Source organism: Klebsiella sp. 1SOBk10mer (genome assembly GCF_046602535.1).
Lineage (GTDB): Bacteria > Pseudomonadota > Gammaproteobacteria > Enterobacterales > Enterobacteriaceae > Klebsiella > Klebsiella quasipneumoniae.
On the sequence record NZ_JBKIUP010000007.1, the window covers coordinates 286,450 to 344,120 of the forward strand.

Sequence of the window (57,671 nt, forward strand, 5' to 3'; positions counted from 1 at the left end):
TCGTACCACATGATAAATTTTAAGAAACGCAGACTGGATATTGCCGAGAAGGCGATGCCGGATTGCGGGCAGATCAGAGTATTAAGAATAGTCCATTTCATATTCCTTCCTTATACAGATGCTACAAATTGTTACCGTATATAGTGATAGCATTCATTATTATAAACCGCAAGCGTCCCTGACAATTATGTGACTTAAGACAATTCCTAACAACACAACCCATTATTAGTAAGGTTTCATTTTCCTCTCAAAATTTATGATTAGGCCCGATAAAAAACAGCCAAATTAACCTTAAAAAAGAAAATATAATAAAAAATAAGATAATATAAACTTAATTGACAATACGTCTTAGTCCCTCTGGATGAGGCCTCAGTCATTGGTATTAGATGATGCAGCACTGAGCATTACCCGCGGTTGGCAAGAAAAGAGGACCGTAGCAGGCAGCTATTTATTGCGCGGTTACCTCGTCGTACGTCACCAGCTCCGCGAGGCCCTCAGACCGCGCTCGGGTAAATGTCGCGGGTGTCCCGCCAGATCGCATTCCTTAGCGATAATATCGACATAGCGATTGAGCATATTCTGCTCAATCGCTATGTCGGAAGACAGTCCACAGAATATTGCCACGCCGGTCTAACAAGCCCCGCTGAGGCCCTACCAGGTTTTGCCGATATTAAACTGAAACTGTTCTGCTTTATCACCATCGTACTTTTTAAACGGCTCTGCCCAGGAGAAGACCAGTGGACCAAGGGGAGACATCCACTGCACGGCAATCCCCGCGGAGAGACGAATATGACTCGGATCGCCGTAGTCAGGGATACCTGCCGCCAGCGTCTGCGCGGTGTTGTGCCAGGAGGTGCTCCAGACCGTCCCCGCGTCAACAAACAGCGAGGTTCGCAGACTATCGGCGTATTTGTCATTCACAAAGGGGGTTGGAATGATAAATTCGCTGTTCAGCACCGCCATGGCATTCCCGCCGACCGCATCAGACGAGGCGTCCAGCGGGCAGGCGCTATAGCTGCTTTCGCTACCATTGCAGCGGTAATAAGCCGCTTTAGGCCCAATGGTGTTAGAAGAGAAGCCGCGCACCGACGACGAACCGCCAGCGTAAAAATTATCGTAGAACGGCACACTTTTGCCGTCTAACCCGCCGGCATAGCCTGCGCGCAGGCGTTCCATCCAGACCCAGCGCTTGTTTTCGCTCAGCGGCAGATACTGGGCGGTGTCAAAAGAGAGTTTGTAGTAGCTATTATCCGAACCGGGGAGCGTCACTTTACCGCTCAGGCTGCTCTTGTTTCCCGCACGCGGGAAGAAGCCGCGATCGAGATCGTTGTAGCCCCATCCAAGACTCACAAAATAATCGTTGGCGCTATATTTTGCGCCACTGTCGCCATCTTTCGTCACCACGCTGGGCTCGATTCCCCGAGAGCTGAGGTAGCGCCAGGTCGTCAGCTCCGGATCCATATTGGTCAGGCGATTATGGACATAATCCAGCCCCAGGTTCAGGGAGTTATTTTCGCTAATGGGAAACCCTAGCGTACTGCCTAAGCCATAGCTCTGCTGGTTATAGCTCCCGGCATCCGCATCGGAAGCATCATAGCTGTTATAAAAAATCTTTCCGCCCAGGCTGATGCCATCAACGGTAAACCACGGGTTCGTCGCCCCCAGTTCAAGATAAGACTGATAGCTGTTGCGCGTCCCATTGAAGCTCACGCTATTGCCCGTACCCAGCCAGTTATCCTGCGTCACGCCAAGCTGATAGCTCACGCCGCTATCCGTACCAAATCCCAGGCCCACGTTGAATGAGCCGGTGTTGCGCTCCTTCACCTTGTAGACCACATCGACCTGATCCGCCGTTCCATTGACCGGAACGATCTGCTGTTCAACGTTCTCAAAAAAACCCGTTCGATCAAGACGTACTTTCCCTTGCTCGACTTTTTCGTTGTTGAGCCACGCCCCTTCCATTTGGCGCATTTCACGACGTAACACCGCGTCCCGGGAGGTGTCGTTACCGGAAAAGCGGATCTGGCGTACCGAGTAACGGCGGCCGGCGTTGACCTGAATATGCAGCGTCACACGATGATGCGCGTCATCGATTTCCGGCGTGGTCGTCACCTGCGGCCAGGCATAACCATACTTACCAAAACGCTTTTTGATCTCATTTTCAACCGTGGTGACTTGCGCCCCGCTATACCATGCCCCCGCCAGCGGCTGGGCAAGGGCCTCGATCTCCGGTCCATGCTGCGCCAGGTCGCCTGTCACCTGAGTTCGGTCGACCTGATAACGTTCGCCTTCATTGAGGGTGATGGTGATATACAGGGATTTTTTATCTGGCGTCATACTGACCTGCGTGGACTGGATCGCAAAGCGCGCATAGCCGCGATCGAGATAAAAACTGCGCAGCGTTTCCAGATCGGCTTCCAGCTTCTGTTTCTGATATTTTTTATCCGCTACCACATTCCACCACGGCACATTATCGCGTAGCTGAAGCTGGTCCAGGAGCGTCTCTTCCCGAAACGCCTGATTACCGATAATGTTTATTTGTGCGATTTTCGCCGATACGCCTTCCTGAAAGACGAACGTTAAGTCAACGCGATTACGCGGTAACGGTGTCACCACAGCGTGAACCTGCGCGCTGTATTTCCCCGCGCTGTAATAGAAATCCTGCAACCCCTTTTCTATTTCGCTAAGCGAATTTCGATCCAGTGCGCTACCTGCTGAAATACCTGTCGCGGTGAGATTTTCCTTTAACGCATCATCCTTCACCGACTTATTCCCGGAAAAACTGATGCTGGCAATAGTGGGCCTCTCCTTAACCTGCACCACCAGCGTTTTCCCATCGCGCAGGATCTGCACATTCTCGAAATTGCCGCTCGCATACAGCGCGCGCACTGCCTCGCTGACTTCCTCTGCCGTCACCGCTTCTCCCGCGTGCAACGGCATACTTAATAGCGCCGCCCCGACGGTCACGCGCTGCAGCCCTTCAAAACGGATATCATCAACTTGATATGAGGTTGCGGCGTACAGCGTTAAAGGGGTAATCAATAATCCGCTGATGATATGAGTCTTTTTTAACATGAATGTGTCGTCTACGAGATAATGAGCAATAGCAGTTATCTGCTGGCGTTGAGCTTATTTGTTCAGGATGCGTATCTAAGATATGCGACAGAAATAACCTGAGCGAGGCGCAGAATTACATGCAATTATGGCGACAAAATGGAGAAAAAAAGGATGTTAAATCATGTTTAAAAATATATTTAATGATGGAACTTTTCCTGAACGCCGTGGTTCTAATGGCCAACACCAGAGCTATATTTAGATTTACCTGAACGGTCTTTATTGAAAAAGCCCCCTTTCTTGCTAATGGAAAGGGGGAAGGATCTCGTTAGGAATGTTGTTCTCTGGAATCACCAGGAACAGGCACAATCATATTCTTAAAGCCAGCAGATATAATGAAGAGAAATTGAATAAATTATGCAATCGACATCACAACATTTTATCTTGTATTCACCACCAGACGCCGATGGCGAACATCTCCATATTTTCCTCAAAATAGCAGAATACAGTAGGGACGCCTTATCAAGGCATCAAGGAAAATCTATCGTTGTCTACAATAGCCAAGCAGTGGCGCCTCGCCAGGGAAGGTGAGGCATAGGCTTCACCATCCTGCCGCCTCCCATCATCAATCACAGGGAATCGCGTATGACACGCTTACTTAAAACGATGTTACCTATCATTCTCTGCACCCTCGTTGGGTTATCGTTCGCTTCGCCAGCGCAGGCTGCCTCCAGTCTGCCGATTGTTCTCCCCGCGCTAACATGCGATGCGCTAAGCGCTACCGACTTCAGCGCCGCCGTTGGCGCAAAGGTCACTATCAACCACACTGAAATGCAGACCTCCGCGCAGGGAAGCTGGTGCAAGGTGAGCGCCACTATCGCCCCCCAGATTGGCGTGCAGATTGCCCTGCCGACCCAGCGCTGGAGTCAACGTTTCTTGCAGGTCGGCTGCGGCGGACTGTGCGGGAGTATTAACCTGAGTCTGTCGAATGCCAGCGGCTGCCTGCCGGCAATGAACGGCGAGTTTGTGGTGGCAGCAACCGATATGGGGCACCATGGCAGTATGATGGATGCGTCATGGGCAGAAGATCCGCAAAAGCGCATCGATTTTGCCTGGCGCGCCAACCACCTGACCGCAGTGCTGGCCAAAGCGGTGATGCAGACGCTTTACCGCCAGCCGCCAAAGTACGCGTACTTTATGGGCTGCTCAGACGGCGGTCGCGAAGCATTGATGGAAGCGCAGCGCTATCCGCAGGATTTTGACGGTATCAGCGCTGGTGCGCCAGCGGCCTTTTTCCAGTTTCAGAACTCCTTCTTCCACGGCTGGAATGTGGCCGCCAATCAGCGTCCGGACGGTACCGCTATCTTGTTGAAAGATCGCTTACCTTTGATTCACCAGGCCATACTGGCTCATTGCCCGACGCTTTCCGGCGTGCAGGACGGCATCCTGCAAAACCCCTATGCCTGTCAGTTCTCTGAGACTTGGCTCCCCCGCTGTCCTGCCAACGCTCAGGACCGTTCCGCCTGCCTGACACAGGAAGAGATTGAGGTAGTGAAAAAGTTCTACCGCGGCGCTTACGACAGCCACGGCGCCCAGTTCGTCGCTGGCGGTCTTCCGCTGGGCTCCGAGCTACGCTGGCCGGTGCCGGAGACGCCGACCGGCCACTCAATGTCGGAAATGATGGTACTACCGGCTCTGCAATCCGTGCTCCTGCCGGGAGGAAAACAGAAGATCCAATCGATGCGGGATTTCCCACTTAATCAGCAGAATTTTGACGCTGTCGCTCAACTGGCACCGCTCTATAATGCGGCAAATACCAATCTTCATGCCTATCAGCAGCGCGGCGGCAAGCTTATCCTCTGGCACGGTCTGGCCGATGACTCCGTCAGCCCAGCCTTTTCTATCGCCTATTACCGCGGTGTAGAGGCAGAGATGGGCCATGCCGCAACGGATTCCTTCCTGCGGTTATTCCTGCTGCCTGGGGTAGCACATTGCGGTAATGGCGAAGGTTACGATCAAATTGATCTCCTTACCCCGCTGATGCGCTGGACCGAGGAAGGCATCGCGCCGCAAGAGATTATGGCCGGCAAACGGGCGCCAGCCGCCGCCAGGCTGCCGCCGATGACAGAAAAACCAGATGCCCAAACGCAGTTTCACGGCGTGCAGAAAGTCAGTCAGCCTTACGCTGACGCCGCTCCAGCCGTTATCGCAACGCGTCCGGTGTATCCCTTCCCGGCCATTGCCCGTTATAACGGGCACGGCAACGTGAATGACGGCGAAAATTATCATGCAGAGCAATCAACCGCGTTTGGTCATCTGCAGGTGGCAAAACCCGCCAGCGACTTTATTGGCCCTGATAACCAAAAAAATTATCAGGTTCGCCACGGCGAGCTCACCGTTCAGTAAATCCAGGGCTCCTCATTGAGGAGCCCTTCGTTTTTGGGATTGGCCTCAATCATGCGTAGCAAAACGCTCCAGCAATCGGTATTAAGCGACCTGCTCTTGTGGATCGATAATAATCTGGATAAGAAACTGACCGTCGACGATCTGAGCGATATCTCTGGTTATTCCCCCTGGCATTTGTTTCGGCTCTTCCGTCATTATTTTGATCGATCGCCGATGGAATATATCCGCCAGCAGCGCATGTCGCTCTGTCGCCGTTTATTGCTGACGACGCCTGGTTACCGTATTGTCGATATTTGTATTATGGTTGGTTATGACGATCTCAGTGCGTTTAATCGTACCTTCAAAAAATATCATGCGCTCACACCCACTCAATATCGTCATCAGGTTACGCGGCAAAAATAAGGAAGGTCCCCCTCCTCCGCATTGCTGCGGTTGGGAATGGAAGGGGGACAGGGGGTATTGCAGAAGGGAAATAGCAGGATGCTATTATCGAGCCCGGTCGGGATCAACGACCTTGCGCGACGGAAATCAGTATAAAAGGATATTTTGAGCTAATAATGTAGAGGGCGTGAAGATTTTGTCACCATTTATAATTGTCTCCACCGCTCTCATCCGAAATAAAAAAACCGGGCCGCGCTGCACCCGGTTTCATTCTCATCAGCACCATCAGAAGTGAGTATTTACGCTCACAAAGAAGGTCCGCCCCGATTCGTTATAGGTCTCGGCACCCGCGCCATACAGATAAGCTCCCGTCGTCGCGTTGCCGGTCGTTTGCGCATTCCCTGCCCGATAGTGGCGGATATCAAACAGGTTATCTATCCCGCTGGTGAAGCTCAGGTTTTTGTTCACATCCCAGGTCGCACTGAGACCGACAATACTGTATGGGCTGACTTCGTTTAATTCGCTGCCGCTGACCGCCTCGCCCTTATAATTAAAGCGTTTTGGTTTCTGTCGGCCATACCAGGTAAAGGTGCTCTGCAGAGAGAGATCTTCACGGACCTGCCAGCTCAAAGTCGAGTTCAGGGTAAACTGCGGGATCACTGACAGTCGGTCGCCTGTCGTCTTATTCTTGCTCTGCAGCATCCATGTCAGGTTATTGCTCCAGTTAACCGTCTCCCCCATCGGAAGATTCAACGTTCCTTCCAGGCCTTCCACTAACGCCTTTGGTACGTTTTCCCACTGATAGATATTGGTGGTGCCGTTGCTGGCAGTGCCCACCGCCGCGTACCCTGACTCAATCTTGTTGTGATAGTCGTTACGGAACCAGGTGATTCCCGCCTGATAGCCCTCATGCTTATACTCAAGACCAATCTCTTTATTAACGCTGGTCTCCGCTTTCAGGTCACTATTCCCCATCAGATAGCAGGCGGAACTACTGGCGTAACAGCCTTGACCGTTGCTGTAGAGAATATAGTTCGGGTTCAACTGGTAGAGGTTAGGCGCCTTGTAAGCGCGGGCAATGCCCAGCTTCAGCGTCCAGTCGTCCGTCAGCTCCTGGGACAGGTTCAGTGAGGGGCTCCAGTTATTGCCGACGATGCTGTGGTGGTCGAAGCGCAGAGCGGGTGTCAGCATGGTGCTGTCCGTTAGCGCCATATTATCTTCGGTAAACAGCGAGAAGATCTCGGCGCTGGAGTACGGGCTACGACCAGTAGCCGATACGCCATCGATAGTTCCGTAAGAGAGCGCCTGGGTTGTCGATACGCCATCTTTCATCCGCTGCTGATTCCATTCTGTCCCCAGCGTCAGATTCTGATCGACCCCCAGCGTAAACGGAATATTCACTTCGCTATGTAGCAGAACATCGGCCAGATCGATATCTGAAAACTCGCTACTGGAGAAGATCCCTTCCGTCCCCCCCGCCAGCCCTTCATTCATTCGCGAGTTGCGGGTGTGTTCGTACTGGGCATAGCTGTTGCTGGTCACGCCATTATCCCAGCCGCCGGTCCATGTCACGCCATAAGTTTGCCGGTAGAGACGGTTAGTCTCTTTCCCGTACATACTCTTCACCAGCGTACTGGTATTGGTGTTTTGTGTGTCGCCGGCATAGAGGTTGCCCTGTCGGCTGTAGCCGGCCTCAAACTCCAGGGCCTGCATCGGGGCGAACTCCCAGCGCAGCTTACTGTGAATATCTTTGTTCACCACCCCTTCACGTCCGGCGGGATAAGAGCCCGCGTAGGAGCCTGTACGCTCGGCTTCATGCCCGGCGTTAATGTCCTGAGCATCGGCCTGGGTTTTACTCAGATTACCCCAGAGATTGAAGCTGACACTGTCTGACAGCGGACCATTGAGGCTAAAGTTGGTACGTTTCGTCGACCCTTCTTTACGATGCTGCGGAGCATTCATATAGGTATTCCACGACCCATGCCATTCAGGCGTGGTCGGTTTGGTCACGATGTTGACGACCCCGCCCATCGCGCCATTACCATAGCGCGCCGCCGCCGGGCCGCGGATCACATCGATATGATCGATCATCTCTGCCGGCACCCAGTTGGTATCGCCACGGGAATCACGATCGCCGCGCCAGCCATACCGCACCGAGTTACGGCTGGTGACCGGTTTTCCATCGACCAGCACCAGAGTGTTCTCTGGCCCCATCCCACGGATATCAATTTGTCGGTTGTTGCCTCGCTGACCGCTGGTGGAGTTACCGGTCAGATTGACCCCGGGTTGCGTACGAATTAACTCCGACACATCGCGGGCGGGGGGATGTTTGCGAATCTCGTCCGCAGTAATGGTCGACACGCCCGGCGCCTGCAGGTTCTGCCTGGCGGCAGTCACCACCATCGTTTCCTCGTGATGTTCAGCAGTGGGGGTGCTCTCGTCAGACGTCGATGGTTCGATAACGCTCTCTGTCGCCTGCAGCGGCACGCTACAGGCAAACAGAGGAATGGCGATCCCCAGCGGGAAGAGAGACGTGTATTTCATAGAATATGCCCTGTTTTCTGTTGCTGTCGGGCATAACGCCTTCCCCAATTGAAAAAACAATGGGATAAAATATTTGCCTCAGCGCCTCGCCAGATTTTGGCGCAGGTCAGCGCCTTCCCAGCATTAATGGGAATAAGAAGACAGCGTGAGGCATAATAAAATTAAGTGCCCTGTTTCATCATTAGAGAAAAAGCGCTGCGCGCTATTCTTTGATAGCGTAATCCAGACAGCGTGTCATTAGAGTAATGTGCCGTGTTACGGTAATAAAAATGAGATTCATTATCAAGATGATAATAATCAATATCAGAGAAAAATAAAATAACATTTACCAATCAGCTGGTTACCAAAAAACAAACGAAAGAGAATAAAGTAAAAATAAAATCATCACTTTCTATTCATCATTAAAAAAACATATTTTTATCATATTATCTCCATAGTTAAATTAAAGACAAAAGCACATTAATAGTAAGTAATACTATTTGCGAAAGACTCTTTGTCGGTATCGTTACACCTTTTCCCCCATGTCCTACCCAGCTAACGGCGGCCGTTCTGCTAAAATAAACACATCCCCCTGCGGAGTGCTCCTCCATGAACGCCAATTCGCTATCACGCCTGTTTATCGCCTGGCTTACCTGCCTCGCGACGCTGTTATTCGCCCCTTTTCTGCCGGCGGCGGAGGCGGAAATCGCGCCGCCGGTGGCAACCGAAGACAATACGCTGTCGATCCATATCGACGACATGCTGCAGCCGTGGAAAGGCGATCTGCCTGGCATGCTCGATCGGCGCACCATCCGGGTATTAACCACCTACAGCAAGACCTTCTTTTTTATTGATAAAGGCACCCAGCGCGGGGCAACGCACGACATTTTTATCGCGCTGGAAAACGATCTGAATAAACAGCTGGCGAAAGATAAAAAGCTAAAACAGCGCCACCTGAAGCTGCACATCGTTTTTGTGCCGGTCAGTCGGGATAAACTCTTTACCGCGCTTAATGAAGGTAAAGGGGATATCGCCGCCGCCAACCTGACTATCACGCCCTCGCGGGAAGCCCAGGTCGATTTCGCTCAACCGCTCTACAGCAACGTGAAAGAATTACTGATCTCCGGCCCGGCATCGCCGAAGGTCGACAGTCTGGAGCAGCTCTCCGGTCAAACGGTCTTTGTTCGCCGCTCCTCCAGCTATTACGAAAGTCTGCAAGCGCTGAACGCCCGATTTGCCAGCGAGTCACGACCGCCGGTTACCCTGGAAGCGGCGCCGGAAGCGCTGGAGGATGAAGATCTGCTGGAAATGCTCAACGCCGGGCTGGTGCCGTTGATCGTCGTCGATCAGCATAAAGCGGTTTTCTGGAAACAGGTATTTCCGAAAATCCAGGTCCATGACAACGTGGTGCTGCGCGACGGCGGCAACATTGCGTGGGCGGTACGCCAGGACAGCCCGCAGCTGCTGGCGCTGCTGAACAACTTCGTGAAAAAGAATCGTCAGGGCACCACGCTGGGTAATACCCTGCTGCTGCGTTACCTGAAAAATGCCCAATATGTTAAAAATGCCGCAGCGAGTAAGGAACGGCGCAAGTTCCTCGCCATGGTGGACGTCTTCCGTAAATATGGCGATCGCTATGATGTCGACTGGCTGCTGATGGCGGCCCAGGGATACCAGGAGTCGCGGCTGAACCAGTCGGTTCGAAGCCACGTTGGCGCCGTCGGAGTGATGCAGGTGATGCCCCGCACCGGAAAAGAGCTGAAGGTGGGCGATATTAAACAGCTGGATCCCAATATTCATGCTGGCGTGAAATATATGCGCTGGATGATAGATCGTTACTATGCTGATGAGCCCATGACCCGGCTGGATAAAGCGCTATTTGCCTTTGCCTCCTACAACGCCGGTCCGGCGCGTATCGCCCGCCTGCGCACCATGACCAAACAGCGCGGGTTTGATCCAAACGTCTGGTTCGGTAACGTCGAAAATCTGGCGGCAGAAAAAATCGGCGCGGAAACGGTGACCTACGTCAGCAATATCTATAAGTATTACATCGCCTATCGGCTGATCGTCGATGACATGGCCCGCAAACAGAAAGCGACGGCGGCACCGCGGCAGGAGCCGGTGGCGCCGCCAGCCAAACCGCAGCCCAGCGTGGCGATGCCCGCGACCGCTCAGGTGCCCGCGGCCTGAAGCGCTTGCGGCCAGCGGTCAAAACCACTTCTGAGGCGGTGGTGAAATAATCATAAAAAAAGCCCCGGCGAAACCGGGGCTTTCTGTGTTAACTACGCGGATATCGCGTTTAAGGCAGGCCTTAGAACGGGATATCGTCGTCGAAGTCCATCGGCGGTTCGTTGGAAGGCGCTGCCGGAGCCTGCTGCTGCGGACGGGACTGCGCGCCGCCGCTGAACTGGTTGCCGCCCTGCGGCTGCTGAGGCTGACCCCAACCGCCCTGCTGCTGTCCGCCGCCTGCCGGTGCGCCGCCGCCCTGACGGCCGCCCAGCATCTGCATGGTGCCGCCAACGTTTACCACCACTTCAGTGGTGTATTTGTCCTGACCGGATTGATCGGTCCACTTGCGGGTACGCAGTTGGCCTTCAATGTACACCTGAGAGCCTTTACGCAGATACTCACCAGCGACTTCAGCCAGTTTGCCGAACAGCACAACGCGGTGCCATTCAGTCTGCTCTTTCATTTCGCCGGTCTGCTTGTCACGCCAGGATTCGGAAGTTGCCAGCGTGAAGTTGGCGACTGCGCCGCCACTTGGCATGTAGCGTACTTCCGGGTCCTGCCCCAGATTACCGACGAGAATCACCTTGTTTACGCCTCTGCTGGCCATGTTCGTGTCTCCTGAATACGTTTCTTAATAGTGTAAACGCGCGAGTGTACCATTTCCACGTAGCATTTTAATAGCTGCGAGGCTGATTCCAGAGATAGTACCCGGCTACGACATTGTTGCACACTCGACCTGAATTTGCATTCCGATACTGTATATTCATTCAGGTTAAATTGTGTCATAATTAGCCGTTTCTGCCGTTTGTCCTTCAAGCAAACCAGGCAATCCGTGTATCTACCTACCGGGAAAGGTGAATGGATAAGATCGAAGTTCGGGGCGCCCGCACCCATAATCTCAAAAACATCAACCTCGTTATCCCGCGCGACAAACTCATTGTCGTCACCGGGCTTTCCGGGTCTGGCAAATCTTCACTCGCTTTCGACACCCTGTATGCCGAAGGCCAGCGTCGCTACGTCGAATCGCTCTCCGCCTATGCTCGACAGTTCCTGTCGCTGATGGAGAAGCCGGACGTCGACCATATCGAAGGGCTGTCGCCGGCGATTTCCATCGAACAGAAATCAACCTCTCACAACCCCCGCTCGACGGTGGGTACGATTACCGAAATTCACGACTACCTGCGTCTGCTGTACGCCCGCGTCGGCGAACCGCGCTGTCCGGACCACGACGTGCCGCTGGCGGCGCAGACCGTCAGCCAGATGGTCGATAATGTGCTCTCTCAGCCGGAAGGTCAGCGCCTGATGCTGCTCGCGCCCATCATTAAAGAGCGTAAAGGCGAGCACACCAAAACGCTGGAAAACCTCGCCAGCCAGGGCTATATCCGCGCACGGATCGACGGCGAAGTCTGCGATCTCTCGGATCCGCCGAAGCTGGAGCTGCAGAAGAAGCACACCATCGAGGTGGTCATCGACCGCTTCAAGGTGCGCGACGATCTGGCGCAACGTCTGGCCGAGTCGTTTGAAACCGCGCTGGAGCTCTCCGGCGGGACCGCCATCGTGGCCAATATGGATGATGAGAAAGCGGAAGAGCTGCTGTTTTCCGCCAACTTCGCCTGCCCGATCTGCGGCTACAGCATGCGCGAGCTGGAGCCGCGCCTGTTCTCCTTCAACAACCCGGCGGGCGCCTGCCCGACCTGCGACGGTCTCGGCGTGCAGCAATATTTCGACCCCGATCGCGTGGTGCAAAATCCGGAGCTGTCGCTGGCGGGCGGCGCCATCCGCGGCTGGGATCGGCGTAACTTCTACTACTTCCAGATGCTGAAGTCGCTGGCGGAGCACTATAAGTTTGACGTTGAAGCGCCGTGGGGCACCCTCAGCGCCAGCGTGCAGAAAGTGGTCCTGTACGGTTCCGGTAAAGAGAATATTGAATTCAAATACATGAACGACCGCGGCGACACCTCGGTGCGCCGCCATCCGTTCGAAGGCGTGCTGCATAACATGGAGCGCCGCTACAAAGAGACGGAATCCAGCGCGGTGCGCGAAGAGCTGGCGAAGTTCATCAGCAATCGCCCGTGCGCCAGCTGCGACGGTACGCGTCTGCGCCGTGAGGCGCGCCACGTGTTTGTGGAAAACACCCCGCTGCCGACCATTTCCGATATGAGCATCGGCCACGCGATGGACTTCTTTAACAATCTGAAGCTCTCCGGCCAGCGGGCAAAAATCGCCGAAAAAGTGCTGAAAGAGATTGGCGATCGCCTGAAGTTCCTCGTCAACGTCGGCCTCAACTACCTGACGCTTTCCCGCTCGGCGGAAACGCTCTCCGGCGGCGAGGCCCAGCGTATCCGTCTGGCGAGCCAGATTGGCGCCGGACTGGTTGGCGTGATGTACGTCCTGGATGAGCCCTCCATCGGCCTGCACCAGCGCGATAACGAGCGCCTGCTCGGGACCCTGATCCACCTGCGTAATTTAGGCAACACGGTGATCGTCGTTGAGCATGACGAAGACGCCATTCGCGCCGCCGACCATGTGATCGATATCGGCCCCGGGGCCGGGGTCCACGGCGGCCAGGTGGTGGCGGAAGGACCGCTGGAGGCCATTATGGCGGTACCAGAATCCCTGACCGGCCAGTTTATGAGCGGCAAGCGCAAAATTGAAGTGCCGAAGCAGCGCGTGCCCGCCGATCCGGAGAAAGTCCTCAAGCTAACCGGCGCGCGCGGCAACAACCTGAAAGACGTGACGCTGACCCTGCCGGTGGGCCTGTTTACCTGCATCACCGGCGTCTCCGGCTCGGGTAAATCCACGCTGATCAACGACACCCTGTTCCCCATTGCCCAGCGTCAGCTTAACGGCGCGACCATCGCCGAACCGGCGCCGTATCGCGATATTCAGGGGCTGGAGCACTTCGATAAAGTCATCGATATCGACCAGAGCCCGATCGGCCGCACGCCGCGCTCCAACCCCGCGACCTATACCGGGGTGTTTACGCCGGTGCGCGAGCTGTTCGCCGGGGTGCCGGAATCACGTTCCCGCGGCTATACGCCGGGCCGTTTCAGTTTTAACGTCCGCGGCGGTCGCTGCGAAGCCTGCCAGGGCGACGGGGTGATCAAGGTCGAAATGCACTTCCTGCCGGATATCTACGTACCGTGCGACCAGTGCAAAGGTAAGCGCTATAACCGCGAAACGCTGGAGATTAAGTACAAAGGCAAAACCATCCACGAAGTGCTGGATATGACTATCGAAGAAGCGCGCGAGTTCTTTGATGCCGTACCGGCGCTGGCGCGTAAACTGCAAACCCTGATGGACGTGGGTCTGACCTATATCCGTCTCGGCCAGTCGGCGACGACCCTGTCCGGCGGCGAGGCGCAGCGCGTCAAGCTGGCGCGCGAGCTGTCCAAGCGCGGTACCGGCCAGACGCTGTATATCCTCGATGAGCCGACCACCGGTCTGCACTTCGCCGATATCCAGCAGCTGCTGGAAGTGCTGCACCAGCTGCGCGATCAGGGCAATACCATCGTGGTGATTGAGCACAATCTCGACGTGATAAAAACGGCCGACTGGATTGTCGATCTCGGCCCGGAAGGCGGCAGCGGCGGCGGCGAAATTCTGGTTTCCGGTACCCCGGAAACCGTCGCCGAGTGCGAAGCCTCGCACACCGCGCGCTTCCTGAAGCCGATGCTAAAATAATTAGCGAGAAAGCTGCTGCCGGACCGGCTCCGGCAGCATTTTCACCGCCTGCTGATAAGACGCATCGACCAGGTAGTAGATTTGCGAATCCGGCAGCGAGCCATCCAGAAAGACGGTGCTCCAGTGCGCTTTATTGAGATGCTGGCTGGGCCGGACGTCGCGATGCTGCTGCCGTAGCAGCTCCGCCAGCTCCGGGCTCGCCTTCAGCGCAACCGCCGGCCGCTGGTCTTCGACCTCCTTCACCATGGCAAACAGCACGTCCGAGACCTTAATCTGCGTGGCTTTCCAGTCGCTGTGGACGCTCTGCTCTGCTCCCGGCTTCGCCATGCAGTACTGCAATAACTCCGAAATTGTCATCTTTTATTCCCCCATGAGCGTCGCAACGATGTGCCGCGAACCGCCGTGTATCCGATGCTCCCCCAGCCAGATGCCCTGCCAGGTCCCCAGCCTGACGCGTCCGTCCTCAACCGGCAGCATCAGCGACACGCCAAGCATCGATGATTTGATGTGCGACGGCATATCGTCAGGGCCTTCATAATCATGTTCGTACGGCGCATTGTCCGGCACGGCGTTAAGAAAATACTGCTCCATGTCATACCGGACGGTGGGATCGCAGTATTCGTTGAGCGTCAGGGAAGCGGAAGTATGCTGGAGCAGGAGGTGTAGTAGGCCGACCTTCACCCCGGACAGCCCGCGGATCTGGCCGAGGATTTCGTCGGTGACCAGATGAAAACCACGGGATTTAGGCCCAAGCGTCAGGGTTTGCTGATACCACATCATCGACTCCTTTTTGCGAATGAATCCCTCTAAGTGTGCAGCAATACGTGAAAAGGTAAAACCTTCCACCCCGGATTTTGCATAAAAAAACGGCAGCGTCACCGCTGCCGTTTATCACGTTCTGACGCCTGTCAGTATTCGGAATTGACGATCACTTCTTCGCCCAGCGCGCCGGCCATCGGCAGCGGCTTATAGGAGGAGTTGGCGGCACGCAGCACGCGGATCCCGCGGGCGCCCGCCTCGCGGGCGGCGGTAATATCGTTATCCGAGTCGCCATAGAAAACCTTTATCTGCTTCGTCTGCAGCCACTGGGTCTTGGTATTCTGACCCGGCTTATCGCCAGCGAAAATCACTGGGTTCATATTGGCGGCGGGGATAAGAAAATCATCCTGCAGGGTTTTAGAAACGGTTTCTGTTTTGGTCTGGCTGCGGCCGGTGACGAACCAGATGCTGTCGCCACGCTTCACATGCATGGCAATCAGCTGGCGCGCCACCTCTTTTGGCATGCTGAATTCGTCCCAGCCGTTGTTCATTTTTTCCCAGAACTGCGGGTTTTTCAGGTAATCCTCACTGCCGGGAGAGAAGGTTTTTTGCCCGCGCCAGAAACCAGGACTGGAGAAGAGAACGGTGTCATCGATATCAAAGCCGACGGCCATCGGCGGACGCCCCAGCAGGCTGTTCTCAATTTGCGCCACCGAAACCCAGTGGATCGGCGCCTGCTCGGCCAACTGGGCCACGTTGGTGCCGACCCACAGCGGCTGTGGCGTGGAGGCGCGCGCTACTACGGCGCTGTTCAGCGTGAACAGGAGAGAAGCCGCCGCAAGGGCGAGAGTAAGTTTGCGCATATTTATCCCTAAATCTATCAATCATTATTGTTTTCAATAATGTGCATGCTTAGTAACGCCCCGACCTTACCCGCAGGCGACAGGGATGAAAAGCCTTTTTCGCGTAGATGTCATAGAAAAAGAGGATGATCACAATCAGAGGGGGTTGCCCCTGCCCGTTGACCGGCAGAGACAACCTGCTGGAGAGCGGCTTACATTACCGCGGCAAAGGCTTTCGCGACCTGCTGAACATTACGTGAGTTTAACCCCGCCACGCACATGCGTCCGCTGGCAATCAGGTAGACGCCAAACTCGTCGCGCAGGCGATCCACCTGCGCCGCACTGAAGCCGGTGTAGCTGAACATCCCGCGCTGCTTGAGCAGGTAATCCACATCGCTGCCCGGGGCAACCTGCTGCAGCGCGTCGACCAGCGCCTGACGCATAGTCAGGATATGCGCGCGCATGGCGTCCACTTCCGCCTGCCAGGTGGCTTTCAGCCCGGCATCGTTCAGCACCGTCGCCACCACCTGCGCGCCAAAGCTCGGCGGGCTGGAGTAGTTGCGGCGCACGGTGGCCTTCAGTTGGCCAAGCACGCGGCCTGCGGTTTCACTGTCTTCACAGACCACCGACAGGCCGCCGACGCGCTCCCCGTACAGGGAGAAAATTTTGGAGAACGAGTTGCTGACCAGCATCGGCATCCCGGCGCTGGCGATGGCGCGAATGGCGTAGGCATCCTCTTCCAGCCCTGCGCCAAAGCCCTGGTAGGCGATGTCGAGGAACGGGATCAGCTGACGCGCTTTCAGGATCTCCACCACACGATCCCACTGTTCCGGCGTCAGGTCGGCGCCGGTCGGGTTGTGGCAGCAGGGGTGCAGCAGCACAATGTCGCGCGCCGGCAGCGTTTGCAGCGTCGCCAGCAGCGCTTCAAAGCGCACGCCGTTGGTGGCTTTATCAAACCATGGGTAAGTACTTACTTCGAAGCCAGCCCCTTCAAATATGGCAATGTGGTTTTCCCAGGTCGGGTCGCTGACCCAGACATGAGACTCAGGAAAGTAGCGTTTGAGGAAGTCGGCCCCGACCTTCAGCGCGCCCGAACCGCCGACCGTCTGAATGGAGGCGATGCGGTTTTGCTTAAGCGCGCTATGCTCCGCGCCAAACAGCAGCGGCGCAATTGCCTGGCGGTAGCCGCTCAGCCCTTCCATCGGCAGATACAGCGAGGCGCCGTGCGGCTCGGCGTTCAGGCGCGCTTCCGCTTCCGCCACCGCCTGCAGCTGCGGGATAATGCCGTCATCGTTGTAATACAGCCCGATACTCAGGTTGACTTTGTCGCTTCGCGGGTCTTCTTTGAAGCGTTCCATCAGAGAAAGAATAGGGTCGCCGGCGTAGGCGTCAACTTTTTGAAACACGCGATGTATCTCCAGGTTTACATGGGGCAGGTTCTTACACAATAAACCGGATATGACGGCAGGTCGAGAGGATGTTGAGGGGAAAGTGACCGCGCAGCGGTATAAACCGCTTTTTTGTCCGCGGCTATACCGATAGCGTACCGGATAAGCGTCTGAGCTATCCGGTACGAACAAGGCTTAGTCGAGGTATTTCATGGCGACGCGGGAGGTCAGTCGCGTAATAAGTTCGTAAGCACTCACTTTCGTGATCTCGGCGATGCGCTCTACCGGGAGTCCCTCTCCCCACAGCACCACCGCGTCGCCGGCTTTATCCTGGGCCTGCGGGCCGAGGTCAACGCAGATCATATCCATCGCCACCCGGCCGACAATCGGCACTTCGCGGCCATTAACCAGCACCGGGGTGCCCGACGGCGCGGCGCGCGGATAACCGTCGCCATAGCCCATCGCGACCACGCCGAGACGCGTGTCGCGTTCGCTGACCCAGGTGCCGCCGTAGCCGACGGGCTCCCCTGCTTTATGCTCGCGCACGGCAATCAGGCTGGACGTCAGGGTCATCACCGGCTGACAGCCAAAATCTTTCCCGGTGGAGCGATCGTCCAGCGGCGACACGCCATACAGGATAATGCCCGGACGCACCCAGTCAAAATGCGACTGCGGCCACAGCAGGATACCGCCCGAGGCGGCGATAGAGCGCAATCCCGGCTTGCCTTCGGTAAAGGTGGTGAAGATATCCAGCTGGCGTTCGGTGGCGCCGCAGGTCGGCTCATCGGCGCGGGCGAAGTGGCTCACCACGTTAACCGGCTGGCGGACGTTTTTGCACTGGCTCAGACGCTGATAAAACGCCTCGGCTTCCTCCGGGCGCACCCCTAAGCGATGCATGCCGGTATCCAGCTTCATCCACACGGTCACCGGCTCGGGGAGATCGGCTTGCTCCAGGGCCGCCAGCTGTTCGGGGCTATGCACCGCGGTATGCAGACGCTGCGCGGCGATCACCGCAAGGTCTTCCGCCGCAAAAAAGCCTTCCAGCAGGAGGATCGGCTGCGCGATCCCCCCCGCTCGCAGGCGCAGCGCCTCTTCCAGGCGGGCGACGCCAAAAGCGTCGGCGTCGGTCAGCGTTCGCGCGGTCTCAAGAAGACCGTGTCCGTAGGCGTTCGCTTTCACCACCGCAACCAGTTTGCTGGCAGGCGCCAGTTCACGCAGACGTTGCAGGTTGTGTCGCAGAGCGCGGCGGTTGATAACTACAGTTGCCGCTTGCATTTGAATTCCTTAATAAAAGAAGGAGGAAGGGTTACTCATCATCATACTGAGGACCGGCATAATTATCGAAACGCGACCACTGACCGTTGAAGGTCAGTCGCACGGTGCCGATCGGGCCGTTACGTTGTTTACCAATGATAATTTCCGCGATGCCCTTAAGATCGCTGTTCTCGTGATAGACCTCATCACGGTAAATGAACATGATTAAGTCGGCATCCTGTTCGATAGAGCCGGACTCACGCAGGTCGGAGTTGACCGGACGTTTATCGGCACGTTGTTCCAGTGAGCGGTTCAGCTGCGACAGCGCCACCACCGGCACCTGTAGCTCTTTGGCCAGCGCCTTCAGCGAGCGGGAGATTTCGGCGATCTCCAGGGTACGGTTGTCAGAGAGCGACGGCACGCGCATCAGCTGCAGGTAGTCGATCATAATCAGCCCGATGCCGCCATGCTCGCGGGCGATACGCCGCGCGCGGGAACGCACTTCCGTCGGCGTCAGGCCGGAGGAGTCATCGATATAGATGTTACGTTTTTCCAGCAGAATGCCCATGGTGCCGGAGATCCGCGCCCAGTCTTCATCGTCCAGCTGACCGGTACGAATGCGGGTCTGATCGACGCGCGACAGCGAGGCCAGAGAACGCATCATGATCTGCTCGGAGGGCATCTCGAGACTGAAGATGAGTACCGGTTTGTCCTGCAGCATCGCTGCGTTTTCCACGAGGTTCATCGCGAAGGTCGTTTTACCCATCGACGGACGGGCGGCGACGATAATCAGATCCGACGGCTGCAGGCCGGCGGTCTTTTTGTTGAGGTCGTCGTAGCCGGTGTTGACCCCGGTAACGCCGTCATGCGGCTGCTGGAACAGCTGTTCGATACGGGCGACGGTGGCGTCGAGGACATCGGCGATGTTTTTCGGCCCTTCGTCTTTATTGGCCCGGCTTTCAGCGATTTTAAAGACGCGGGACTCGGCGAGATCGAGCAGATCTTCACTGGTTCGCCCCTGCGGGTCGAAGCCGGCCTCGGCGATCTCATTGGCCACCGAGATCATCTCGCGCACGACCGCGCGTTCGCGCACGATGTCGGCATAGGCGCTGATGTTCGCCGCGCTGGGGGTATTTTTGGACAGTTCCGCCAGATAGGCAAAGCCGCCGACGCTGTCCAGCTGTCCCTGACGCTCCAGCGACTCCGCAAGGGTGATCAGGTCAATCGGGCTGCCCGACTCCTGCAGGCGCGCCATCTCGGTAAAAATATGACGATGCGGACGGGTATAAAAGTCGTCGGCAACGACGCGTTCGGCAACGTCGTCCCAGCGCTCGTTATCCAGCATTAAACCGCCCAACACCGACTGCTCCGCTTCAATCGAGTGCGGCGGGACTTTCAGCCCGGCGAGCTGCGGATCGCGTTCGCGGGTTTCTGTCTGTGGTTTGTTGAAGGGTTTATTTCCTGCCATAGCCTAACATTTCACCGATACGGAAAAGAGCGTGACAGTATAGCGAGAAAGCCATTGCCGCTAAAGAACCCATTAAGCGTGGCTGGCCTGAGGCGGGTAAGAAAATCCGTCGCTGCCGCCGCAGGCTGTTAAGCTTACTGGATAATCTCAGAACAACACAGGAGCGAACATGGCAACACGCATCGAATTTTCAAAACACGGGGGGCCGGAGGTGCTTCAGGCGGTTGAGTTTACCCCTCGCGATCCTGCGGAGCATGAAATTCAGGTCGAAAACAAAGCTATCGGCATCAATTATATCGACACCTATGTTCGCAGCGGCCTCTATCCGCCGCCGTCGCTGCCGAGCGGTCTGGGCACCGAGGCGGCCGGCATCGTCAGTAAAGTCGGCCATGGGGTGACGCACATTAAGGCAGGCGATCGGGTGGTGTACGCCCAGTCGGCGCTCGGCGCCTACAGCACGGTGCACAATGTGCTGGCCGATAAAGCGGCGGTCCTGCCGGACGCCATCTCTTTCGAACAGGCCGCCGCGTCGTTCCTCAAAGGATTAACGGTCTGGTATCTGTTGCGTAAAACTTACGAAATTAAGCCTGATGAGATGTTCCTGTTTCATGCCGCCGCCGGCGGCGTGGGGCTGATTGCCTGTCAGTGGGCGAAAGCGCTGGGGGCGAAACTTATCGGCACCGTCGGCAGCGCGCAGAAGGCGCAGCGCGCCAAAGCGGCGGGCGCCTGGCAGGTGATTAACTATCGCGAAGAACCTATCGCGGAGCGGCTCAAAGCGCTCACCGACGGCAAGAAAGTCGCCGTAGTCTATGACTCGGTAGGGAAAGATACCTGGGAAGCCTCTCTGGACTGTCTGCAGCGCCGCGGCCTGATGGTCAGTTTTGGCAACTCCTCCGGCCCGGTGACCGGCGTTAATCTGGGGATCCTGAATCAGAAAGGTTCTCTGTACGTCACCCGCCCATCGCTGCAGGGCTATATCACCAACCGGGAAGAGCTGGCTGAAGCCTGCAGTGAGCTGTTTTCGCTGATCGCCAGTGGAGTAATCAAAGTGGACGTGCCGGAGAGTCAGACCTATCCGCTGACCGAAGCGCGACGGGCGCATGAAGTTCTGGAGAGCCGGGTGACACAGGGGTCGAGTCTGCTGCTGCCGTAAGCGGTCAAAAGGACAAAAGGACAAAAGGACAAAAGTTTAGGGCTTCCACCTGGGAAGCCCTTACTTTTTTTTAGTTCGGCTGTATGTAGGGTACAGCGCGATGAATTCGTTAACGCGCTAATAGTGACAGATTTGCGTAGCGATGCCTACGCGGTTCTGTGCAAAATTGTTCAGGTTGTGACACACCCCTCAATACCTTAGTAACGCCAACGGTTATTGTCGCGAAAAGCGTTTCCGTCCGGGGTTTTCAGCGCCCGAATAACCCACACCACCACCACCGCCAACAGCAGCCACGGCAGCAATTTGATCATTAAAGCAAACAAACCGCCGACGAACATCAGCGCCGTAGCCACCACGATGGCGGCGATAATCCCCAACAGCGATACGCCGGTGACCAGCAGCATGACAAAAAATCCGATGACAAATAACAGTTCCAGCATGGCTCTCTCCCCACAGTCATTAATATATCGCTCTGCAGGTATTACAAAAAACATGCCAACAATAACAAACTGAATTTAAAAGAAAACGCCCCGCAATAGTGTGCGAGGCGTGGTCAATTTCACCAGGTTTTGGTGAGAAACTAACGCTTATCGGCCACCAGCTTTAGGGCCTGCTCCAGCACCGCAATGTCGGCGCCGGGTTTATGCGCATTTTCGCTCAGGTAGCGACGCCACTGGCGGGCGCCTGGGATACCCTGAAACAGTCCCAGCATATGACGGGTGATATGGCCCAGATAGGTGCCCTTGCTGAGCTCGCGCTCAATATACGGGTACATGGCCCGCACGACGGCCACCGGATCGGCATCCGCGCCGGCGACGCCGAAAATCTCCCGGTCGACCGAAGCCAGAATACCCGGATTCTGATAGGCCTCACGCCCGACCATCACCCCATCCATATGCTCAAGCTGCATTCTGGCTTCATCCAGCGATTTGATACCGCCGTTAATCGCCATCGTCAGGTGGGGGAAGTCACGCTTCAGCTGCCAGACGCGGGGGTAATCCAGCGGCGGGATCTCGCGGTTCTCTTTCGGGCTCAGACCGGAGAGCCAGGCTTTGCGGGCGTGAATAATAAACATCTCACATTCGCCCTTGCCGGAGACCGTCTCAATGAAATCACAGAGGAATTCATAGCTATCCTGGTCGTCGATGCCGATACGGGTCTTCACCGTGACCGGGATCGACACCACATCGCGCATCGCTTTGATACAGTCGGCCACCAGCGGCGCGTTACCCATCAGGCAGGCGCCAAACATCCCGTTCTGCACGCGATCGGAGGGGCAGCCGACGTTGAGATTGATCTCGTCATAGCCGCGCGCCTCGGCCAGCTTCGCGCACTGCGCCAGGGCCTGCGGGTCGCTGCCGCCGAGCTGCAGAGCGACCGGGTGCTCTTCTTCGCTATACGCCAGGTAGTCGCCTTTGCCATGAATAATCGCCCCGGTGGTCACCATTTCGGTATACAGCAGCGTATGCCGCGACAGCAGCCGCAGGAAGTAGCGGCAATGTCGGTCAGTCCAGTCGAGCATCGGCGCGATGGAGAAGCGATGAGCAGGGAAAACAGGTGACGTTGATTCAAGCATCATGGCGAATAAATAAGCATCCGGGTAAAAAGGGGCGCTACTATAGCATAAAGATAAACCACAGGCGCGTAGTGCGCCGCGCTTCGCCCCTTCCCGGTGTCGATTACTTTATCCGCGGTTTGCCGTCATGTGGGCCAAAGAACTGCGGCGGATGGTCAACCCAGCGATCCTGGCGCGTCGCGGCATAGCCAGGATTGAGCGGGTAGTAAATTCGGTTGTACTTTTTGTTGGCCTCACCCACCACCAACAGACGAACCTCCTGCTCGGTGTTATTGAGAAAAGTGTGGCAGATGCCGGTACCAGCGGGAAAACCCACGCTGTCCCCCGGCTCCAGTTTCCAGAGATAGCCGTTTATCCACACTTCCGGATAGCCCTCCAGCACATAGATGAACTCTTCCTCATCGCTCTCCGCGTGCGGGTAAGAGGTGCGCCGCCCGGGCGGCAGTCTCTCGTGGTGGATCCCCAGCCGATTGAGGCGTAAACCGCGCCCCAGCGGCGCGCCAATAGAAAAACGCTCCGGGCTGTCGGGATAAGTGGCATCGTCGGGCCCTTCCAGTTCGCGCCAGTGGCGAATGCAATCAGGTCGTTTCATCGTTTTCTCCCGAAAATGAGACACTTCAGATATAGCATACCTGGGTCAGGCGTGTTGCGATTAAATCGGGCATGGCGGTTTTAGCGGCCGGCTAAGGCGCAGCCTCCACGAGCGTCAGCGGCCAGCACCCGGAACTGGCGCAGGCACCGACAACCTGAAGTATGACCCGCATCACCCGTCGGGTCTCGGCGTTTTCCGCGGAACGTGATAAAGTAACAGATTCAATTTCACGCAACCTGAGGATGCTCATGGATAAGACCCCTTCGCAAGAGATGTTAGCGCATGCTGAAAAGCTGTGTGCGCAACGCGGCGTACGCCTGACCCCACAGCGTCTGGAAGTGTTGCGCCTGATGAGCCTGCAGCAAGGGGCAATCAGCGCCTACGACCTGCTGGATCTGCTGCGCGAGAAAGAGCCGCAGGCGAAGCCGCCGACGGTCTACCGCGCGCTGGAGTTCTTACTCGAGCAGGGTTTTGTCCACAAGGTGGAATCGACCAACAGCTATGTGCTGTGTCATCTCTTTGACCAGCCGACCCACAGCTCGGCCATGTTTATCTGCGACCGCTGCGGCGTGGTGAAGGAAGAAGCGGCTGAAGGGGTGGAAGATATCATGCATACGCTGGCGGCCAGAATGGGCTTCGCCCTGCGCCACAACGTGATTGAAGCCCACGGCCTCTGCGCGAGCTGCGTGGAAGTAGAAGCCTGCAGCACGCCGGGACACTGCCACCACGATCATACTATTCAGCTCAAAAAGAAAGCCCGCTGAGCGGCAGCCGCAGCGGGAAAAAGGGTTAACGGCGCGTCCCTGCGCCATTCAGACAGGCACTAACACAAATGCTTCTTTCTTCGGATCAAGGAACGCTACCAGCGATAGTCGTTCTTATGCTCCCAGTCTGAGACTTCTTTCTCAGCCTGATCTTTCGCATAGCCGTAACGCTCCTGAATTTTGCCGACCAGCTGGTCGCGCTTCCCTTCGATTACGGTCATATCATCATCGGTAAGTTTGCCCCACTGTTCCTTGGCTTTACCTTTCAACTGTTTCCAGTTACCGCCGATTTCGTCTTTATTCATGATAACGTCCTCATCATTCGGTGGGTTTACAGCCCGTTTTGTGCCGGACATGGTATTAACTATAGATGAGAATGCTGGCGCCGATTCGTTATTCGGAATTTTTAACCACCATACCGATGGATAAGGCTGAGGAGATTTCCCCGGCTTGCGCTACGCTGAGCCGGGCTACTGAGTTGCCCCGGTAAGCGGCGCGCACCCCCGGGAATTCATGGTTAGCCGTTATGAACGGCAATAACTAGCTAAACCAGGTGCCGCGTCGCCAGTGGCGGCGCCAGATCAGCGCCAGCGACAGGCCGCGCAGGGCGAGAAACACGGCCAGCGCCAGCCACAGGCCGTGATTGCCGAGCACCGGGACCGTAAGCAGCGTCACGGCGAAGCCGGCCGCGGCGACCGCCATGCTGTTCCGCATCTCCGCGCCGCGCGTCGCGCCGATAAACATGCCGTCCAGCAGATAGCACCAGACCCCGACCACCGGCAGGATCGTCTGCCAGATCAGATAGCGATCGGCCAGTTGCTGCAGGGAAGGCAGCGAGGTTAACAGCGCGATGATGTGCCCCCCCGCCAGGCTGTAAACCAGGGCAAACGCCAGCGCCACCATACCGGACTGCCGGCAGGCCGCCCGCCACACCTCCAGCAGCTGGCTGCCGTCGCGCGCGCCGTAGGCCTGGCCGGAGTGGGCCTCCACGGCATAGGCAAAGCCATCCAGCGCGTAGGCGGTAAAAGTCAGCATGGTCATCAGTACGGCGTTGACCGCCACGATATCGCTGCCCAGCCGGGCGCCGAAGACGGTCAGCGCGCCAAAGCACAGCTGCAGCAGCAGGGAGCGCAGCATGATGTCGCGATTCAACGCCAGCAGACGGCGCATGTCTCCGCGCCAGGCGTTTTTCAGCATCGCCAGCGACACGCCGCGCAGCGTTAGCACCCGCTTCGCCATCATCAGGCCGATAATCAGGGTCGCGTACTCCGCGGTGACCGTGGCCAGCGCCGCCCCCTGGACGTTCATCCGCAGGCCCATCACCAGCCACAGGTCGAGCACAATATTCAACAGATTACCGATCACCAGCAAAATCACCGGTGCCCGGGCGTACTGGACCCCCAGCAGCCAGCCGAGCAGCACCAGGTTGGCCAGCGAGGCGGGCGCGCTGAGCCAGCGGATTTCGAGAAACCGTCTCGCCTGCTCGAGAACCGCCTCGCTGCCGCCGACGATATGCAGGGCGAGGTTAATCAGCGGCAGGCGAAACAGGATAATTAACACCCCGGCGCCCAGCGCCAGGACCAGCGGCTGCACCAGCGCCCGCGCCAGTCGCAGCGGATCTTTGGCCCCCCAGGCCTGAGCGGTCAGCCCGGTGGTGCTCATGCGCAGAAACAGCAGCAGCATAAACAGGAAACTGGTGGCCGTTGCTCCGACCGCGACGCCGCCGAGGTATACCGGGCTGTCAAGGTGGCCGATCACTGCGGTATCCACCAGCCCCAGCAGCGGGACGGTGATATTGGAGAAAATCATGGGGAGTGCAAGGCGCCACAGCGCTTTATCGGCAGCGTTGAGCAGCATGTTCGGAGACCTGATTGAGGACAAACGTCGCAGCGTCATGCATCAGATGACGCTGCGCGGGGGCAGGCGTTACAGCCATTCTCCATTACGGATCACGCCAACGGCCAGACCCTCAATGGTAAAACTCTGCTGACGCAGATCGACAACGATAGGGGTAAATTCGCTGTTTTCCGGCAACAGTTCGACGACGTTGCCCTGCTTTTTCAGGCGCTTCACCGTCACTTCATCGTCAATGCGCGCTACCACCACCTGGCCGTTACGCACATCCTGGGTTTTGTGGACCGCCAGCAGATCGCCATCCAGAATACCGATGTCTTTCATCGACATCCCGCTGACGCGCAGCAGAAAATCGGCGTTGGGCTTGAACATCGACGGGTCGACCTGATAGTGGCCTTCAATATGCTGCTGCGCCAGCAGCGGCTCACCGGCGGCGACGCGGCCGATCAGCGGCAGGCCGTGCTCTTCTTCCGTCAGCAGGCGGATACCGCGCGAGGCGCCGGAGACGATCTCGATCGCGCCTTTACGCGCCAGCGCTTTCAGGTGTTCTTCCGCCGCGTTTGGGGAACGGAACCCCAAGCGCTGAGCAATCTCCGCACGCGTCGGCGGCATGCCCGTCTGGCTGATATGATCCCGAATGAGATCAAACACCTCTTGCTGCCTGGTCGTTAACGCTTTCATTCCGCCCCCTGGGTGTATATACAGTTATGCTGTGAGTATATACAGCTAACGGTGATTTTGGAACCACATGGCACACAAAAATCGGCAGATTGTTTATATTTTGCGAGGGTTAGCGAAGAACGTTAGTGATAATGGCTCCACAGCAGCGTTCCCCAGGTGATCAGCGCGATGATAATCGCCAGCAGGACAGCCGCCGACCCCATGTCTTTGGCGCGCCCTGAAAGCTCATGATAATCCGAGCCAATACGGTCCACGACCGCCTCAATCGCGCTGTTGAGAATTTCGACTATCATCACTAGCAGGACCGAGCCAATCAGCAATACGCGGGTGATGGCGTCGACGTCCAGCCAGCAGGCTATTGCGACGGCCACAATGGCGGCGACGCCTTCCTGACGAAACGCGGCCTCGTTGATCCACGCCGCGCGAAATCCTTTCCAGGAGTAACCTGCCGCCTTAATGATTCGGGTTAACCCGGTGGTATTATTGGCCATCACAAAACCTTTTTTATGTAAATGACGTCGATGAGTGTACGCGTTTGCCGCGCGGTAACGGAAATTTTGCCCGCTTTCTGTTATTCTTGCCGCGCATTTGCATGATTAACCAGAGGCTTCACATCGTTTATGTCCGGCTGGCAACGAATTTACTATAAATTACTGAATTTACCATTACGGGTGCTGGTAAAAAGCAAGTCTATTCCGGCAGAGCCTGCTCAGGAATTAGGACTCGATACCTCGCGTCCGGTCATGTACGTCCTGCCCTATAACTCCAAGGCGGACCTGCTGACGCTGCGCGCCCAATGCCTGGCGCATGATTTACCTGACCCGCTAGAACCGCTGGAAATCGACGGCGCCCTGCTGCCGCGCTACGTATTCATCCACGGCGGGCCGCGCGTATTCACCTATTACACGCCAAAAGAAGAGTCCATCAAGCTGTTCCACGACTACCTCGATCTGCACCGCAACCATCCGGATCTCGATGTGCAAATGGTGCCGGTGTCGGTGATGTTCGGCCGCTCGCCGGGTCGTGAGAAAGGGGAAGTCAATCCGCCGCTGCGGATGCTTAACGGCATTCAGAAATTTTTCGCCGTCTCCTGGCTCGGCCGCGACAGCTTCGTGCGCTTCTCGCCTTCCGTATCGCTGCGTCGCATGGCCGATGAGCACGGTACTGATAAGATCATCGCCCAGAAACTGGCTCGCGTCGCGCGGATGCATTTTGCCCGCCAGCGCCTGGCCGCCGTCGGCCCGCGTCTGCCGGCCCGCCAGGATCTGTTTAACAAGCTGCTGGCGTCGAAGGCCATTGCCCGTGCGGTGGAAGACGAAGCACGCAGCAAGAAAATTTCCCACGAGAAGGCCCAGCAGAACGCGATTGCACTGATGGAAGAGATTGCCGCGAACTTCTCTTACGAGATGATCCGCCTGACCGACCGCATTCTCGGCTTCACCTGGAACCGCCTGTATCAGGGCATCAACGTGCATAACGCCGAGCGCGTACGCCAACTGGCGCACGACGGCCATGAGATTGTCTATGTCCCCTGCCACCGCAGCCACATGGACTATCTGCTGCTCTCTTACGTCCTGTATCACCAGGGGCTGGTGCCACCGCACATCGCGGCGGGTATCAACCTTAACTTCTGGCCGGCCGGGCCAATCTTCCGCCGCCTCGGCGCGTTCTTTATTCGTCGCACCTTTAAGGGCAACAAGCTCTACTCCACGGTGTTCCGCGAGTACCTTGGTGAACTGTTCAGCCGCGGCTATTCCGTGGAGTATTTCGTCGAAGGCGGCCGCTCCCGTACCGGCCGTCTGCTCGATCCGAAGACCGGTACGCTGTCGATGACCATCCAGGCGATGCTGCGCGGCGGCACCCGGCCGATCACTCTGGTGCCGATCTATATCGGCTACGAGCACGTGATGGAGGTGGGGACCTATGCCAAAGAGCTGCGCGGCGCCACCAAAGAGAAAGAGAGTCTGCCGCAGATGCTGCGCGGCTTAAGCAAGCTGCGCAACCTTGGCCAGGGCTACGTTAACTTCGGCGAACCGCTGCCGCTGATGACCTACCTGAACCACCATGTGCCGGAGTGGCGGGAAGCGATTGACCCGATCGAAGCGGTCCGCCCCTCCTGGCTGACGCCGACGGTGAATAACATCGCCGCTGACCTGATGGTGCGCATCAACAACGCCGGCGCGGCCAACGCCATGAACCTGTGCTGTACGGCGCTGCTGGCCTCCCGCCAGCGTTCGCTGACCCGTGAGCAGCTCACCCAGCAGCTGGAGTGTTACCTCGCGCTGCTGCGCAATGTGCCCTATTCGCCGGATGCCACCGCCCCATCCGCTTCGGCCAGCGAGCTTATCGACCATGCGCTGCAGATGAATAAGTTCGAAGTTGAAAAGGACACCATTGGCGACATCATCATTCTGCCGCGCGAGCAGGCGGTGCTGATGACCTACTATCGCAACAACATTGCCCATATGCTGGTGATGCCGTCGCTGTTAGCCGCCCTGGTGACTCAGCATCGTCATCTCAGCCGCGCCGAAGTGCTGCGCCATGTGGAAACGCTCTACCCGTTCCTCAAAGCCGAGCTGTTCCTGCGCTGGGAGAAAGCGGAGCTGGCCGGAGTAATGGATGCGCTGATTGCCGAGATGCTGCGTCAGGAGCTGATCGTCATCGATGGCGATGTGATGAGCCTTAACCCGTCGCACTCTCGCTCCCTGCAGTTGTTGGCCGCAGGCGCTCGCGAGACGCTGCAGCGCTACGCCATCACCTTCTGGCTGCTGAGCGCTAACCCGTCGATCAACCGTAGCTCGCTGGAGAAAGAGAGCCGTACCGTGGCGCAGCGCCTGTCGGTGCTGCATGGCATCAACGCGCCGGAGTTCTTCGACAAAGCAGTGTTCAGTACCCTGGTGTTGACCCTGCGCGATGAAGGCTATATCAGCGATACGGGCGATGCCGAGCCGGAAGAGACCCTGAAGGTCTACCGGATGCTGGCGGATTTGATTACATCGGATGTACGTCTGACGATCGAAAGCGTCACGCAGGACGACGCGTAACGCGGCGTTTGCCGTCCTCACCGCCCCCCGGTAAACCGGGGGGATGGGGACAGGGGTTTTACAGGTAGCTCATCGCCAGGCCGAGGAACAGCACCAGCCCGACGTAGTTATTGTTCATAAACGCTTTAAAGCAGTTATCGCGGTCGCGATTGAAGATAAGCTTCTGCTGCCAGCCAAACAGACCCGCCGCCACGAACAGCGACCAGTAGTATTCCCAGCCCAGCCCATTCAGCCAGCCCACCGCGCCCATCAGCGCCAGCACGGCCACCTGCAGGATACCGATAATCAGACGATCGTTTTCGCCGAACAGGATCGCCGTCGATTTAATGCCGATCTTGACGTCGTCATCGCGATCCACCATCGCATACTGGGTATCGTAGGCCACTGCCCACAGAATGTTGGCGAGGAACATCAGCCAGCAGCTCAGCGGCAGCGATTCACTGACGGCCGAGAAGGCCATCGGGATCGACCAGCCAAAGGCCGCCCCCAGCACCACCTGCGGCAGATGGGTGTAGCGCTTCATAAACGGATAGACCCACGCCAGCGCCAGCGCCGCCACCGACAGCAAAATCGTCATGGTGTTGAGGGTAAGCACCAGCAGGAAGGAGAGCAGCACCAGAACGATAAACAGCGTTCGCGCCTCTTTCTCGGTGACGTCGCCGCTCGGCAGCGGACGGCGGGCGGTACGCTTTACGTGACCATCAAATTTTCGATCGGCATAGTCATTCACCACGCAGCCGGCGGCACGCATCAGCCAGACGCCGGCGACAAAGACCGCCAGGATCCACAGCGGCGGGACGCCCGGCGAGGCCACCCATAGCGCCCACAGCGTCGGCCACAGCAGCAGCAAGGCGCCGATCGGTTTGTCAGTGCGCATCAGGCGATGAAACGCCAACAGCTTATTCTGCGACAGACTCCACTCCATTTTTTCTTCCTCTTAGTACAACGGCGACGCAGGCAAAAACAGCTCGGTCAGCAGCAGGGGTTTGCCGCTCAGCCGCAGGCGGGAACGACGTCCCCACAGCGCTGCATCGCGACCAATTTCAATAAAATCGCGGGTTAACGTCGACGACGTGAACAGGTATCGCCCCAGCGGGGTCTGCCCGAGCTGCTGTAGCGCCAGCTCCGGCCCACACAACGTCGACTCCGGCACCACCGTGCGCCCGGCCAGCCAGGGCTCACCGTCGGCATTGAGTATAATCTCCCGCAGCCAGTAGCGCGGCTCGTCGGGCAACAGCGCCGCTTCGTCAGCCAGCGCCTCACGCCCGATATACCCTTCGTTAACCAGGGTGACGGTGACCTGCTTTCCTTGTTGCTCAAAACGCTGGGTCATTGAGTCCTCCAGCAGCAGCCAGTCACTCAGAGGCGGCGCCAGGGGCGGCATAACGGCAAAATAGCGCAGCGCACGCAGTCGCGTAAGCGCAGGATGGGACATGCCTGATTCTCCGGTACATAACGTGAGAGCATTGTATCGCAGAATAGGCGGTTGGTGGCGGGCAAACGTCAATATACGATCATTCACGCAACAGCCATGCAACAGACCGCCGCGCGTGCAAAAAAAGGTGCATCCCGGAGGATGCACCTAAAGGCTGTGCCTAAACATCAGCATTGTGGGGAGACGATTACCCCTTGCCTTTTACACTGCTGATAAAGGTGGAACGAGCGGATTTCGAGCCGAGGCGCTCAGCTTCGTTCATCAATTTCAGGGCTTTGTCGATGTCACCTTGTTTCACCGCCTGCTTAATACCGTTATTGAAGTAGGTTTCGGTATCGCTGAGCATCGGTTCGCTTTTAGCGGCCGGCGCCGCAGCGGCTGCGGCGGCTGGCGCGGCTACCGGCGCCGCGGTGTTACCGACGGTGACCGGGCCCGGGCCGGAGGAGCCGAACAGCGGCCCCACCAGCACGCTGGAGGTGCTGTTGGTTTTCACTTTCAGCTTCAGCACGCCATCGGTGGTATGTTTGGCGATCGGATCCGGGATGTCCGGCGCCGCATTGCCTGCGCCTTTGGCATAGGCTTTCGCCGGATCCAGCAGGGTGGTGGTCTGCTGGAGATCTTTCTCAGTGGTAAACACCAGCACATAGAGCTTCTGCTGGCCCAGCGCCGGGGTCAGGCGCATCACGCCGCCCAGGCGATCGGCAGTCATCACGCCCGGCTGCTGATAGGTGAAGTAGTTGCTGGGGAAGAACGCCGCTGGCGTCATGTTCTGGTCGAGAATCAGCACGTTCGGCGCAAAAATCTGCTTATGTTTGTTCAGCTCGCTGTCGAGGGTCAGGGTCAGCTCACCGATATTGGCCGGCACGCTCCAGGCGGCGACCGGTCCGACGATCCCCGGTACATCCAGGCGTTGACCGCCGGTGGTTAAATCTACGCTCTGCGTCTTCGATTGATCGGCAGGCGTCCAGATCAGCTGCTGCAGCGCACTGGCTGGAATAGACGGCGCGGCGCTGGTGTTCTGCGGTACAAAGTTAACATCGGCAAGGCTCATCCCCGGCACGCATGCCAACATCCCTGCGGATAAACACAGAGCGACGAGAGTTTTCTTCATTTTCATTCTTCTCACCTTGGATAGCATCGGTTTAGCGGTAGCCAGGCAATAGCGCGCTAACCCTGAATAGTCAGGAGGGGCCGATGCCCCTCCCAGGTTACACCCGTCCTGCGGACGGTATTACCACCACACTTCCATCTGGGCACCGAAGGTAACTTCGCTGTCGTCACCGCGGCTGGAGGTGAAAGCGCCGCTTCCGCTGCTGTCTTTCGTCTGCAGACCAGAGGTGTTGCTGTAGCCCCAGTTTTCATCCCACTTCGCGTAGGTTGCGAAGATACGGATAGCCGGACGAGACCAGACGCTATTCCCTGCCTGCCATTGCTGAGCCAGAGTAATTTTGTACTGGTTGTTGTTTTCGCTGGTACGCTGGGATTTCACGTTGTCGTAACCGATTTCCAGCTGGGTGCTCATGATCGGCGTCCATTTGTACATCGGACGAACACCCACGGTGTACCAGGTGGAGCCGTTTTTGCTGTCCAGATCCACGTCCTGGTACATCGCAACGTACATCAGGCCCCAGTCATCGTTGAAGTCCATCGCGCCGTGATCCAGAACGCGGATCATGCTGCCGTTGTTATCGATGCTGGTCCCTTGAGAGTGGCCGCTGTTCCAGGAGGTCATTGCGTCAGTGGCGTACTGAACGACAAACTTGTTGAAGCCGCCCCAGATGGACTGAGTATGTTCACCGGTCCACATCCAGCCGTCTTTCGACGCGCCGTCTTCCAGACGGTAGTCATCCTGCGGGTTAGCACGGCCGTAATCGACGCCTAACTCCAGCACACCGCCCGGGTTGGTTTCCAGGCCCGCCAGACGGATGTCAAAGACGTCGTTGGCAGTTTTCGCAGCATATTTTTTGGTGTCATCGCTGGAGAAAGTATAAGAGCCGCCGCTTTCTGAGTTACGAGTAGCGGCCAGAGAGAGCTTACCGAAGCCAAGGTCAACGTTTTCCAGACCTGCACCCGGGCCGGAGATATCCCAGTAGTAGAAGTCGATCATGTGAACGTCATGACGCTGATAGAAGCGTTTACCCGCCCACAGCGTGGAGCCCGGCAGCCAGTCGATCAGGTTTTTACCCTGGATGTTGGCTTCACGGAACGCCGGAGAGGTGCTTTCCCAGTCATCTTCCTGATTCACGGAATAGGCAACGTTAGTATCGAAATAAAAACTCTTATCCCCTTCCTTCCACAGCTCCTGGCCCAGCTTCAGTTCCGCATAGGTTTCACATTCGTTACCAAGACGGTATTTACTTTGAGCGCCGGTCGCTTTGAAGCACTGTTGCTCGCCGCCGCTGCCGGTCCAGCCAATGCCGGAACGCGCGTAGCCATGGAAATCGACAGCCAGCGCCTGAGCAGACATAACGCCTGCCGCGACGGCGACCGCCAGTGGAAGTTTGCGCAGAGTAATCATCATTCTATCTCCTGAGATCATTGCTTTTCTTTGCACGCTTCGCCGGTGTACCGCCAGCCGGGTTCGCGCCTTTTTTTAATGGGAAGCCTTACACGCCCGGCTCTTTATGCAGCCGACGACAAGCGGTGCCATCCTCACGGAATAAATGGCAACGTTCTGGCGGCAAACCGATGGCGAATGTGGCTCCCTCTTCTACCAACACCACGTCGTTCTGGCGGTAAACCAGGTTCTGACGGATGGCGGGGATCTGGATATGAATTTGCGTTTCGTGACCTAACTGCTCGACGACCTGAACCTCACCTTCGAGGGTCACATCGGCGATATCGCTGGGCAGTAAATGCTCCGGGCGGATACCTAAGGACATGTTGGCGCCCGCCTGAACGTTGGCGCTGTCCACCGGCAGCCAGATTTGCTGACGGTTCGGCAGTTCAACCTGCACCTGATCGATAGCCGTCGCGGTGACTTTAACCGGCAGGAAGTTCATCTTCGGTGAACCGATAAAGCCGGCGACGAAGCGGTCAGCCGGATAGTGATAGAGTTCCAGCGGTTTCCCGACCTGCGCCACCCGGCCAGCGTCGAGGACCACGATCTTGTCCGCGAGGGTCATCGCTTCCACCTGATCGTGGGTGACATAGATCATGGTGCGGCCCAGTCGCTTATGCAGACGGGAGATTTCGATACGCATCTGGACGCGCAGGGCGGCATCGAGGTTGGAAAGCGGCTCATCCAGCAGGAAGACGCTCGGCTCAGCCACCAGGGTACGACCAATCGCCACGCGCTGGCGCTGACCGCCGGAGAGGGCTTTCGGTTTACGCTCCAGCAGATGGGCCAGCTGCAGCACTTCCGCAACCTGGGTCACCCGCTGGTTAATCAGATCTTTTTTCGCGCCGGCCAGCTTCAGGCCAAACGACATATTTTCCGCAACGGAAAGGTGGGGATAGAGCGCATAAGACTGGAATACCATCCCAACGCCGCGTTCTGCCGGTGGGATCTCGTTCATGCGGGTGTCCCCGATAAACAGGTCCCCGCTGGTAATAGTTTCTAACCCGGCAATCATACGCAGCAGGGTAGATTTGCCGCAGCCCGATGGCCCGACAAACACGACGAATTCCCCTTCGTGGATATCGAGATTGATATCTTTCGATACCACCACGTCACCCCAGGCTTTCGTTACATTTCGCAGCTGTACGCTCGCCATGCCCTTCTCCCTTCGTTACAACCTGTCACTAACAGTCACATTCAAGATGGGTCGACTATGCGGCATTCATTAGCCGGGCAAATCCTCCACCCCCCGGCTTTTTTATGGGGGAGGAGATGGGAGGATGAGAGATTGGCTCTCGCCGCGGGGGATGGCGGGCGGCGCGTGATTTCGTGATGGAGGCGACAAAATTGGGCGCTTTTTTCTGTGCTCCAGGACGCAATACGGCCGTTTTTGCAATGGAGATCACACAACCAGCGGGTGGGGCGTAGACCTGGGGAGGATGGAAAGGGGTTGTTAAAAAAGGAAACTCATCATCGTTAAGCCACCGAAGTGTATCCACGAGTACAACACCAAAAAGGACGGGTATATGAAAATCAAAACTGGCGCTCGCATCCTCGCGCTGTCGGCACTGACCACGATGATGTTTTCCGCCTCTGCCCTCGCGAAAATTGAAGAAGGTAAGCTGGTTATCTGGATTAACGGCGACAAAGGCTACAACGGCCTCGCTGAAGTGGGTAAAAAGTTTGAAAAAGACACCGGCATTAAAGTTTCCGTAGAACACCCGGACAAGCTGGAAGAGAAATTCCCGCAGGTTGCGGCGACCGGCGACGGCCCGGACATCATCTTCTGGGCGCATGACCGTTTCGGCGGCTACGCGCAGTCCGGCCTGCTGGCGGAAATCACCCCGGACAAAGCGTTCCAGGACAAACTCTATCCGTTCACCTGGGATGCCGTTCGCTATAACGGCAAACTGATCGCCTACCCGATCGCGGTGGAAGCGCTGTCCCTGATTTACAACAAAGACCTGGTGCCGAACCCGCCGAAGACCTGGGAAGAGATCCCGGCGCTGGATAAAGAACTGAAAGCGAAAGGTAAGAGCGCGCTGATGTTCAACCTGCAGGAACCGTACTTCACCTGGCCGCTGATCGCTGCCGACGGCGGATACGCGTTCAAGTTTGAAAACGGCAAGTACGATGTGAAAGACGTCGGCGTGGACAGCGCAGGCGCGAAAGCGGGCCTGACCTTCCTGGTTGACCTGATCAAGAACAAGCACATGAATGCCGATACCGATTACTCCATCGCGGAAGCGGCCTTCAACAAAGGTGAAACCGCGATGACCATCAACGGTCCGTGGGCGTGGTCTAACATCGATAAGAGCAAGGTTAACTACGGCGTGACCCTGCTGCCGACCTTTAAAGGCAAACCATCGAAACCGTTCGTTGGCGTGCTGAGCGCGGGGATCAACGCCGCCAGCCCGAATAAAGAGCTGGCGAAAGAGTTCCTCGAAAACTACCTGATGACCGATCAGGGTCTGGAATCGGTTAACAACGACAAACCGCTGGGTGCCGTGGCGCTGAAATCCTTCCAGGAAAAACTGGAAAAAGATCCGCGCATCGCCGCCACCATGGCGAACGCCCAGAAAGGCGAAATCATGCCTAACATCCCACAGATGTCTGCCTTCTGGTATGCCGTTCGTACCGCGGTTATCAACGCCGCCAGCGGTCGTCAGACTGTCGATGCTGCGCTGAAGGATGCCCAGAGCCGTATCACCAAGTAAGAAAACGGCGGGTGGCGCTTGCGCTTACCCGCCCTACCACTACGGCTCGGACCGTAGGTCAGGTAAGCGAAGCGCCACCTGACAAATAAGCTTTCACCGCTGTAGAGGATGATCCCCATGGATGCCGTTAAAAAGAAACACTGGTGGCAAAGTCCGCAACTCACATGGTCTGTGATTGGCTTACTGTGCCTGCTGGTGGGTTACCTTGTTGTTTTGATGTACGCCCAGGGGGAGTACCTGTTCGCCATCATGACGCTGATTTTAAGCTCAGTTGGCCTGTATATTTTCGCTAACCGCAAGGCTTATGCCTGGCGCTATGTCTATCCCGGCCTCGCCGGCATGGGCCTGTTTGTCCTGTTTCCGCTGATCTGTACTATCGCTATCGCGTTCACCAACTACAGCAGCACCAACCAGCTGACCTTTGAGCGCGCACAGCAGGTGCTGATGGATCGCTCCTTCCAGGCCGGCAAAGCCTATAACTTCACGCTGATCCCGGCAGGCGACGAGTGGAAGCTGGCCCTGACCGACGGCGAGAGCGGTAAAAACTACCTTTCCGACGCCTTTAAATTCGGCGGCGAGCAGAAGCTGGCGTTAAAAGAAACCGACGCCCTGCCGGAAGGCGAGCGCGCCAACCTGCGCGTCATTACCCAGAACCGCACCGCGCTGAACCAGCTGACCGCCGTGCTGCCTGATGACAGCAAAGTGATCATGAGCTCGCTGCGCCAGTTCTCCGGCACCCAACCGCTGTATACGCTTGGCGAAAACGGCGTGCTGACCAACAATCAAACCCACGTCAAATACCGCCCGAACAACGACGTTGGTTTCTACCAGGCCATCAACGCCGACGGTAGCTGGGGCACAGAAAAGCTGAGCCCGGGCTACACCGTGACTATCGGCTGGGACAACTTTACCCGCGTCTTCCACGATGAAGGCATCCAGAAACCGTTCTTCGCGATCTTCGTCTGGACGGTGGTGTTCTCGGTGCTGACCGTGGTGCTGACCGTCGCGGTGGGGATGATCCTCGCCTGCCTGGTGCAGTGGGAAGCACTGAAAGGCAAAGCGATTTACCGCGTCCTGCTGATTCTGCCGTATGCCGTACCGTCATTTATTTCGATTCTGATTTTCAAAGGTCTGTTCAACCAGAGCTTTGGTGAAATCAACATGATGCTCAGCACGCTGTTCGGCATTAAGCCGGCGTGGTTTAGCGACCCGACCACCGCGCGCACCATGATCATCATCGTCAACACCTGGCTGGGCTACCCGTACATGATGATCCTGTGCATGGGGCTGCTGAAGGCGATTCCGGACGATCTGTACGAAGCGTCGGCAATGGATGGCGCCGGCCCGTTCCAGAACTTCTTTAAAATTACCTTCCCGCTGCTGATTAAGCCGCTGACGCCGCTGATGATCGCCAGCTTCGCCTTTAACTTTAACAACTTCGTCCTGATTCAACTGTTGACCAACGGTGGTCCGGACCGTCTCGGCACCACCACCCCGGCCGGTTATACCGACCTGCTGGTGAGCTACACCTACCGTATCGCCTTTGAAGGCGGCGGCGGTCAGGACTTCGGCCTGGCGGCGGCTATCGCCACGCTTATCTTCCTGCTGGTTGGCGCGTTAGCGATTGTGAACCTGAAAGCCACACGCATGAAGTTTGATTAATTGGAATAACCAGGCGTTATTGGCGCGGGCAGTTTGGACTCGGCCAGCGCGGAAGAACCGGAGCGTACACGTAGTACGTGAGGATTCTGAGCACTGCCCGAGTTCAAAATGGCAAGCAAAATAGCCTGGTGCGAAGTCAAGGGGAGTAAAATTACAATGGCTATGGTCCAACCCAAATCGCAGAAGCTACGTTTATTTACCACGCATCTCCTGCTACTGATTTTTATCGCCGCGATTATGTTTCCGCTGCTGATGGTTATCGCCATCTCGCTGCGCGAGGGTAACTTCGCCACCGGCAGCCTGATCCCGGATACGATTTCCTGGGAGCACTGGCGTCTGGCGTTAGGCTTCAGCGTTGAACACGCGGATGGCCGCGTCACGCCGCCGCCGTTCCCGGTCCTTCTGTGGCTGTGGAACTCGATTAAGGTCGCCGGGATCACCGCGATCGGTATCGTCGCCCTCTCCACCACCTGCGCCTACGCTTTTGCCCGTATGCGCTTCCCGGGGAAAGCGACCCTGCTGAAAGGGATGTTGATTTTCCAGATGTTCCCGGCGGTGCTGTCGCTGGTGGCGCTGTACGCGTTGTTTGACCGCCTGGGCCAGTACATCCCGTTCGTCGGCCTCAACACCCACGGCGGCGTGATCTTTGCCTACATGGGCGGTATCGCCCTGCACGTCTGGACCATCAAAGGCTACTTCGAAACCATCGATGGCTCGCTGGAAGAAGCGGCTGCGCTGGATGGCGCGACCCCATGGCAGGCGTTCCGCCTCGTACTGCTGCCGCTGTCGGTGCCGATTCTGGCGGTGGTCTTTATTCTGTCGTTCATCGCGGCTATCACCGAAGTGCCGGTCGCCTCGCTGCTGCTGCGCGATGTGAACAGCTATACCCTGGCGGTAGGTATGCAACAGTATCTCAACCCGCAGAACTATCTGTGGGGCGACTTTGCCGCCGCGGCGGTACTCTCCGCCATCCCGATTACGGTCGTGTTCCTGCTGGCGCAGCGCTGGCTGGTGAACGGCCTGACGGCGGGCGGGGTGAAAGGTTAAGTTTTTTGTAACACCGGCCCCAAATTTCAGAGGAGGGCCGACGGTCTAGCCGCAATACACGACCCCAACCGGGTATTGTCGCCGTCGCCCTCAGCTGAAAAAGTAAGGCCAATGCCACTGCTATCCTCAACTGGACCCTACATAAATTCTATTTGTGACTGTTGGTCAGCGGCCCTGGAGGCCGCTTTTTTTTATTCGCGTTTCAGGCGATTAGAGTTACACAGCCAGAGCGTAATCACCAGAATCAGGATCGCGGCGGAATAAATAAGTACCGCCATCGGCGACTCATGGTCGATGATGATCAGACGCACAATCGCGGTGATGCCGATATAGACAAAATAGCGCAGCGGGAAATGGAACCCCGACTGAAAATACTTGACGATCAGCGCGATAAACTCGAAGTAGAGAAAGTAGACCACCAAACCTTCCACCAGCCGGTACTTACTGGTCGGCTCCGGGGTAAAGAGGACATCGGCCAGATGCAGCGTCTCTTTACCGAGGAAGACGATCAGGATAATCCCCAGGCACAGCAGCCCAAGATTCAAAACCGTTTGCATCGCAGTGGCGATAAAATTCACCAGTGGGCGATAAACCGACGACATATTCACACCTCATAATCAGTCCGTGTTGCGTCCGGTATAGCGCAAAAGTGTGATCCAGATCTACAGTTACCCCTCACCGCGTGGGCTTTAATTTTTTTCGCCCTCAGGGCAGGATTTCGGCAAAAGAGAAAAATGCTCTCCTTAACGGCGTGTGATCGACATAACTGATTCCCATGATTTGCATAAAAATTTGCTTATACAATCATTGTTAATCAATAGCTTAATTTACATACAAGCCTGCATGTTTAGATATGGCTAAAAATAAAATTTTTCTCCAGACCTTAATAAATAAAGGGTTATTTGAGAAGGTTTTTTTCTGCCGATTCCCTTAGCATATTTCCTCATCATCTTACGTCCAGGAATCATAATAATGTCTGACCAAACATCCTCTCTTTTTATTCGCTGGCTACAGCGAGAAGTCGTACCAGCATTAGGTTGTACTGAACCCGTTGCTATTTCATTTACCACCGCTTACGCCGCGAAACATTTAGCGATACCCTGCGAAAAAATTAGCGGTTTTATTTCTGCCAACCTGTATAAAAACGCCACGGGCGTCACGATTCCCGGCACGACAGTTAATGGCGTCGCGCTGGCCGCCGCCATCGGCGCCTTTGGCGGCGATGCCGATAAGGGATTACAGACCCTGGCAGGCATTACTTCACAGCATGTGGAACAGGCACAAGCGCTGGTGGACGCCGGCCACGTTAATATTGACGTCCAGGACACGCCTGACTTTATTCATCTCGATCTCACCCTCAGCGCCGGTGACCAGACCTGTCGCGTCGTGGTAAAAGGCACGCATACCAATGTGGTCGAGTTATATATTAATGGCGAACAGCAGCCATTACACGCCGGGGAAAATAGCGCCACAGCGCAGGCCGAACTGCCAACTTTCTCTCTCCAGGAAGCGTATGACTTTATTATCTCCACCCCGGTTGAGAATATTACGTTTATTCTGGAAGCCGCCCGCCTCAATAGCGCACTGGCTGCAGAAGGAAAATCGAAAAAGTATGGGTTGAATATTAACGGAACATTCTCTGAAGCCGTTAAAAATGGTTTGTTAAGCAATGACTTAATGAGTGAGGTCATTATCAACACCGTCGCGGCTTCCGATGCGCGTATGGGCGGCGCCCCGGTGGTGGCTATGTCGAACTTCGGCTCTGGCAACCAGGGGATCGCGGCGACCATGCCGGTGGTAACCGTCGCCGAGCATCTGAATGCCGATGAAGAGACGCTCGCTCGCGCGCTGGCGCTCTCACATCTGACGGCCATTTCCATCCATTCGCGCTATACCCGCCTGTCCGCACTGTGCGCGGCCTCCACCGCCGCCATGGGCGCCGCCGCCGGTATGGCATGGCTGTTTACCCGCAATATCGAAACCATCAACACCGCCATCATCAATATGATTAGCGATGTTACCGGCATGATTTGTGATGGCGCCTCCAACAGCTGCGCGATGAAGGTGTCCTCGGTGGTTTCCAGCGCCTTTAAATCTGTATTGATGGCGATGCAAAACCGCTGCGCCAGCGCCAACGACGGCATTGTCTGCGCCGACGTCGAACAGTCGATTAATAACCTGTGCCGCCTCGTGATTAAGCCTATGGCGCAAACTGATAAAGAGATCATTCGTATTATGGTCAGCAAATAAGACCAGCCCTTTTGTACCCTACGCAATAATGATTTATTGCCTGCACCAACAGGTATTTTACGATGAATAAAAAAGTCATATTACGCGGCGCCAGCGCCATTATGCCCCTGTGCATCGGGGACTTTCCTTTCTCGTTCATTGTTGGCGCGTTAAGCGTCAGCGCCGGAATGAGCGTCTGGCAAAGTACCGCGTGGTCGGCGATTGTGATTGCCGGCTCGGCGCAAATGCTGGCACTGAATATGTTAAAAACCGGCGCCACGCTCGGCGTGATTATTTTCACCACATTAATTATTAATCTTCGCCACGTGCTGTATAGCGCCTCTATTTCCGGTACCGTGCGCGAAGCCTCATTCTTTAAAAAATGCTTTATGTCCTATGCGCTCACCGACGAGGTGTATGCCACCACCGTCAAAGAGATGGAAGGAAATAAAAAGGAAAAATATCTGTTTTATGGCTCGGCGATGATCACCTTCTGGGCGATTTGGGTGCTGGCCGATTTTCTTGGCGCGCTGGTCGGCGCCTCGTTTCCCCACATTGAAAAATACGGTCTCGATTTCGCCATGGTCGCCGCCTTTATCGCCATCGTGGTGCCGCAAATTAAAAGCCAGGCCTGCACCGTCGCCGCGGTAGTGGCCGCCGTTTCCGGCGTGCTGTTAGTGGTCCTGCCCTACTCGCTGGGTATCGTCGTCGCCTCCGTGCTCGGCGTCCTCGCCGGCCTGTGCGTCGACCTGGCGGAAGAGCGCAAGCAGAGGGCAACAACCGAATCCGATATGCCGTTAGTGGAGGCGCTGGAAAATGAGTAATAGCTACTTTATCGCCCTGACGCTGGGCATGGCCGCGGTCACTTTTCTTATTCGTTTCTCGTTTATCGGCCTGGCAGGCAAGATCCAGATGTCTGAGCGGGTGACCAAAACATTGCGCTTCGTGCCGGTCACCGTCCTGCCGGCCATCATCACCATTCAGATCCTGAGCGTGAATTCCAGCATGGAGTTCGACTTAAAAAATCCGAAGGTGATCGCCGCCATTATCTGTACGCTCGCCAGCTTCCGTTTAGGTCTGGTGTGGGTGGTGGTCAGCGGCGTCGGCTCACTGGTGCTGTTGAATTATTTTCTGTAACTGTTTGAAGGGTAACCCCATGATTATTACTACCGCTGACGCACCCGCCGCGATCGGTCCGTACGTTCAGGGCGTCAATCTCGGCGCGATGACCATCACCTCCGGCCAGCTGCCCATTAATCCGCAGGACGGCACCATGCCCGACGACATTGCCGAACAGGCGCGCCAGTCGCTGGAGAACGTGAAAGCCATCGTCGAAGCCGCCGGCCTCAGCGTTGGTCAGATCGTCAAAACCACGGTGTTTGTGAAAGACCTGGCGGATTTTGCCGCCATCAATGCCGCCTACGAGGCCTTCTTTACCGAACATCAGGCGGCCTTTCCGGCGCGCTCCTGCGTGGAAGTGGCCAGGTTACCGAAAGACGCTGGCGTCGAAATCGAAGCGATCGCTTTCGCCCGTTAACCCCCCGGCTGGAGGAAGAACCTCCAGCCCCTTCCCCACCGATTTTTGTCGTTCCACGTTGTTCATATTACAGGCACTATAGCCACTGAATGACCCGAGGAACGCAGCATGTTGATTATCCGAAAGGCATTACCCGACGACGCGCCACAACTGAGCGCGATGGGTTATGCCAGTTACCAGCACCACTTCGCCCATCTCTGGCGCAATGCCGATGAATTGGCGTTATTTCTTAAGCAAGAATATGCCGAAGATGCGCTACATCGGAGTCTTACCGATGCCAACCATCATTGGCTCATCGCCGAAGCCGCTTCCCCCGTTGGTTTCGCTAAATATAGCTATCAACAGCGAATGGCTGACGACGGCACGACGGGTACGCTGCTGCATAAGCTCTACCTGATGCCGGGGAAGACTGGCCACCGCTACGGCGAGCAGATTTTTCACGCCGTCGAGACGCGAGCAAAAACGGCCGGTGAAAGCTGGCTGTGGCTGGAAGTACTCGCCGCGAATCCCGCCGCGCGCCGTTTTTACGAACGCCAGGGGATGCAGCACATCAGAGACGCAACTTTTCATTCCGCCAGCCAGCAAAGCACCTTACATATTCTGGCCAAACCGCTATGAGAGGAACTATGCCTGAGCTTCGTGACACCGGCGTACGTAACGTCGTTTGTGGTGAAAATGTCGTTATTTACCAGCCCGCCAACCTGTATAACTGCACGCTGGGCGATAACGTCTTCGTCGGGCCGTTCGTTGAGATCCAGGGGAATACCCGCATCGGCGCGGAGAGTAAAATCCAGTCTCATACCTTTATCTGCGAGTACGTCACCATTGGTCGGCGCTGTTTTATCGGTCACGGGGTGATGTTCGCCAACGATCTGTTTCGCGACGGCAAACCAAACGCCGACCGCGCCAGTTGGGGGCGGATTGAGATTGGCGACGACGTGTCGATCGGTAGCGGCGCCACGATTCTGGCCGTCAGTATCTGCGACGGCGTGGTGATTGGCGCGGGCAGCGTGGTGACGAAGTCCATCACCGAGAGAGGCGTGTGGGCGGGGAATCCAGCCCGCCTGCTGCGACGGCTGTAAAAAAAATGCCGACCATAAGGTCGGCATTCCGTCTTAGCTGCGCAAGCGTTATGCGCGCCAGGCTTTATAACGGTTAATCAGACCGTTAGTGGAGCTGTCGTGGCTGCTGACTTCGCTGCCGTCTTTCAGCTCCGGCAGGATGCGGTTAGCCAGCTGTTTGCCCAGCTCAACGCCCCACTGGTCGAAAGTGAAGATGTTGAGGATCGCGCCCTGGGTGAAGATTTTGTGCTCGTACAGAGCAATCAGCGCCCCGAGGCTGAACGGGGTGATCTCACGCAGCAGGATGGAGTTAGTCGGGCGGTTGCCTTCGAACACTTTGAACGGCACCACGTGCTCCAGGGTCGCCGGATCTTTACCCTGATCGCGATATTCCTGCTCCACCACCTCACGGGATTTACCGAAGGCCAGGGCTTCGGTCTGGGCGAAGAAGTTGGACAGCAGCTTCGGATGATGATCGGAGAGCGGGTTGTGGGTGATAGCCGGGGCGATGAAATCGCACGGTACCATTTTGGTGCCCTGATGGATCAGCTGGTAGAACGCGTGCTGACCGTTGGTGCCCGGCTCGCCCCAGATGATCGGACCCGTCTGGTAGTCCACGGCGTGGCCGTTACGGTCAACATACTTACCATTGGACTCCATGTTGCCCTGCTGGAAGTAGGCGGCAAAACGGTGCATGTACTGGTCGTACGGCAGAATCGCTTCGGTTTCTGCCCCGAAGAAGTTGTTGTACCAGATACCGATCAGCGCCAGCAGTACCGGCAGGTTTTTCTCCGCCGGGGTGGTGGAGAAGTGTTTATCCATCGCATGCGCGCCGGACAGCAGCTCAACGAAGTTGTCGAAGCCCACGGAGAGAATGATGGACAGGCCAATCGCCGACCACAGGGAGTAACGGCCGCCAACCCAGTCCCAGAATTCGAACATGTTGGCGGTGTCGATGCCGAACTCGCCAACCGCTTTCGCGTTGGTGGAGAGCGCCGCGAAGTGTTTAGCCACGTGCTTGTCGTCGCCCGCGGTCGCCAGGAACCAGTCGCGCGCGCTGTGGGCGTTGGTCATGGTCTCCTGGGTGGTGAAGGTTTTGGACGCGACCAGGAACAGGGTGGTTTCCGGATTGACGCTCTTCAGCACTTCGGCAATGTGGGTGCCATCGACGTTGGAGACAAAGTGCATGTTGAGGTGGTTTTTATACGGACGCAGCGCTTCGGTGACCATGAACGGACCGAGGTCGGAGCCGCCGATACCAATGTTGACCACGTCGGTGATCGGTTTGCCGGTGTAGCCTTTCCAGCTACCGGAGATAATCGCTTCAGAGAAGGTTTTCATCTTCTCCAGCACAGCGTTCACTTCCGGCATCACATCTTTGCCATCAACCACAATCGGCGTGTTGCTGCGGTTGCGCAGCGCGACGTGGAGTACCGCGCGATCTTCGGTGCGGTTGATCTTTTCACCGGAGAACATCGACTTGATGGCGCCCGCCAGGTCGGTCTCTTTCGCCAGATCCTGTAGTTTAGCCAGCGTCTCTTCGGTGATGCGGTTTTTGGAGAAGTCCACCAGCATCAGATCGTCAAACGTCGCGGAAAACTTAGAAAAACGGTCGCTATCTTTGGCGAACAGCTCGCTGATAGTGACATCTTTCATTTCGTCGAAGTGTTTCTGTAATGCCTGCCAGGCAGAGGTCTGCGTTGGGTTGATGTTTTTCATTAGCAATACTCTTCTGATTTGAGATTGTGACTTCGGTCGATTGTAGCGCCGGTGACGGAAAATTGTGATGATTTTTGTGACTTGTCCCTGACGCCGGTCAGGAATCGGGTCAATACGGAGTAAAAAGCCCCATTAGTATAGCTATCATAAGGCTTTTTTCTGTTAGCCGCAGGGGCATGAAAAATCCGCATAACCGCAGCGTTGACATAGCTGGCGTTAAGCCTTTATATATCCGCAGTGCTTACGTATTGTAAGTATCTATTGCTCGCGCATTTCACGCTACAGCGAAAGGGTATTCGCGGGGGATATAATGTCCTTATTCCCCCGGCCAGGTGAAAGACGTCGGTAATTGCCAGAAGAGGTGCGTTGCCCAGGTAACCGTATTGGAGGAACCAGTCCGGCGAAAATACGTGAGGGGGAGCAACGCCGAGGTGAAAGAGCGTCTGGTTACGCTCCTCACCGGCCACAGGGGCTGAATCCCCTGGGTTGTCACCAGAAACGTTCGCAGTCGGGCGTTTCATACCCGAACACTTCAGCGCCCAGAGCGGTGAGTCGGGTCTACAAGGTGGAGCACTTCTGGGTGACATCGTAGTTGTTTATCATTCTGCGCCACCCTGTTTATCGCTCTTCCCTTGTGCCATGGCTGAATAATTTGGCCTGGCTTATTAAGACATTTTGTTGCGATCCGGCGGCATCCAGCCCCTGCCAGGATAGGTGTTCAGGAATCGTTTTAATAAGTCAGGCCCCCTGACACGAGGTTGTTATGACAGATTTAGTCGTCGCCAAATTTGGCGGCACCAGCGTTGCTGATTTTGACGCGATGAACCGCAGCATTGATGTGGCGCTGCTTGATGCCAATACCCGTATTGTTGTGCTCTCCGCCTCTGCCGGCGTGACCAACATTCTGGTGGCCTTAGCGGAAGGGCTGGAACCCACCGAACGTTTTTCCCAGCTGGACGCTCTGCGCCAGATCCAGTTCAATATTCTGGAGCGTTTGCGCTATCCCAACGTGATCCGCGAAGAGATTGAGCGCCTGCTGGAAAATATCACCACGCTGGCGGAAGCCGCCGCGCTCGCCTCCTCTAGCGCGCTGACTGACGAACTGGTCAGCCATGGCGAACTGATGTCCACCCTGCTGTTTGTGGAGATTCTGCGTGAACGCGGAATTCAGGCGCAATGGTTTGACGCCCGTAAAGTGCTGCGCACTAACGATCGCTTTGGCCGCGCCGAACCGGATATCGCCGCTGTCGCCGAACTGACCCAGCAGCAGCTGACGCCGCGTCTGGCGGAAGGCCTGGTGGTGACGCAGGGCTTTATCGGCAGCGAAGCGAAGGGCCGCACCACCACCCTCGGCCGCGGCGGCAGCGATTATACCGCCGCTCTGCTCGGCGAAGCGCTGAATGCCACCCGCGTCGATATCTGGACCGATGTGCCCGGGATCTATACGACCGACCCGCGCGTCGCACCAGCGGCGAAACGCATCGACGTCATCGCCTTTGAAGAGGCGGCGGAAATGGCCACCTTCGGCGCTAAAGTGCTGCATCCGGCGACCCTGCTGCCTGCCGTGCGCAGCGATATCCCGGTATTTGTCGGCTCCAGTAAAGAACCTAAAGCGGGCGGTACGCTGGTGTGTAAAACCACCGAGAACCCGCCGCTGTTCCGCGCGCTGGCGCTGCGCCGCCGCCAGACGCTGCTGACGCTACACAGCCTGAATATGCTGCACTCCCGCGGCTTCCTCGCCGAAGTGTTCGGTATTCTGGCGCGCCATAACATCTCCGTCGATTTGATCACCACCTCCGAAGTGAGCGTGGCCCTGACCATGGACACCACTGGCTCAACCTCTGCGGGCGATACCCTGCTGACCCAGGCGCTGCTGACCGAGCTCTCCTCGCTGTGTCGCGTGGAAGTGGAAGAAGACCTGGCGCTGGTTGCCCTGATCGGCAACGAGCTGTCGAAAGCCTGCGGCGTCGGCAAAGAGGTGTTTGGCGTCCTTGATCCGTTTAACATCCGCATGATCTGCTATGGCGCATCCAGCCACAACCTCTGCTTCCTGGTCCCTGGCGCCGATGCGGAGAAGGTGGTGCAGACGTTGCATCATAATTTGTTTGAATAAAATTCCTTAGCACGATAAACAATACCTATAGCCGGGCTCGAACCCGGCTTTTTTATAACAACATCAACACAACCAGCTGACCAGCTCGCCGCCCTACCGGTTCGGCGCGGCCGGTTTGCGTATCGCAAGGAACACAACATGCTCGCAACTCTGACGCGGCTGTTCCCGTTATGGGCGCTGCTGCTCTCCGTTCTGGCCTATTACACCCCCACCACTTTCACCCCGATCGGCCCGTGGGTTACCACCCTGCTGATGCTGATTATGTTCGGTATGGGGGTACATCTAAAGCTGGCGGATTTCAAACGCGTCCTGTCGCGTCCGGCGCCGGTCGCTGCAGGGATATTTCTGCACTATCTGGTGATGCCGCTCGCCGCCTGGCTGCTGGCGCTGCTGTTTCATATGCCGCCGGAGCTCTCCGCCGGGATGGTGCTGGTGGGCAGCGTCGCCAGCGGGACGGCCTCCAACGTGATGATCTTTCTGGCCAAAGGGGACGTGGCGCTGTCGGTGACTATCTCCTCGGTCTCCACCCTGGTCGGCGTCATCGCGACGCCGCTGCTGACCCGTCTGTACGTCGACGCGCACATTCAGGTCGACGTCATGGGGATGTTGCTGAGCATTCTGCAGATTGTGGTCATTCCCATCGCCCTGGGGCTGATTGTCCATCATCTGCTGCCGAAGGTGGTGAAAGCGGTGGAACCGTTCCTCCCCGCTTTCTCGATGGTGTGCATTCTGGCGATCATCAGCGCGGTGGTGGCGGGTTCCGCGGCCCATATCGCGTCCGTTGGCCTGGTGGTGATTATCGCGGTGATCCTGCATAACACCATTGGCCTGCTCGGCGGCTACTGGGGCGGACGTCTGTTTGGTTTTGATGAATCCACCTGCCGTACGCTGGCGATCGAGGTAGGGATGCAGAACTCCGGCCTGGCGGCCGCGCTGGGTAAAATTTACTTCGGCCCGCTGGCGGCGCTGCCGGGAGCCCTGTTCTCCGTCTGGCATAACCTGTCCGGTTCGCTGCTGGCCGGATACTGGTCAGGGAAGCCCATCGCCAAAAAAGCCAGCAAGCGCTGAGCGTGACACGTCCGGGCGCCGGCCCGGGCGTGTGCGTTATCCAATCTGCAAACGTACTGGTTTACCTAACTTCATTAACATCATGACTAACGCATCCAGGGTAAACTTACTGGTTTTCTGATTGACCACATCTGAAATGCGTGGGCGCGAAATGCTCAACTTCGCGGCAGCATCGGCCTGCTTCAATTGATGTTCATCTATCCACTCAGCGATTTCCTGCATTAACTGTCGTTTAAGCGCCATCAACTGCTCAACTTCTTTTTCCGCTTGTCCGCGAAGCTGCTCTGCGTCAGCATCATCAAAGCCCAGTTCACTGAATATATTGCTCTCTTCAGAGGTCACATGACGGATACCATCCACACTCTTACGATTCATTTATGACTCCTGTGTTCCTGCTGTATAACCCGCAAACGGCTTCTGACAATCTGTTTTTCGTGTTCGGCGGTCCGGCGCGTCTTTTTGTTAAAACAGTGCAGGACATATATCGCCTCTGCAAAACGGGCCAGATAAATTACCCGATATGCACCGGAAAAGTGGCGCAGGCGGATTTCTTCAACCCCCCGCCCCAGTTGAGGCATTGCTTTCCAGTCCGCAGCCTCTAAACCTGACTGTAAACGATAAAGCTGGAATCCAGCATCTCTGCGGACGTCCTCAGGAAACTGGCGCAGATCGTCAAAGGAAGAGCCCATCCAGACGATACGCCTTAATCTTGGTTGCTGATTGAGCATACCACATCCTTGTATAAAATTTTATACACCACTCGCCCGATATTTATCGTCGATAACAGGTTGATCGTGCCGTTACCCTAAGCCAGTTCACCTCACGGGTCACGAACGAGGGAAATATTCTGCGAGGCGCTTTCCGGATGCGTTCTATTTTGCGCTGATTACCGTACACTGGGTGCTCTGGTCTGACTGAGGGCACCACCATGGCACTCCCCCGAATTACACAAAAAGAGATGACCGAGCGCGAACAGCGCGAATTGAAAACGCTGCTTGACCGCGCGCGCATTGCGCACGGCCGCCCGCTGAGCAATGCGGAAACGAACAGCGTGAAAAAGGAATATATCGATAAGCTGATGGCGCAGCGCGAAGCGGAAGCGAAGAAAGCCCGCCAGGTGAAAAAACAGCAGGCTTATAAGACGGATAAGGAAGCAACCTTTTCCTGGTCGGCGAATACGCCGACCCGCGGCAGGCGTTAGCGCCCTTTCTTTTTACGTCCCGGCTGGGTGAAACGTTTGCCGTTGCCAGCCGGGCGGCCTTTATCGTTGCTATTTTCCACCTTCACCACCGGGCGCTTGATCCCGGGGGTCGCCGCTTTGGCCTTCGGCTTCGCTTTCGGCTTCGCTTCGGAAGAGGAGTTTTCAATCAGCTTGAACAGGTCGATCAGCTCGTCATCGGTCAGATCGCGCCACTCACCCAACGGGATCCCCGTCAGGCTGACGTTCATAATCCGCGTACGCTCAAGCTTCGTCACTTCATAGCCAAAATGCTCGCACATGCGACGGATCTGGCGGTTTAACCCCTGCACAAGGGTGATGCGGAAAACGAACGGCGCTTCTTTCTTTACCTTACATTTTTTGGTCACGGTCCCGAGAATCGGTACCCCCGCGCCCATGCCGCGAATGAACTCATCGGTCACCGGCTTATCGACCGTAACCAGATACTCTTTTTCATGGTCGTTTCCGGCACGCAGGATCTTATTCACCAGGTCGCCATGATTGGTGAGGAAAATCAGCCCCTGGGAGTCTTTATCCAGACGGCCGATAGGGAAGATACGCTTGCTGTGGTTGACGAAATCGACAATGTTGTCGCGCTCGCCGTCTTCTGTGGTGCTCACAATGCCGACCGGCTTATTTAGCGCAATCAGCACCAGATCATCCGCTTCGCGCGGCTCAATCAACCGTCCGTTAACTTTGACCAGGTCGCCAGGCTTCACCTGATCGCCAATCGTGGCGCGCTTGCCATTGATAAAGACGTTGCCTTGTTCAATAAAGCGGTCCGCTTCGCGACGCGAGCAGATGCCGCTTTCACTGATGTATTTGTTTAATCGGGTTGATGAGTCGGGCAGCATAGATTCTCCTGTAAAAGCGAAATATACCCTACCTTGTGGGCGAGAAAAAACCTGGATTGTATGATTCATTATCCAGAAGCTTCGTCGGGCTTGTGAACAGCATTCCGCTTACCTACATCATGCGCCATATCAGCGCGCCGGTATGGGGGCGATGCTAGAATTTCTGCTTCAATAATATTTTTAAAACAGGAAGAAAAGATGGAACTGCTGTTACTCAGTAACTCCACGCTGCCGGGGAAAGCCTGGCTGGAACACGCCCTGCCGCTGATTGCCGGTCAGGTCAAAGGCCGCCGTAAGGCGGTATTCATCCCCTTCGCTGGCGTGACGCAATCCTGGGATGATTACACGGCCAAAGTGGCTGCGGTTATGGCGCCCATGGCGGTCAGCGTAACCGGTATCCACAGCGTCGACGACCCTATCGCCGCCATTGAAAGCACCGAGATGGTGATCGTCGGCGGCGGGAACACCTTCCAGCTGTTGAAAGCGTGCCGCAGTCGCGGTCTGTTGGCGCCGATTGTCGATGTCGTCAAACGCGGGGCGCTGTATATCGGCTGGAGCGCAGGTTCAAACCTCGCCTGCCCGACCATTCGCACCACCAACGATATGCCGATTGTCGATCCGCAGGGATTTGATGCGCTGGGGCTGTTCCCGCTACAGATTAACCCGCACTTCACCAACGCGTTGCCGACCGGGCATCAGGGCGAAACCCGCGAACAGCGTATCCGCGAACTGCTGGTCGTGGCGCCGGAATTAACGGTGATTGGTTTGCCGGAAGGAAACTGGATCCAGGTCACCGATGGTCACGCGACGCTCGGTGGCCCGAACCCGACGCTGTTGTTCAAAGCGGGGGAAGAAGCGATAACCCTGCCTGCGGGCCACCGCTTCTGAGCCTGGGTGGCTAACGTTTCCCGGATAGCGGCGCATTGCGCCTTATCCGGGCTGCCTCAACGGGACGTCCAAACGCAAAACCCCGGTTAGCACAGCGTCGCCGGGGAATGGCTCAGTAGTCATCCCGTTCGTCGTCTTCATCCGGTTGCTCCATCACGCTGTAAGCCACCGAGCAGAACAGGCTGTTCAGGCGCTTCATATCCCCCAGCAGCGCCAGATGCAACGTACTGGTTTCGATACTCTGCACGTTCTGCTGATGCAGACGGTCAACGTGCGCATGCGAGTAGCGGCGGTTAAGAATGCGGAACCGGTGTTTGCTGCGCCGCAGGCGACGAGCGCTCGGCACATCGCTGGAGAAGAAGACCGACATCGCCAGCTGCAGATTGCTGAGCAGCAGATCGTACAGGGCGTCCAGCTCCTTTAACCCTTCCACCGAGAAGGCGCGACGCGCCGCCAGCGATTTATCGGCGATCTCGCTGCCCATCCGCTCGACGATATCGGAGGCCTGCTCGAGGTTTAACGACATCTCAATAATTTCCGCCCAGCGCCGGGACTCTTCTTCCGCCAGCTCATCCTTTGGCATTCGCGCCAGATAGAGCTTAATGGCGGTGTAGAGGACGTTGATATCGTCCGCCATGCGGCGCAGTTCTTTCTCCTGACGGGGTTCGCCATGCATCACCTTATGCAGGCTCTCCAGCATTTGCTCCATCGCGTCGCCAATGCGCAGCGTCTCGCGCGCGGCGTTGGCTAGCGCCAGCGCCGGGGTGTCCAGCGCCGACGGGTCAAGATGCTTGGGTTTGAGATGGTTATCCAGCTCGGGTTCATCGCGGATCATGCGCTGGCACAGCTTCGCCATCGGTCCGGCAAAGGGCACCATCGCGATGCAGCGCAGCAGGTTATAAAAGACGTGAAAGTAGATAACCAGCTCAGACTCCGCCAACGGCAGCTTGTGCATCGCCGCGGCCAGCGGATGGACGAACGGCAGAATGATCAGGCTCCCCACCAGCTTAAACAGCAGGCTGCCCAGCGCCACCCGGCGCGCCGCCGCGTTCGCCGCGCTGTTGTTGAGCATCGCCAACAGCCCCGATCCCAGGTTGGCGCCAATCACCAGGCACAGCGCCACCGGGAAAGAGATCGCTCCCGCCGCGGTCAGCGTCGCGGTCAGCAGCACCGCCGCCAGGCTGGAGTAGCTAATGATCGCGAATACAGCGCCAATCAAGGCATCCAGCATGATATCCCCGGTCAGCGAGGCAAAAATCACCTGCACGCCGTTGGCCTGGGTAATGGGGTGGACGGCCTGCACAATCAGCTCCAGGGCCAACAGGATCAGCCCAAGGCCGATCCCCACTCGCCCCAGCTGCCCGGCGCGGGTCTGCTTGCGGCCGAGGAAGAAAATCACCCCGATAAATATCAACAACGGCGACAGCCACGACAGGTCGAAGGTCAGTACCCTCGCCATCAGCGCCGTCCCGACGTCGGCGCCCAGCACCATCACCAGCGCCGGCGTGAGGCCCACTAAATCCTGGGCGACAAACGAGGTCACCAGCATGGTGGTGGCATTGCTGCTTTGTACCAGCGCAGTCACGCCAAGACCCGCGCAGAAGGCGAGCGGCTTTTTCTCTACGCTGCTACTGAGAACGGTACGTAGGCGAGCGCCATAGACGCGCATCACCCCGGTACGCACGATATGCGTGCCCCACACCAGCAGAGCGACCGCGGACAACAGGTGTAGCAGAGTTAACACGGAATCAGCTTCTCCTTATCGTTATAGGTGTTCCGACGTTCTGGAACCTATCTCAGTATAAGGGGTTAACCTCAATAAAGAGACAAGGCGCTCACAGAGCGCCTTGTTAGTTGTAAGGAAAGATGACGACTAGTCCGCATCATAGCCCAGATTAGGGGCTAACCAGCGCTCGACTTCCGCCGGGGTCATCCCTTTACGCCGCGCGTAGTCTTCGACCTGGTCGCGCTGGATCTGCGCCACGGCGAAGTACTTGCTGTCCGGATGGCTGAAATACCAGCCGGAAACCGATGCCCCCGGCCACATGGCGAACGATTCGGTAAGCTTCATGCCGGTATGGGCTTCGACGTCCAGCAACTGCCAGATGGTGCCTTTTTCAGTGTGCTCCGGACAGGCCGGATACCCCGGCGCCGGACGGATCCCCTGGTAATTCTCGCGAATAAGTTCCTCATTGCTGAGGTTCTCATTGGCCGCATACCCCCAGTAGACCTTGCGCACTTTCTCGTGCAGATACTCGGCGAAGGCTTCCGCCAGACGATCGGCGATGGCCTTGATCATGATCTTGTTATAGTCGTCATGCTGCGCTTCATAGGCCTCCGCCAGCGCGTCCTCCTCCAGGCCGCCGGTGACGGCGAAGGCGCCGATGTAGTCCGCTTTGCCGCTCAGCTTCGGCGCCACAAAGTCGGCGAGGCAGTAGTTGGCGAAGCCGACCTTCTCCGTCTGCTGGCGCAGGTGATGGCTCACCGTCAGCACATGGGTGCGGGTTTCATCGCGATAGATTTCAATATCGTCGCCCACCCGGTTGGCCGGGAACAGGCCCACCACGCCGCGCGGGTTGAGGGTTTTCTCTGCGCTCAGTTTATCCAGCAGCTCGTTAGCGTCTTTGAACAGGCGCTGCGCCTCTTCCCCTACCACTTCATCTTCCAGAATGCGCGGATATTTACCCGCCAGCGACCAGGTCATAAAGAACGGCGTCCAGTCGATGTAATTGCGTAGCGTCTCGATACTGGCTTCCACCTCCTGAATCCCCAGGCGATGGGCCACCGGCGGCGTATAGCTCTCCCAGTCAAAGGCCAGATCGTTTTCCCGTGCGGCCGCCAGAGTCACCGGCGGGGTGCGCGGTTTTTTACGTCCATGCTGGATACGCACGGTTTCATACTCTTTGCGCGTGCGGGCGACAAACTCATCGCGCTGCGTATCCGAGAGCAGCGCAGCCACCACCCCGACGGTGCGCGAGGCGTTCTGTACGTAAACGGTCGGGCCGCTGTAGTTCTGCTCGATTTTCACCGCCGTATGCGCTTTCGAGGTGGTTGCGCCGCCAATAAGCAGCGGGATGGTAAAGCCCTGACGCTCCATCTCTTTCGCCACGTTAACCATCTCGTCGAGCGACGGGGTAATCAGCCCGGAAAGGCCGATGAGATCCGCGTTTACCTCTTTGGCGGTTTTGAGAATTTTATCCGCCGGGACCATCACGCCAAGATCGATGATTTCGTAGTTATTACACTGCAGCACCACGCCGACGATGTTTTTGCCGATGTCATGAACGTCGCCTTTTACCGTGGCAATCACCATTTTGCCGTTACTGGAGCCCTGTTCTTTACTGGCTTCGATAAACGGCTCAAGGTAGGCCACCGCCTGTTTCATGACGCGAGCGGATTTCACCACCTGCGGCAGGAACATTTTGCCTTCGCCGAACAGATCGCCGACCACGTTCATGCCGTCCATCAGCGGCCCTTCGATCACCTCAATCGGGCGGGCAGCCTGCTGACGCGCTTCTTCGGTGTCCTGTTCGATAAATTCGGTAATGCCCTTCACCAGCGAATATTCGAGGCGTTTTTTCACCTCCCAGCTGCGCCACTCCGCCTGCTGGGCATTGGCGCCGTCGTCAACTTTACTGCCGCGATATTTTTCCGCCAGTTCGAGCAATCTTTCGGTGCTGTCATCGCGGCGGTTGAGGATCACGTCCTCCACCGCGTCGCGCAGCTCGCCCGGCAGGTCATCATAGATGGCCAGCTGACCGGCATTGACGATCCCCATATCCATGCCGTTGCGGATCGCATAGTAGAGGAATACGGCGTGGATCGCCTCACGAACCGGGTCATTGCCGCGGAAAGAGAAGGAGACGTTGGAGACCCCGCCGGAGATCAGCGCATGCGGCAGCTCGCGTTTGATGTCTTCGCAGGCGCCGATAAAGTCCTGGGCATAGTTATTGTGTTCTTCGATACCGGTCGCCACCGCAAAGATATTCGGGTCAAAGATAATATCTTCTGGCGGGAAGCCGACCTCTTCGGTGAGGATTTTGTAGGCGCGACGGCAAATCTCAATTTTACGTTCGCGGGTATCAGCCTGGCCCACTTCGTCAAAGGCCATCACCACTACCGCAGCGCCGTAGCGGCGAACCAGTTTCGCATGGTGGATAAAGGGTTCGACGCCCTCTTTCATCGAAATCGAGTTAACGATGCCTTTGCCCTGAATGCATTTCAGGCCTTTCTCAATAACTTCCCACTTGGAGGAGTCGATCATGATCGGCACGCGGGCAATGTCCGGCTCGCCGGCAATCAGGTTGAGGAAGCGCACCATCGCCGCTTCTGCGTCGAGCATCCCCTCGTCCATGTTGATATCGATAATCTGCGCGCCGCTTTCCACCTGCTGACGCGCGACGTCCAGCGCTTCGCTGTACTTCTCTTCTTTGATTAAGCGTTTAAATTTCGCCGAGCCGGTAACGTTGGTACGTTCGCCGACGTTAACGAACAAGCTGTCATCGCCGATATTGAGCGGCTCAAGGCCGGCGAGGCGGCAGGCCACCGCGATTTCCGGCAGCTGGCGCGGCGGCAGGCCCGCTACCGCCCGGCTCATGGCGGCGATATGCTCCGGGGTCGTACCGCAGCAGCCGCCGACGATATTAAGGAAACCGGCTTCCGCCCATTCGCGGATCTGCGCCGCCATGGTATCGGCATCCAGATCGTATTCGCCGAAGGCGTTGGGCAGGCCGGCGTTCGGGTGCGCGGTGACGTAGCATTCAGCGATGCGCGACAGCTCCTGGACGTACTGGCGCAGTTCGTCCGGCCCGAGGGCGCAGTTCAGACCAAACGATAAGGCTTCGGCGTGGCGCAGCGAGTTATAGAAAGCTTCGGTGGTCTGCCCGGAAAGCGTGCGGCCGGAGGCATCGGTAATGGTGCCGGAGATCATCAGCGGCAGGTCAACGCCCAGCGCCTCCAGCTCCTCTTTCACCGCATAGATGGCCGCTTTGGCATTCAGGGTATCAAATACCGTTTCAATCAGGATCAGATCCACGCCACCTTCCACCAGCGCCCGGGTGGACTCGCGATAGGCGGCCACCAGCTGGTCAAAGGTAATATTACGGAACGCCGGATCGTTCACATCAGGCGAAATAGAGGCGGTGCGGTTAGTTGGGCCAAGCACGCCCGCCACGTAGCGCGGTTTTTCCGGCGTGCGGGCCGTCCAGGCGTCGGCGCTGGCGCGGGCCAGCTTCGCCGCCGCAAAGTTGATCTCTGCCGACAGGGATTCCATCTGGTAATCCGCCATCGCGATGGTTGTCGAGTTAAAGGTGTTGGTCTCAATGATATCCGCGCCGGCCTCGAAGTAGGCGTCGTGGATCTCACGGATCACCTCGGGCTTGCTGAGCACCAGCAGGTCGTTGTTGCCTTTCAGGTCGCACGGCCAGTCAGCAAAGCGCTCACCGCGAAAGTCCTGCTCACTCAGACGATAGCCCTGGATCATGGTGCCCATGCCCCCATCCAGAACCAGAATACGTTCTTTTAACTGCTGATGCAGTTGCTCAACTTTGCTGCTCACACTTGCTCCCGACAACGCTCAACTCAGGCCAAATAGCCAACAAACCATACTGGCATAAACCACCGGAGCGGAAAAGACAACAACGGGCAATATGAGACATGTTCAGCTTCACTCCTCCGATGAGTCCGGTAGTGATTGCATTATCGCCAAATAAAACGAAAATTATTTCCACGATACAGAAAAAGGAGTCCGCGATGGCCACTACCCCCGTTCCCGCGAAACGCGGCAGAAAACCCGCGGCTGCCACCGCCCAGCAGGCTGGCGGTCAGGTTCAGTCGCTGACCCGCGGCCTGAAATTGCTCGAATGGATTGCCGAATCCCACAGCAGCGTCGCGCTGACCGAGCTGGCGCAG

The 57,671-nt window shown here is 56.9% G+C and carries 50 protein-coding genes and 1 riboswitch (2 of these 51 only partly in view); of the genes, 21 read left to right on the forward strand and 29 right to left on the reverse strand.

What is annotated here, in order from left to right; genetic code table 11:
* Positions 1 to 101, reverse strand: the start of a protein-coding gene (gene iraM, locus ACLH1I_RS19500) for an anti-adapter protein IraM (protein ID WP_004206315.1). The gene continues 253 nt to the left of window position 1, outside the view; only the first 101 of its 354 coding nucleotides appear in the window; it begins with the start codon at positions 99 to 101; its stop codon lies off the left edge, out of view.
* Positions 102 to 651: 550 nt separating this feature from the next.
* The gene (gene bamA, locus ACLH1I_RS19505; protein WP_032456847.1) at positions 652 to 3,075 is read right to left on the reverse strand and encodes an outer membrane protein assembly factor BamA; all 2,424 of its coding nucleotides are present in this window, start codon (positions 3,073 to 3,075) and stop codon (positions 652 to 654) included.
* A gap of 624 nt (positions 3,076 to 3,699) precedes the next feature.
* Between bamA and ACLH1I_RS19510 the strand changes: the two genes are divergently transcribed.
* Entirely contained in the window at positions 3,700 to 5,460 is a 1,761-nt protein-coding gene (locus ACLH1I_RS19510; RefSeq protein ID WP_151629261.1) for a tannase/feruloyl esterase family alpha/beta hydrolase, read from the forward strand.
* A 33-nt stretch (positions 5,461 to 5,493) separates the two neighbouring features.
* Positions 5,494 to 5,862 carry a helix-turn-helix transcriptional regulator gene (locus ACLH1I_RS19515; protein ID WP_032456845.1) on the forward strand — a complete coding sequence of 123 codons (369 nt, stop codon included), beginning with the start codon at positions 5,494 to 5,496 and terminating at the stop codon, positions 5,860 to 5,862.
* 264 nt (positions 5,863 to 6,126) lie between these two features.
* On the opposite strand, the gene ACLH1I_RS19520 is transcribed toward ACLH1I_RS19515, so the two are convergent.
* Positions 6,127 to 8,385, reverse strand: coding sequence for a TonB-dependent siderophore receptor (locus ACLH1I_RS19520; RefSeq protein ID WP_062913522.1), 2,259 nt, complete (start codon positions 8,383 to 8,385; stop codon positions 6,127 to 6,129).
* Positions 8,386 to 8,973: 588 nt separating this feature from the next.
* Between ACLH1I_RS19520 and ACLH1I_RS19525 the strand changes: the two genes are divergently transcribed.
* Positions 8,974 to 10,554: a lytic transglycosylase F gene (locus ACLH1I_RS19525; protein ID WP_064178429.1), complete on the forward strand. Its 1,581-nt coding sequence runs from the start codon at positions 8,974 to 8,976 to the stop codon at positions 10,552 to 10,554.
* A gap of 121 nt (positions 10,555 to 10,675) precedes the next feature.
* Here the strand turns inward: ACLH1I_RS19525 and ssb1 are convergent, their stop codons facing one another.
* A complete protein-coding gene (gene ssb1, locus ACLH1I_RS19530; protein WP_004151744.1) occupies positions 10,676 to 11,200 on the reverse strand; it encodes a single-stranded DNA-binding protein SSB1 in 525 nt (174 codons plus the stop codon).
* 251 nt (positions 11,201 to 11,451) lie between these two features.
* Here ssb1 and uvrA point away from each other — a divergent pair, with 251 nt between their 5' ends.
* Positions 11,452 to 14,277, forward strand: a complete 2,826-nt coding sequence (gene uvrA, locus ACLH1I_RS19535) for an excinuclease ABC subunit UvrA (RefSeq protein WP_004206306.1) — start codon at positions 11,452 to 11,454, stop codon at positions 14,275 to 14,277.
* On the opposite strand, the gene ACLH1I_RS19540 is transcribed toward uvrA, so the two are convergent.
* The 6 genes from ACLH1I_RS19540 to dnaB form a co-directional block, all read right to left on the reverse strand.
* Positions 14,278 to 14,634: an MmcQ/YjbR family DNA-binding protein gene (locus ACLH1I_RS19540; RefSeq protein ID WP_004206305.1), complete on the reverse strand. Its 357-nt coding sequence runs from the start codon at positions 14,632 to 14,634 to the stop codon at positions 14,278 to 14,280.
* 3 nt (positions 14,635 to 14,637) lie between these two features.
* Positions 14,638 to 15,054, reverse strand: coding sequence for a secondary thiamine-phosphate synthase enzyme YjbQ (locus ACLH1I_RS19545; RefSeq protein WP_151629326.1), 417 nt, complete (start codon positions 15,052 to 15,054; stop codon positions 14,638 to 14,640).
* A gap of 131 nt (positions 15,055 to 15,185) precedes the next feature.
* Positions 15,186 to 15,899, reverse strand: a complete 714-nt coding sequence (aphA, locus tag ACLH1I_RS19550; RefSeq protein ID WP_004206302.1) for an acid phosphatase AphA — start codon at positions 15,897 to 15,899, stop codon at positions 15,186 to 15,188.
* 191 nt (positions 15,900 to 16,090) lie between these two features.
* Positions 16,091 to 17,284 carry an aromatic amino acid transaminase gene (tyrB, locus tag ACLH1I_RS19555; protein ID WP_048294006.1) on the reverse strand — a complete coding sequence of 398 codons (1,194 nt, stop codon included), beginning with the start codon at positions 17,282 to 17,284 and terminating at the stop codon, positions 16,091 to 16,093.
* A gap of 177 nt (positions 17,285 to 17,461) precedes the next feature.
* Positions 17,462 to 18,541: an alanine racemase gene (alr, locus tag ACLH1I_RS19560; RefSeq protein ID WP_060656820.1), complete on the reverse strand. Its 1,080-nt coding sequence runs from the start codon at positions 18,539 to 18,541 to the stop codon at positions 17,462 to 17,464.
* A 31-nt stretch (positions 18,542 to 18,572) separates the two neighbouring features.
* On the reverse strand, positions 18,573 to 19,988 hold the full coding sequence (gene dnaB / locus ACLH1I_RS19565) for a replicative DNA helicase (RefSeq protein ID WP_002884942.1): 1,416 nt from the start codon (positions 19,986 to 19,988) through the stop codon (positions 18,573 to 18,575).
* Positions 19,989 to 20,157: 169 nt separating this feature from the next.
* Between dnaB and ACLH1I_RS19570 the strand changes: the two genes are divergently transcribed.
* Entirely contained in the window at positions 20,158 to 21,141 is a 984-nt protein-coding gene (locus ACLH1I_RS19570) for a quinone oxidoreductase (protein WP_004177848.1), read from the forward strand.
* A gap of 197 nt (positions 21,142 to 21,338) precedes the next feature.
* Here the strand turns inward: ACLH1I_RS19570 and pspG are convergent, their stop codons facing one another.
* The 3 genes from pspG to ACLH1I_RS19585 all read right to left on the reverse strand — a co-directional run bounded on the left by pspG (position 21,339) and on the right by ACLH1I_RS19585 (position 23,309).
* Positions 21,339 to 21,581, reverse strand: a complete 243-nt coding sequence (gene pspG / locus ACLH1I_RS19575) for an envelope stress response protein PspG (RefSeq protein ID WP_004206297.1) — start codon at positions 21,579 to 21,581, stop codon at positions 21,339 to 21,341.
* A gap of 140 nt (positions 21,582 to 21,721) precedes the next feature.
* Positions 21,722 to 22,720: a tRNA dihydrouridine(20/20a) synthase DusA gene (gene dusA / locus ACLH1I_RS19580; RefSeq protein WP_074384311.1), complete on the reverse strand. Its 999-nt coding sequence runs from the start codon at positions 22,718 to 22,720 to the stop codon at positions 21,722 to 21,724.
* A gap of 100 nt (positions 22,721 to 22,820) precedes the next feature.
* Positions 22,821 to 23,309, reverse strand: a complete 489-nt coding sequence (locus ACLH1I_RS19585) for a cupin domain-containing protein (RefSeq protein WP_004206295.1) — start codon at positions 23,307 to 23,309, stop codon at positions 22,821 to 22,823.
* Positions 23,310 to 23,557: 248 nt separating this feature from the next.
* On the opposite strand from ACLH1I_RS19585, the gene zur reads away from it, so the two are divergent.
* Positions 23,558 to 24,073: a zinc uptake transcriptional repressor Zur gene (gene zur, locus ACLH1I_RS19590; RefSeq protein WP_004206294.1), complete on the forward strand. Its 516-nt coding sequence runs from the start codon at positions 23,558 to 23,560 to the stop codon at positions 24,071 to 24,073.
* Between the two features lie 95 nt (positions 24,074 to 24,168).
* On the opposite strand, the gene ACLH1I_RS19595 is transcribed toward zur, so the two are convergent.
* The 4 genes from ACLH1I_RS19595 to ACLH1I_RS19610 all read right to left on the reverse strand — a co-directional run bounded on the left by ACLH1I_RS19595 (position 24,169) and on the right by ACLH1I_RS19610 (position 27,099).
* Entirely contained in the window at positions 24,169 to 24,378 is a 210-nt protein-coding gene (locus ACLH1I_RS19595) for a CsbD family protein (RefSeq protein ID WP_004206293.1), read from the reverse strand.
* 235 nt (positions 24,379 to 24,613) lie between these two features.
* Positions 24,614 to 25,930 carry an MATE family efflux transporter DinF gene (gene dinF, locus ACLH1I_RS19600; protein WP_198080093.1) on the reverse strand — a complete coding sequence of 439 codons (1,317 nt, stop codon included), beginning with the start codon at positions 25,928 to 25,930 and terminating at the stop codon, positions 24,614 to 24,616.
* Between the two features lie 69 nt (positions 25,931 to 25,999).
* Complete coding sequence (gene lexA / locus ACLH1I_RS19605) at positions 26,000 to 26,608, reverse strand: transcriptional repressor LexA (protein WP_004206291.1); 609 nt, start codon at positions 26,606 to 26,608, stop codon at positions 26,000 to 26,002.
* A 122-nt stretch (positions 26,609 to 26,730) separates the two neighbouring features.
* The gene (locus tag ACLH1I_RS19610; protein WP_004206290.1) at positions 26,731 to 27,099 is read right to left on the reverse strand and encodes a diacylglycerol kinase; all 369 of its coding nucleotides are present in this window, start codon (positions 27,097 to 27,099) and stop codon (positions 26,731 to 26,733) included.
* A 129-nt stretch (positions 27,100 to 27,228) separates the two neighbouring features.
* Here ACLH1I_RS19610 and plsB point away from each other — a divergent pair, with 129 nt between their 5' ends.
* A complete protein-coding gene (gene plsB / locus ACLH1I_RS19615) occupies positions 27,229 to 29,652 on the forward strand; it encodes a glycerol-3-phosphate 1-O-acyltransferase PlsB (protein WP_004206289.1) in 2,424 nt (807 codons plus the stop codon).
* A gap of 58 nt (positions 29,653 to 29,710) precedes the next feature.
* Here the strand turns inward: plsB and ubiA are convergent, their stop codons facing one another.
* The 5 genes from ubiA to malK form a co-directional block, all read right to left on the reverse strand.
* Entirely contained in the window at positions 29,711 to 30,577 is an 867-nt protein-coding gene (gene ubiA / locus ACLH1I_RS19620) for a 4-hydroxybenzoate octaprenyltransferase (RefSeq protein WP_002884808.1), read from the reverse strand.
* A 12-nt stretch (positions 30,578 to 30,589) separates the two neighbouring features.
* The gene (gene ubiC, locus ACLH1I_RS19625) at positions 30,590 to 31,087 is read right to left on the reverse strand and encodes a chorismate lyase (RefSeq protein ID WP_017900123.1); all 498 of its coding nucleotides are present in this window, start codon (positions 31,085 to 31,087) and stop codon (positions 30,590 to 30,592) included.
* 187 nt (positions 31,088 to 31,274) lie between these two features.
* The gene (gene malM, locus ACLH1I_RS19630) at positions 31,275 to 32,204 is read right to left on the reverse strand and encodes a maltose operon protein MalM (RefSeq protein WP_008807310.1); all 930 of its coding nucleotides are present in this window, start codon (positions 32,202 to 32,204) and stop codon (positions 31,275 to 31,277) included.
* Positions 32,205 to 32,318: 114 nt separating this feature from the next.
* Entirely contained in the window at positions 32,319 to 33,608 is a 1,290-nt protein-coding gene (locus ACLH1I_RS19635) for a maltoporin (protein ID WP_002884747.1), read from the reverse strand.
* 85 nt (positions 33,609 to 33,693) lie between these two features.
* Entirely contained in the window at positions 33,694 to 34,803 is a 1,110-nt protein-coding gene (malK, locus tag ACLH1I_RS19640; protein ID WP_002884743.1) for a maltose/maltodextrin ABC transporter ATP-binding protein MalK, read from the reverse strand.
* A 370-nt stretch (positions 34,804 to 35,173) separates the two neighbouring features.
* Between malK and malE the strand changes: the two genes are divergently transcribed.
* From malE to malG, 3 genes are all read left to right on the forward strand, one after another.
* Positions 35,174 to 36,364, forward strand: coding sequence for a maltose/maltodextrin ABC transporter substrate-binding protein MalE (gene malE / locus ACLH1I_RS19645; RefSeq protein ID WP_004206285.1), 1,191 nt, complete (start codon positions 35,174 to 35,176; stop codon positions 36,362 to 36,364).
* A 117-nt stretch (positions 36,365 to 36,481) separates the two neighbouring features.
* Entirely contained in the window at positions 36,482 to 38,026 is a 1,545-nt protein-coding gene (gene malF / locus ACLH1I_RS19650) for a maltose ABC transporter permease MalF (protein ID WP_017900124.1), read from the forward strand.
* Positions 38,027 to 38,182: 156 nt separating this feature from the next.
* Entirely contained in the window at positions 38,183 to 39,073 is an 891-nt protein-coding gene (malG, locus tag ACLH1I_RS19655) for a maltose ABC transporter permease MalG (protein ID WP_002884725.1), read from the forward strand.
* Positions 39,074 to 39,264: 191 nt separating this feature from the next.
* Here the strand turns inward: malG and psiE are convergent, their stop codons facing one another.
* A complete protein-coding gene (psiE, locus tag ACLH1I_RS19660) occupies positions 39,265 to 39,675 on the reverse strand; it encodes a phosphate-starvation-inducible protein PsiE (protein ID WP_004206282.1) in 411 nt (136 codons plus the stop codon).
* 370 nt (positions 39,676 to 40,045) lie between these two features.
* Here psiE and ACLH1I_RS19665 point away from each other — a divergent pair, with 370 nt between their 5' ends.
* The 6 genes from ACLH1I_RS19665 (at position 40,046) to ACLH1I_RS19690 (ending at position 43,921) form a co-directional block, all read left to right on the forward strand.
* Positions 40,046 to 41,323, forward strand: coding sequence for a serine dehydratase subunit alpha family protein (locus ACLH1I_RS19665; protein WP_100098483.1), 1,278 nt, complete (start codon positions 40,046 to 40,048; stop codon positions 41,321 to 41,323).
* 62 nt (positions 41,324 to 41,385) lie between these two features.
* Positions 41,386 to 42,126, forward strand: a complete 741-nt coding sequence (locus tag ACLH1I_RS19670; RefSeq protein WP_004206277.1) for an AzlC family ABC transporter permease — start codon at positions 41,386 to 41,388, stop codon at positions 42,124 to 42,126.
* Positions 42,119 to 42,439, forward strand: a complete 321-nt coding sequence (locus ACLH1I_RS19675) for an AzlD domain-containing protein (RefSeq protein ID WP_004206276.1) — start codon at positions 42,119 to 42,121, stop codon at positions 42,437 to 42,439. Before ACLH1I_RS19670 ends, ACLH1I_RS19675 begins: the two co-directional genes overlap by 8 nt.
* A 19-nt stretch (positions 42,440 to 42,458) precedes the next feature.
* A complete protein-coding gene (locus ACLH1I_RS19680; RefSeq protein ID WP_043519204.1) occupies positions 42,459 to 42,839 on the forward strand; it encodes a RidA family protein in 381 nt (126 codons plus the stop codon).
* 108 nt (positions 42,840 to 42,947) lie between these two features.
* Complete coding sequence (locus ACLH1I_RS19685) at positions 42,948 to 43,457, forward strand: GNAT family N-acetyltransferase (protein WP_135712191.1); 510 nt, start codon at positions 42,948 to 42,950, stop codon at positions 43,455 to 43,457.
* 8 nt (positions 43,458 to 43,465) lie between these two features.
* The gene (locus ACLH1I_RS19690; protein WP_017900128.1) at positions 43,466 to 43,921 is read left to right on the forward strand and encodes an acyltransferase; all 456 of its coding nucleotides are present in this window, start codon (positions 43,466 to 43,468) and stop codon (positions 43,919 to 43,921) included.
* Positions 43,922 to 43,969: 48 nt separating this feature from the next.
* Here ACLH1I_RS19690 and pgi read toward each other — a convergent pair whose 3' ends face one another.
* Positions 43,970 to 45,619 (reverse strand): glucose-6-phosphate isomerase, encoded by a 1,650-nt coding sequence (gene pgi, locus ACLH1I_RS19695; RefSeq protein ID WP_004206271.1) that lies wholly within the window; start codon positions 45,617 to 45,619, stop codon positions 43,970 to 43,972.
* Positions 45,620 to 45,967: 348 nt separating this feature from the next.
* A riboswitch (Lysine riboswitch) is annotated at positions 45,968 to 46,203 on the forward strand.
* A 179-nt stretch (positions 46,204 to 46,382) separates the two neighbouring features.
* On the opposite strand from pgi, the gene lysC reads away from it, so the two are divergent.
* Positions 46,383 to 47,732 carry a lysine-sensitive aspartokinase 3 gene (gene lysC / locus ACLH1I_RS19700; protein ID WP_017900129.1) on the forward strand — a complete coding sequence of 450 codons (1,350 nt, stop codon included), beginning with the start codon at positions 46,383 to 46,385 and terminating at the stop codon, positions 47,730 to 47,732.
* A 138-nt stretch (positions 47,733 to 47,870) separates the two neighbouring features.
* Positions 47,871 to 48,800: a ketopantoate/pantoate/pantothenate transporter PanS gene (gene panS, locus ACLH1I_RS19705; protein WP_017900130.1), complete on the forward strand. Its 930-nt coding sequence runs from the start codon at positions 47,871 to 47,873 to the stop codon at positions 48,798 to 48,800.
* Between the two features lie 36 nt (positions 48,801 to 48,836).
* Here panS and ACLH1I_RS19710 read toward each other — a convergent pair whose 3' ends face one another.
* The gene (locus ACLH1I_RS19710; RefSeq protein ID WP_004206819.1) at positions 48,837 to 49,175 is read right to left on the reverse strand and encodes a helix-turn-helix domain-containing protein; all 339 of its coding nucleotides are present in this window, start codon (positions 49,173 to 49,175) and stop codon (positions 48,837 to 48,839) included.
* A complete protein-coding gene (locus ACLH1I_RS19715) occupies positions 49,172 to 49,528 on the reverse strand; it encodes a type II toxin-antitoxin system RelE/ParE family toxin (RefSeq protein WP_004206820.1) in 357 nt (118 codons plus the stop codon). The genes ACLH1I_RS19710 and ACLH1I_RS19715 overlap by 4 nt, the downstream gene beginning before the upstream one ends.
* A gap of 200 nt (positions 49,529 to 49,728) precedes the next feature.
* On the opposite strand from ACLH1I_RS19715, the gene ACLH1I_RS19720 reads away from it, so the two are divergent.
* The gene (locus ACLH1I_RS19720) at positions 49,729 to 50,001 is read left to right on the forward strand and encodes a DUF3811 domain-containing protein (RefSeq protein ID WP_004177859.1); all 273 of its coding nucleotides are present in this window, start codon (positions 49,729 to 49,731) and stop codon (positions 49,999 to 50,001) included.
* Here the strand turns inward: ACLH1I_RS19720 and rluF are convergent.
* On the reverse strand, positions 49,998 to 50,873 hold the full coding sequence (rluF, locus tag ACLH1I_RS19725; RefSeq protein WP_017900131.1) for a 23S rRNA pseudouridine(2604) synthase RluF: 876 nt from the start codon (positions 50,871 to 50,873) through the stop codon (positions 49,998 to 50,000). The genes ACLH1I_RS19720 and rluF overlap by 4 nt on opposite strands.
* 198 nt (positions 50,874 to 51,071) lie before the next feature.
* Between rluF and pepE the strand changes: the two genes are divergently transcribed.
* The gene (gene pepE, locus ACLH1I_RS19730) at positions 51,072 to 51,761 is read left to right on the forward strand and encodes a dipeptidase PepE (RefSeq protein ID WP_004206823.1); all 690 of its coding nucleotides are present in this window, start codon (positions 51,072 to 51,074) and stop codon (positions 51,759 to 51,761) included.
* 112 nt (positions 51,762 to 51,873) lie between these two features.
* Here pepE and ACLH1I_RS19735 read toward each other — a convergent pair whose 3' ends face one another.
* Both ACLH1I_RS19735 and metH read right to left on the reverse strand, forming a co-directional pair.
* Positions 51,874 to 53,505, reverse strand: coding sequence for a Na/Pi cotransporter family protein (locus tag ACLH1I_RS19735; protein ID WP_004206824.1), 1,632 nt, complete (start codon positions 53,503 to 53,505; stop codon positions 51,874 to 51,876).
* A 129-nt stretch (positions 53,506 to 53,634) separates the two neighbouring features.
* Positions 53,635 to 57,318: a methionine synthase gene (gene metH, locus ACLH1I_RS19740; RefSeq protein ID WP_017900133.1), complete on the reverse strand. Its 3,684-nt coding sequence runs from the start codon at positions 57,316 to 57,318 to the stop codon at positions 53,635 to 53,637.
* A gap of 194 nt (positions 57,319 to 57,512) precedes the next feature.
* Here metH and iclR point away from each other — a divergent pair, with 194 nt between their 5' ends.
* A protein-coding gene (gene iclR, locus ACLH1I_RS19745) for a glyoxylate bypass operon transcriptional repressor IclR (RefSeq protein WP_004206826.1) crosses the window boundary here: on the forward strand, positions 57,513 to 57,671 show its beginning. It continues 672 nt past the right edge of the window; the window shows 159 of its 831 coding nt (coding positions 1-159); its start codon is at positions 57,513 to 57,515; its stop codon lies off the right edge, out of view.

Coding starts and splice junctions, on each gene's coding strand:
- bamA (WP_032456847.1), bottom strand. CDS start 3,075: ATGTTAAAAAAGACTCATATCATCAGCGGATTATTGATTACCCCTTTA.
- ACLH1I_RS19510 (WP_151629261.1), top strand. CDS start 3,700: ATGACACGCTTACTTAAAACGATGTTACCTATCATTCTCTGCACCCTC.
- ACLH1I_RS19520 (WP_062913522.1), bottom strand. CDS start 8,385: ATGAAATACACGTCTCTCTTCCCGCTGGGGATCGCCATTCCTCTGTTT.
- ACLH1I_RS19525 (WP_064178429.1), top strand. CDS start 8,974: ATGAACGCCAATTCGCTATCACGCCTGTTTATCGCCTGGCTTACCTGC.
- ssb1 (WP_004151744.1), bottom strand. CDS start 11,200: ATGGCCAGCAGAGGCGTAAACAAGGTGATTCTCGTCGGTAATCTGGGG.
- uvrA (WP_004206306.1), top strand. CDS start 11,452: ATGGATAAGATCGAAGTTCGGGGCGCCCGCACCCATAATCTCAAAAAC.
- ACLH1I_RS19540 (WP_004206305.1), bottom strand. CDS start 14,634: ATGACAATTTCGGAGTTATTGCAGTACTGCATGGCGAAGCCGGGAGCA.
- ACLH1I_RS19545 (WP_151629326.1), bottom strand. CDS start 15,054: ATGTGGTATCAGCAAACCCTGACGCTTGGGCCTAAATCCCGTGGTTTT.
- aphA (WP_004206302.1), bottom strand. CDS start 15,899: ATGCGCAAACTTACTCTCGCCCTTGCGGCGGCTTCTCTCCTGTTCACG.
- alr (WP_060656820.1), bottom strand. CDS start 18,541: ATGCAAGCGGCAACTGTAGTTATCAACCGCCGCGCTCTGCGACACAAC.
- dnaB (WP_002884942.1), bottom strand. CDS start 19,988: ATGGCAGGAAATAAACCCTTCAACAAACCACAGACAGAAACCCGCGAA.
- ACLH1I_RS19570 (WP_004177848.1), top strand. CDS start 20,158: ATGGCAACACGCATCGAATTTTCAAAACACGGGGGGCCGGAGGTGCTT.
- pspG (WP_004206297.1), bottom strand. CDS start 21,581: ATGCTGGAACTGTTATTTGTCATCGGATTTTTTGTCATGCTGCTGGTC.
- dusA (WP_074384311.1), bottom strand. CDS start 22,720: ATGATGCTTGAATCAACGTCACCTGTTTTCCCTGCTCATCGCTTCTCC.
- ACLH1I_RS19585 (WP_004206295.1), bottom strand. CDS start 23,309: ATGAAACGACCTGATTGCATTCGCCACTGGCGCGAACTGGAAGGGCCC.
- zur (WP_004206294.1), top strand. CDS start 23,558: ATGGATAAGACCCCTTCGCAAGAGATGTTAGCGCATGCTGAAAAGCTG.
- ACLH1I_RS19595 (WP_004206293.1), bottom strand. CDS start 24,378: ATGAATAAAGACGAAATCGGCGGTAACTGGAAACAGTTGAAAGGTAAA.
- dinF (WP_198080093.1), bottom strand. CDS start 25,930: ATGCTGCTCAACGCTGCCGATAAAGCGCTGTGGCGCCTTGCACTCCCC.
- lexA (WP_004206291.1), bottom strand. CDS start 26,608: ATGAAAGCGTTAACGACCAGGCAGCAAGAGGTGTTTGATCTCATTCGG.
- ACLH1I_RS19610 (WP_004206290.1), bottom strand. CDS start 27,099: ATGGCCAATAATACCACCGGGTTAACCCGAATCATTAAGGCGGCAGGT.
- plsB (WP_004206289.1), top strand. CDS start 27,229: ATGTCCGGCTGGCAACGAATTTACTATAAATTACTGAATTTACCATTA.
- ubiA (WP_002884808.1), bottom strand. CDS start 30,577: ATGGAGTGGAGTCTGTCGCAGAATAAGCTGTTGGCGTTTCATCGCCTG.
- ubiC (WP_017900123.1), bottom strand. CDS start 31,087: ATGTCCCATCCTGCGCTTACGCGACTGCGTGCGCTGCGCTATTTTGCC.
- malM (WP_008807310.1), bottom strand. CDS start 32,204: ATGAAAATGAAGAAAACTCTCGTCGCTCTGTGTTTATCCGCAGGGATG.
- ACLH1I_RS19635 (WP_002884747.1), bottom strand. CDS start 33,608: ATGATGATTACTCTGCGCAAACTTCCACTGGCGGTCGCCGTCGCGGCA.
- malK (WP_002884743.1), bottom strand. CDS start 34,803: ATGGCGAGCGTACAGCTGCGAAATGTAACGAAAGCCTGGGGTGACGTG.
- malE (WP_004206285.1), top strand. CDS start 35,174: ATGAAAATCAAAACTGGCGCTCGCATCCTCGCGCTGTCGGCACTGACC.
- malF (WP_017900124.1), top strand. CDS start 36,482: ATGGATGCCGTTAAAAAGAAACACTGGTGGCAAAGTCCGCAACTCACA.
- malG (WP_002884725.1), top strand. CDS start 38,183: ATGGCTATGGTCCAACCCAAATCGCAGAAGCTACGTTTATTTACCACG.
- psiE (WP_004206282.1), bottom strand. CDS start 39,675: ATGTCGTCGGTTTATCGCCCACTGGTGAATTTTATCGCCACTGCGATG.
- ACLH1I_RS19665 (WP_100098483.1), top strand. CDS start 40,046: ATGTCTGACCAAACATCCTCTCTTTTTATTCGCTGGCTACAGCGAGAA.
- ACLH1I_RS19670 (WP_004206277.1), top strand. CDS start 41,386: ATGAATAAAAAAGTCATATTACGCGGCGCCAGCGCCATTATGCCCCTG.
- ACLH1I_RS19675 (WP_004206276.1), top strand. CDS start 42,119: ATGAGTAATAGCTACTTTATCGCCCTGACGCTGGGCATGGCCGCGGTC.
- ACLH1I_RS19680 (WP_043519204.1), top strand. CDS start 42,459: ATGATTATTACTACCGCTGACGCACCCGCCGCGATCGGTCCGTACGTT.
- ACLH1I_RS19685 (WP_135712191.1), top strand. CDS start 42,948: ATGTTGATTATCCGAAAGGCATTACCCGACGACGCGCCACAACTGAGC.
- ACLH1I_RS19690 (WP_017900128.1), top strand. CDS start 43,466: ATGCCTGAGCTTCGTGACACCGGCGTACGTAACGTCGTTTGTGGTGAA.
- pgi (WP_004206271.1), bottom strand. CDS start 45,619: ATGAAAAACATCAACCCAACGCAGACCTCTGCCTGGCAGGCATTACAG.
- lysC (WP_017900129.1), top strand. CDS start 46,383: ATGACAGATTTAGTCGTCGCCAAATTTGGCGGCACCAGCGTTGCTGAT.
- panS (WP_017900130.1), top strand. CDS start 47,871: ATGCTCGCAACTCTGACGCGGCTGTTCCCGTTATGGGCGCTGCTGCTC.
- ACLH1I_RS19710 (WP_004206819.1), bottom strand. CDS start 49,175: ATGAATCGTAAGAGTGTGGATGGTATCCGTCATGTGACCTCTGAAGAG.
- ACLH1I_RS19715 (WP_004206820.1), bottom strand. CDS start 49,528: ATGCTCAATCAGCAACCAAGATTAAGGCGTATCGTCTGGATGGGCTCT.
- ACLH1I_RS19720 (WP_004177859.1), top strand. CDS start 49,729: ATGGCACTCCCCCGAATTACACAAAAAGAGATGACCGAGCGCGAACAG.
- rluF (WP_017900131.1), bottom strand. CDS start 50,873: ATGCTGCCCGACTCATCAACCCGATTAAACAAATACATCAGTGAAAGC.
- pepE (WP_004206823.1), top strand. CDS start 51,072: ATGGAACTGCTGTTACTCAGTAACTCCACGCTGCCGGGGAAAGCCTGG.